At 69.6% G+C, this 56,058-nt stretch carries 51 protein-coding genes and 3 pseudogenes; 28 read left to right on the plus strand and 26 right to left on the minus strand.

The features are described 5' to 3' along the window. Positions 1–47 precede the first annotated feature (47 nt). A pseudogene (locus OHB56_RS12115) lies at positions 48–395 on the plus strand (contact-dependent growth inhibition system immunity protein); the annotation flags it as partial. Positions 396–440: 45 nt separating this feature from the next. Here OHB56_RS12115 and OHB56_RS12120 read toward each other — a convergent pair. Next, positions 441–1,334 carry an IS5 family transposase gene (locus tag OHB56_RS12120; protein ID WP_406359014.1) on the minus strand — a complete coding sequence of 298 codons (894 nt, stop codon included), beginning with the start codon at positions 1,332–1,334 and terminating at the stop codon, positions 441–443. Between the two features lie 365 nt (positions 1,335–1,699). Beyond that, positions 1,700–2,158: a hypothetical protein gene (locus tag OHB56_RS12125; RefSeq protein ID WP_406353152.1), complete on the minus strand. Its 459-nt coding sequence runs from the start codon at positions 2,156–2,158 to the stop codon at positions 1,700–1,702. A gap of 132 nt (positions 2,159–2,290) precedes the next feature. Between OHB56_RS12125 and OHB56_RS12130 the strand changes: the two genes are divergently transcribed. Then, positions 2,291–2,620 (plus strand): hypothetical protein, encoded by a 330-nt coding sequence (locus OHB56_RS12130; protein ID WP_406353153.1) that lies wholly within the window; start codon positions 2,291–2,293, stop codon positions 2,618–2,620. A 133-nt stretch (positions 2,621–2,753) separates the two neighbouring features. Here OHB56_RS12130 and OHB56_RS12135 read toward each other — a convergent pair whose 3' ends face one another. Then, a complete protein-coding gene (locus OHB56_RS12135; RefSeq protein WP_406353155.1) occupies positions 2,754–3,962 on the minus strand; it encodes an HNH endonuclease in 1,209 nt (402 codons plus the stop codon). Between the two features lie 1,097 nt (positions 3,963–5,059). On the opposite strand from OHB56_RS12135, the gene OHB56_RS12140 reads away from it, so the two are divergent. After that, on the plus strand, positions 5,060–5,425 hold the full coding sequence (locus OHB56_RS12140; RefSeq protein WP_406359016.1) for a restriction endonuclease: 366 nt from the start codon (positions 5,060–5,062) through the stop codon (positions 5,423–5,425). Positions 5,426–5,638: 213 nt separating this feature from the next. Here the strand turns inward: OHB56_RS12140 and OHB56_RS12145 are convergent, their stop codons facing one another. After that, positions 5,639–6,424 (minus strand): hypothetical protein, encoded by a 786-nt coding sequence (locus tag OHB56_RS12145; protein WP_406353157.1) that lies wholly within the window; start codon positions 6,422–6,424, stop codon positions 5,639–5,641. Positions 6,425–6,636: 212 nt separating this feature from the next. On the opposite strand from OHB56_RS12145, the gene OHB56_RS12150 reads away from it, so the two are divergent. Both OHB56_RS12150 and OHB56_RS12155 read left to right on the plus strand, forming a co-directional pair. After that, positions 6,637–7,863 (plus strand): IS701 family transposase, encoded by a 1,227-nt coding sequence (locus OHB56_RS12150; protein ID WP_406359017.1) that lies wholly within the window; start codon positions 6,637–6,639, stop codon positions 7,861–7,863. Between the two features lie 326 nt (positions 7,864–8,189). Beyond that, the gene (locus OHB56_RS12155) at positions 8,190–8,474 is read left to right on the plus strand and encodes a hypothetical protein (RefSeq protein ID WP_406353159.1); all 285 of its coding nucleotides are present in this window, start codon (positions 8,190–8,192) and stop codon (positions 8,472–8,474) included. A gap of 266 nt (positions 8,475–8,740) precedes the next feature. Here OHB56_RS12155 and OHB56_RS12160 read toward each other — a convergent pair whose 3' ends face one another. Together OHB56_RS12160 and OHB56_RS12165 are read right to left on the minus strand one after the other, a co-directional pair. Next, positions 8,741–9,199, minus strand: coding sequence for an ankyrin repeat domain-containing protein (locus OHB56_RS12160; RefSeq protein WP_406353161.1), 459 nt, complete (start codon positions 9,197–9,199; stop codon positions 8,741–8,743). Between the two features lie 82 nt (positions 9,200–9,281). After that, on the minus strand, positions 9,282–10,457 hold the full coding sequence (locus OHB56_RS12165; RefSeq protein ID WP_406353163.1) for a DUF3103 family protein: 1,176 nt from the start codon (positions 10,455–10,457) through the stop codon (positions 9,282–9,284). 267 nt (positions 10,458–10,724) lie between these two features. On the opposite strand from OHB56_RS12165, the gene OHB56_RS12170 reads away from it, so the two are divergent. Further along, positions 10,725–10,985 carry a hypothetical protein gene (locus OHB56_RS12170; RefSeq protein WP_326752274.1) on the plus strand — a complete coding sequence of 87 codons (261 nt, stop codon included), beginning with the start codon at positions 10,725–10,727 and terminating at the stop codon, positions 10,983–10,985. A 107-nt stretch (positions 10,986–11,092) separates the two neighbouring features. On the opposite strand, the gene OHB56_RS12175 is transcribed toward OHB56_RS12170, so the two are convergent. After that, a complete protein-coding gene (locus OHB56_RS12175; RefSeq protein ID WP_055597179.1) occupies positions 11,093–11,401 on the minus strand; it encodes a hypothetical protein in 309 nt (102 codons plus the stop codon). A gap of 232 nt (positions 11,402–11,633) precedes the next feature. On the opposite strand from OHB56_RS12175, the gene OHB56_RS12180 reads away from it, so the two are divergent. From OHB56_RS12180 to OHB56_RS12215, 8 genes and pseudogenes are all read left to right on the plus strand, one after another. Continuing rightward, positions 11,634–11,993 (plus strand): arsenate reductase family protein, encoded by a 360-nt coding sequence (locus tag OHB56_RS12180; protein ID WP_406353165.1) that lies wholly within the window; start codon positions 11,634–11,636, stop codon positions 11,991–11,993. A 116-nt stretch (positions 11,994–12,109) separates the two neighbouring features. Beyond that, the gene (locus OHB56_RS12185; protein ID WP_406353167.1) at positions 12,110–12,793 is read left to right on the plus strand and encodes a hypothetical protein; all 684 of its coding nucleotides are present in this window, start codon (positions 12,110–12,112) and stop codon (positions 12,791–12,793) included. Positions 12,794–13,042: 249 nt separating this feature from the next. Further along, positions 13,043–13,216, plus strand: a pseudogene (locus OHB56_RS12190) (glutamine synthetase); the annotation flags it as partial. A gap of 386 nt (positions 13,217–13,602) precedes the next feature. After that, complete coding sequence (locus OHB56_RS12195) at positions 13,603–14,292, plus strand: winged helix-turn-helix domain-containing protein (RefSeq protein ID WP_406353169.1); 690 nt, start codon at positions 13,603–13,605, stop codon at positions 14,290–14,292. A gap of 67 nt (positions 14,293–14,359) precedes the next feature. Then, on the plus strand, positions 14,360–15,409 hold the full coding sequence (locus OHB56_RS12200; protein ID WP_406353171.1) for an SDR family oxidoreductase: 1,050 nt from the start codon (positions 14,360–14,362) through the stop codon (positions 15,407–15,409). Positions 15,410–15,478: 69 nt separating this feature from the next. Further along, complete coding sequence (locus OHB56_RS12205) at positions 15,479–16,837, plus strand: sensor histidine kinase (protein WP_406353173.1); 1,359 nt, start codon at positions 15,479–15,481, stop codon at positions 16,835–16,837. Further along, the gene (locus tag OHB56_RS12210) at positions 16,822–17,475 is read left to right on the plus strand and encodes a response regulator transcription factor (protein ID WP_326752280.1); all 654 of its coding nucleotides are present in this window, start codon (positions 16,822–16,824) and stop codon (positions 17,473–17,475) included. Before OHB56_RS12205 ends, OHB56_RS12210 begins: the two co-directional genes overlap by 16 nt. 224 nt (positions 17,476–17,699) lie before the next feature. Beyond that, positions 17,700–19,286 carry a DUF1996 domain-containing protein gene (locus OHB56_RS12215; RefSeq protein ID WP_406353175.1) on the plus strand — a complete coding sequence of 529 codons (1,587 nt, stop codon included), beginning with the start codon at positions 17,700–17,702 and terminating at the stop codon, positions 19,284–19,286. A 141-nt stretch (positions 19,287–19,427) separates the two neighbouring features. On the opposite strand, the gene OHB56_RS12220 is transcribed toward OHB56_RS12215, so the two are convergent. After that, positions 19,428–19,913 carry a hypothetical protein gene (locus OHB56_RS12220; protein WP_326752282.1) on the minus strand — a complete coding sequence of 162 codons (486 nt, stop codon included), beginning with the start codon at positions 19,911–19,913 and terminating at the stop codon, positions 19,428–19,430. Between the two features lie 129 nt (positions 19,914–20,042). Here OHB56_RS12220 and OHB56_RS12225 point away from each other — a divergent pair, with 129 nt between their 5' ends. The 3 genes from OHB56_RS12225 (at position 20,043) to OHB56_RS12235 (ending at position 23,329) form a co-directional block, all read left to right on the plus strand. After that, a complete protein-coding gene (locus tag OHB56_RS12225) occupies positions 20,043–22,076 on the plus strand; it encodes a hypothetical protein (RefSeq protein ID WP_406353178.1) in 2,034 nt (677 codons plus the stop codon). A gap of 87 nt (positions 22,077–22,163) precedes the next feature. After that, complete coding sequence (locus tag OHB56_RS12230; RefSeq protein WP_326752284.1) at positions 22,164–22,883, plus strand: TetR/AcrR family transcriptional regulator; 720 nt, start codon at positions 22,164–22,166, stop codon at positions 22,881–22,883. Positions 22,884–22,921: 38 nt separating this feature from the next. Next, positions 22,922–23,329 carry a hypothetical protein gene (locus tag OHB56_RS12235; protein ID WP_406359019.1) on the plus strand — a complete coding sequence of 136 codons (408 nt, stop codon included), beginning with the start codon at positions 22,922–22,924 and terminating at the stop codon, positions 23,327–23,329. A 90-nt stretch (positions 23,330–23,419) separates the two neighbouring features. On the opposite strand, the gene OHB56_RS12240 is transcribed toward OHB56_RS12235, so the two are convergent. The 5 genes from OHB56_RS12240 to OHB56_RS12260 all read right to left on the minus strand — a co-directional run bounded on the left by OHB56_RS12240 (position 23,420) and on the right by OHB56_RS12260 (position 31,479). Then, positions 23,420–23,785, minus strand: a complete 366-nt coding sequence (locus tag OHB56_RS12240) for an isomerase (protein ID WP_326752286.1) — start codon at positions 23,783–23,785, stop codon at positions 23,420–23,422. 65 nt (positions 23,786–23,850) lie between these two features. Next, positions 23,851–29,289 carry a pullulanase-type alpha-1,6-glucosidase gene (pulA, locus tag OHB56_RS12245; protein WP_406353181.1) on the minus strand — a complete coding sequence of 1,813 codons (5,439 nt, stop codon included), beginning with the start codon at positions 29,287–29,289 and terminating at the stop codon, positions 23,851–23,853. A gap of 206 nt (positions 29,290–29,495) precedes the next feature. Further along, positions 29,496–30,869 carry an alpha-amylase family protein gene (locus tag OHB56_RS12250; protein ID WP_406353183.1) on the minus strand — a complete coding sequence of 458 codons (1,374 nt, stop codon included), beginning with the start codon at positions 30,867–30,869 and terminating at the stop codon, positions 29,496–29,498. A 180-nt stretch (positions 30,870–31,049) separates the two neighbouring features. Continuing rightward, complete coding sequence (locus tag OHB56_RS12255) at positions 31,050–31,307, minus strand: hypothetical protein (protein WP_406353185.1); 258 nt, start codon at positions 31,305–31,307, stop codon at positions 31,050–31,052. Between the two features lie 25 nt (positions 31,308–31,332). Further along, positions 31,333–31,479, minus strand: coding sequence for a DUF397 domain-containing protein (locus OHB56_RS12260; protein ID WP_406353186.1), 147 nt, complete (start codon positions 31,477–31,479; stop codon positions 31,333–31,335). 164 nt (positions 31,480–31,643) lie between these two features. On the opposite strand from OHB56_RS12260, the gene OHB56_RS12265 reads away from it, so the two are divergent. The 3 genes from OHB56_RS12265 to OHB56_RS12275 all read left to right on the plus strand — a co-directional run bounded on the left by OHB56_RS12265 (position 31,644) and on the right by OHB56_RS12275 (position 32,859). Beyond that, a complete protein-coding gene (locus tag OHB56_RS12265) occupies positions 31,644–31,949 on the plus strand; it encodes a hypothetical protein (RefSeq protein WP_406353188.1) in 306 nt (101 codons plus the stop codon). Between the two features lie 150 nt (positions 31,950–32,099). Continuing rightward, on the plus strand, positions 32,100–32,249 hold the full coding sequence (locus tag OHB56_RS12270; RefSeq protein ID WP_406353189.1) for a hypothetical protein: 150 nt from the start codon (positions 32,100–32,102) through the stop codon (positions 32,247–32,249). A gap of 7 nt (positions 32,250–32,256) precedes the next feature. Beyond that, a complete protein-coding gene (locus OHB56_RS12275) occupies positions 32,257–32,859 on the plus strand; it encodes a hypothetical protein (RefSeq protein ID WP_406353191.1) in 603 nt (200 codons plus the stop codon). 478 nt (positions 32,860–33,337) lie between these two features. Here OHB56_RS12275 and OHB56_RS12280 read toward each other — a convergent pair whose 3' ends face one another. Beyond that, entirely contained in the window at positions 33,338–33,784 is a 447-nt protein-coding gene (locus OHB56_RS12280) for an SUKH-4 family immunity protein (protein ID WP_406359021.1), read from the minus strand. 582 nt (positions 33,785–34,366) lie between these two features. On the opposite strand from OHB56_RS12280, the gene OHB56_RS12285 reads away from it, so the two are divergent. Beyond that, positions 34,367–35,176, plus strand: a complete 810-nt coding sequence (locus OHB56_RS12285) for a transposase family protein (protein ID WP_326757295.1) — start codon at positions 34,367–34,369, stop codon at positions 35,174–35,176. A gap of 117 nt (positions 35,177–35,293) precedes the next feature. Here OHB56_RS12285 and OHB56_RS12290 read toward each other — a convergent pair whose 3' ends face one another. The 4 genes from OHB56_RS12290 to OHB56_RS12305 form a co-directional block, all read right to left on the minus strand. After that, on the minus strand, positions 35,294–35,668 hold the full coding sequence (locus OHB56_RS12290) for a DUF6228 family protein (protein ID WP_406359023.1): 375 nt from the start codon (positions 35,666–35,668) through the stop codon (positions 35,294–35,296). 62 nt (positions 35,669–35,730) lie between these two features. Next, complete coding sequence (locus OHB56_RS12295; protein WP_406353192.1) at positions 35,731–35,853, minus strand: hypothetical protein; 123 nt, start codon at positions 35,851–35,853, stop codon at positions 35,731–35,733. A gap of 85 nt (positions 35,854–35,938) precedes the next feature. Next, positions 35,939–36,148: a DUF397 domain-containing protein gene (locus OHB56_RS12300; protein ID WP_406353193.1), complete on the minus strand. Its 210-nt coding sequence runs from the start codon at positions 36,146–36,148 to the stop codon at positions 35,939–35,941. Next, positions 36,124–36,972: a helix-turn-helix domain-containing protein gene (locus tag OHB56_RS12305; protein ID WP_406353194.1), complete on the minus strand. Its 849-nt coding sequence runs from the start codon at positions 36,970–36,972 to the stop codon at positions 36,124–36,126. Before OHB56_RS12305 ends, OHB56_RS12300 begins: the two co-directional genes overlap by 25 nt. 119 nt (positions 36,973–37,091) lie before the next feature. Here OHB56_RS12305 and OHB56_RS12310 point away from each other — a divergent pair, with 119 nt between their 5' ends. Beyond that, the gene (locus OHB56_RS12310; RefSeq protein WP_406353196.1) at positions 37,092–37,376 is read left to right on the plus strand and encodes a hypothetical protein; all 285 of its coding nucleotides are present in this window, start codon (positions 37,092–37,094) and stop codon (positions 37,374–37,376) included. 73 nt (positions 37,377–37,449) lie between these two features. On the opposite strand, the gene OHB56_RS12315 is transcribed toward OHB56_RS12310, so the two are convergent. The 4 genes from OHB56_RS12315 to OHB56_RS12330 all read right to left on the minus strand — a co-directional run bounded on the left by OHB56_RS12315 (position 37,450) and on the right by OHB56_RS12330 (position 42,642). Then, positions 37,450–39,135 (minus strand): glycoside hydrolase family 13 protein, encoded by a 1,686-nt coding sequence (locus OHB56_RS12315; RefSeq protein ID WP_406353198.1) that lies wholly within the window; start codon positions 39,133–39,135, stop codon positions 37,450–37,452. 191 nt (positions 39,136–39,326) lie between these two features. Continuing rightward, complete coding sequence (locus tag OHB56_RS12320; protein ID WP_406353200.1) at positions 39,327–40,256, minus strand: sugar ABC transporter permease; 930 nt, start codon at positions 40,254–40,256, stop codon at positions 39,327–39,329. 13 nt (positions 40,257–40,269) lie between these two features. Further along, positions 40,270–41,274 (minus strand): carbohydrate ABC transporter permease, encoded by a 1,005-nt coding sequence (locus tag OHB56_RS12325; protein ID WP_406353202.1) that lies wholly within the window; start codon positions 41,272–41,274, stop codon positions 40,270–40,272. A 96-nt stretch (positions 41,275–41,370) separates the two neighbouring features. Next, a complete protein-coding gene (locus OHB56_RS12330; protein ID WP_406353204.1) occupies positions 41,371–42,642 on the minus strand; it encodes an extracellular solute-binding protein in 1,272 nt (423 codons plus the stop codon). A 472-nt stretch (positions 42,643–43,114) separates the two neighbouring features. Here OHB56_RS12330 and OHB56_RS12335 point away from each other — a divergent pair, with 472 nt between their 5' ends. Next, entirely contained in the window at positions 43,115–44,149 is a 1,035-nt protein-coding gene (locus OHB56_RS12335) for a LacI family DNA-binding transcriptional regulator (protein WP_326752298.1), read from the plus strand. A gap of 358 nt (positions 44,150–44,507) precedes the next feature. Here OHB56_RS12335 and OHB56_RS12340 read toward each other — a convergent pair whose 3' ends face one another. Further along, the gene (locus OHB56_RS12340; protein WP_406353206.1) at positions 44,508–45,713 is read right to left on the minus strand and encodes a PP2C family protein-serine/threonine phosphatase; all 1,206 of its coding nucleotides are present in this window, start codon (positions 45,711–45,713) and stop codon (positions 44,508–44,510) included. Continuing rightward, positions 45,710–47,317, minus strand: a complete 1,608-nt coding sequence (locus OHB56_RS12345; protein ID WP_406353208.1) for an ATP-binding protein — start codon at positions 47,315–47,317, stop codon at positions 45,710–45,712. The genes OHB56_RS12340 and OHB56_RS12345 overlap by 4 nt, the downstream gene beginning before the upstream one ends. Positions 47,318–47,425: 108 nt before the next feature. On the opposite strand from OHB56_RS12345, the gene OHB56_RS12350 reads away from it, so the two are divergent. Further along, positions 47,426–48,196 (plus strand): response regulator, encoded by a 771-nt coding sequence (locus OHB56_RS12350; protein WP_079034697.1) that lies wholly within the window; start codon positions 47,426–47,428, stop codon positions 48,194–48,196. A gap of 219 nt (positions 48,197–48,415) precedes the next feature. Then, positions 48,416–49,252, plus strand: a pseudogene (locus OHB56_RS12355) (phosphatase PAP2 family protein); the annotation flags it as partial. Positions 49,253–49,639: 387 nt separating this feature from the next. Here OHB56_RS12355 and OHB56_RS12360 read toward each other — a convergent pair. Continuing rightward, the gene (locus OHB56_RS12360; protein ID WP_406353211.1) at positions 49,640–52,642 is read right to left on the minus strand and encodes a bifunctional [glutamine synthetase] adenylyltransferase/[glutamine synthetase]-adenylyl-L-tyrosine phosphorylase; all 3,003 of its coding nucleotides are present in this window, start codon (positions 52,640–52,642) and stop codon (positions 49,640–49,642) included. A 187-nt stretch (positions 52,643–52,829) separates the two neighbouring features. On the opposite strand from OHB56_RS12360, the gene OHB56_RS12365 reads away from it, so the two are divergent. From OHB56_RS12365 to OHB56_RS12375, 3 genes are all read left to right on the plus strand, one after another. Then, the gene (locus OHB56_RS12365; RefSeq protein ID WP_406353213.1) at positions 52,830–53,375 is read left to right on the plus strand and encodes a pyridoxamine 5'-phosphate oxidase family protein; all 546 of its coding nucleotides are present in this window, start codon (positions 52,830–52,832) and stop codon (positions 53,373–53,375) included. Between the two features lie 62 nt (positions 53,376–53,437). Next, the gene (locus OHB56_RS12370; RefSeq protein WP_406359025.1) at positions 53,438–53,899 is read left to right on the plus strand and encodes a VOC family protein; all 462 of its coding nucleotides are present in this window, start codon (positions 53,438–53,440) and stop codon (positions 53,897–53,899) included. Between the two features lie 209 nt (positions 53,900–54,108). Continuing rightward, entirely contained in the window at positions 54,109–54,270 is a 162-nt protein-coding gene (locus OHB56_RS12375; RefSeq protein ID WP_406353215.1) for a hypothetical protein, read from the plus strand. 75 nt (positions 54,271–54,345) lie between these two features. Here the strand turns inward: OHB56_RS12375 and OHB56_RS12380 are convergent, their stop codons facing one another. Continuing rightward, on the minus strand, positions 54,346–55,707 hold the full coding sequence (locus tag OHB56_RS12380) for a glutamine synthetase family protein (protein ID WP_406353217.1): 1,362 nt from the start codon (positions 55,705–55,707) through the stop codon (positions 54,346–54,348). Positions 55,708–56,058 lie beyond the last annotated feature (351 nt).

The following is a 56,058-nucleotide window of genomic DNA, read 5'->3' on the forward strand; positions in this document are numbered from 1 at the left end:
TGACGTGACCCCCGAACTGTGACCGCTCCCTTGAAGAGCTTGAACGTGACCGCTGGCCAGCCCCGTCGGCCGACGCCACCCGTCTTGTCGCTACTGCACACGCCTTGCGGCGTCGGCCGATCGGCGAGCTGACAGTCGAGGACATGCGTCTGTTGATCGGGCAGGACATAGGACTGCCCTACCTCCTGCCGCTGGCCCTCAAGGTGCTGCGGGACAACCCGATGGCAGAGGGTGTCATGTACGAAGGCGATCTGCTGTCCGCGGTCCTCACCAGGAACCCAGCGGTCTGGACCGAGTCTTCCGGACTCGGCCGAGAGCTTCGCGCGATCGTCTCGGAGTTGACCGACCTGCCACCTGACCTGCAACAGAAGGTTGAACGGTTCCTGACTCCGTAGCGCGCTGACGCGGAATGTTACCCATGGGCGGGCGGACCGGCGTGTCTATGGAACCTTTCGCGCAAGCGGGCGCGGGCCCTGCCGTGTCGCCGGCCGACCGCGGGTGAGGCGGCGGACCATGAGGCCGATCATTGCCCAGCGGATCATGGTTTCGGAACGGGCCGGGCTGGTCTCGTAGTCCCTGGCGAGGCGGCGGTGGGCGGTGAGCCACGAGAAGGTGCGCTCGATCGCCCAGCGCTTGGGCTGGACCTGGAAGCCGCGCTGGCCAGGATCCTTGCGGACGATGTCCAGCTCGCGGCCGAGCACCTGGGTGGTCCAGTCGACCAGGCGACCGGCGAAGCCCTGATCCGCCCAGATCTTCCGAATCTGCGGATGGTCGAGTCGAGTCCACAGCAGCGGCCGCTTCGCGCCATCCCGATCCTGGACACTGGCCGCGACGACATGGATCGCGACGAGCAGGCCGAGGGTGTCGGTGACCAGGAACCTCTTGCGGCCCTTGACCTTCTTGCCCGCGTCGAAGCCCCTGGTGGCCGCCGGGACGGTGTCGGCGGTGCGGACAGACTGCGAGTCGATCAGCCCTGCACTCGGCTCTGCGTTTCGGCCGTCGGCCTCACGGACCCTGCCGCGCAGGACGTCGTGGACGTGCTCGACGGTGCCGTCGTCGTGCCACCAGGTGAAGTACCAGTACACAGTGGGCCAGGGCGGGAAGTCCTTCGGCAGCTGCCGCCAGGCGCACCCGGTCCGCACCACGTAGAAGATCGCGTCCACGGTCCGCCGACGTGGGTGCTTCTCCCGACGCCCACCCCTCGGCCCTACTCGCGCTGGCGGCAGCAACGGCTCCACCAACACCCACTGTTCGTCCGTCAGATCCGACGGATAGCCGCCCCCAACACCACTCACGCAGAGTTCAACGACCGCTCCATCGCACAGGCACGGCAGATCTCAAACGCGGTCTGAGGTGGGTTCTCGGTGATGACTGGGACTTCCTAGATACGTAACCTCGAGGCGGAGGGGGACCGGATCCGATCCGTCGCCATCCCTTGGCAGTCGCTAGGCGTACAGCAGCGAAGTACAGCAACCACAGCAACCGGTCCCACCCAGTAGCGTCCGCGTAAGGCCATAACGCAACCGGTATGAGCGCCGCCGACCGATTCACATAGAGCTACGGATCAGAAGGTCTCTGAAAGGGCGGTTCCTGAGGTGTTGTCCGTTTCCCGGTGAGGTTGGGGCGGGGCTGTTGGTCGCGAGGGCTCGGTCGGTTACTGCTTCACACGGCTTCCTGCATCGTTGTCGTCGAGTGCGGGTCACTGCCTGTCGGCGTTCCTCCGCAGGGTGGACTTCCGGGCCGGCCGGCGAATGATGTCGTCGTCGCTCGGCTCCCGGGGCACGTAGAAGAAGCCGTCGACCGTGTCCGGGTCGTAGTGCACAACGGCGTTCTCCTCCTCGAGCATCAGGCGCCAGGCGTAAAGCCGTTTGGACCGATCCTCGTCGAGAGGCATGCCGGCCCGGCGCCGTGCCTCGGCCCGGAGCATGGCGACCTGATACCGCTGGCGGTGCTCGAGATTCACGGCCCAGGGAATGAGATCGTCGTCCCGCGCGATGCGACGGTCGAGCCCCCTGCGTCGGCGGAAGTTGCCCCACATCGATGACACAGTTTCGATGTTGTACTTCCGCTTGTACTCATCGATCATCTCCTTGTAGGTCCAGCCCTCCTCGAACCACCTGATGACCTCGCCCTCGTCCACGATCTTGCGCTTTCCCACGAGTACCCCCTCAGATTCCGCTTCTTGTTCGCATGATCTTATGAGACGTACTTGCACTCGCCGGTCCGCGTGCTGTCAACCTTGCACAGCGACAGCGCGAAGGCGTCGTCTCGGGATCAAAGTGGGAGTGGGATGAAGGTCGAGATCACCGCCTGCGACATTGACCGCCGGACTCCGGCGAAGTCGTACGAGATTACGGTGGACGGCGGGAGAACGGTCACGCTGAGCCTGTGCCGAGCACATGCCGCGCCCCTCGAAGGGCTCATCGAGATCGCTACGAAGGGGCAGGACGCGGCGAGCGCAGCAAGCGCGGGCGTCAGGACCGGCGCTGAACAGGCAGGGGCCGTGACGCTGCCTGTCTCCCCGTCGGCGTCCGAGGAACCGGCCAGGAAGCCGAGCGCCCGGCGCCGGGCGCGGGTGACCACTCTCGAAGAGATCGAAGCGATGAAGAAGATGACCTGACATCCACGGCTGACATCAACACCTGCGTACAGCAACGCACGGCGGCGTACTGGCGGCGCGTTCCTCGCGTCGCTCACCTCGCGCTGAACGAGGTCTCCGCGTGATCCACCAGAAGGACGCACACGCCTACGGATCAGGTGGCGCTGTTGCTGGTCTTTTCGGCAGGCAGACTGCTGGCGGCACCGGTCTGCCTTCTCCACTCGTCGTAGCGCCAGCGCAAGGCCTCCTCATGTGGTTGGCGCGCGAGGCCTCGGAGGTTCGGAGTGGTGATGCCTAGCTGAGCCGGCGTCGGCCCCTCTCGCCTGGTGACTACTTCCAACGTTGTCGGGTGGAAAGCGAAGAGGTGGGCATCGAAAGCGCGGTGCAGAGCTGCGTTGAGGGGGATGCCGTTACGGGGATCATTCGTGCCATCGTCCGCGACGGGCCGCAGGTGGGCCGCTTCCAGCATCTCGAGAACACTGACACCGGAGAGTGGACAGCGGGGGGAGTAGCGCTGAAAGACTCCCAGCTTGAAGCGAGATTGATCGGGTCTTACTCGGACGCTCCGCTGTTCGTGACGACTTCTTCCCCCTGTGAGGGTGAACGGTTCATCGTCTGAGTGGTCCTTGGTCAGAACCTGCTCTGGCGGTGAGTCGTTGAAGGACAGGAGGAACGTGCTGCTTTGGTCGTCCCACCCTTCCACCCAGGCGAGTCGGGCGATACGCCCTTCTGGGCAAGGTGCAGGCGTAACCAAAACAAAGATGGGCAAGCGCGACTCGGCGGCTGTCTTCATGACGTCGATCTCTGAATCGACCCGGCCCCCGTCAGTCCTGGGGTACTGGTAGAGCACGCTCTGCTCGGTGAGGATGTCCGAGCGATGCGAGCCCGTGTCCAGGACGCCCTTCGCTAGGCCAGCGTTGCGGATGAGCGTGGTTTTCGCTTTGTCCAGCCACACACCGCGGCCTTCTCCGCAGGTCGCGAAGTCATGAAGGGCCTGGGGTGGCAGCACCCGGCCCTCGCGATCCTTCTGCACCTGCCAGTGCGACCACACGGCTTGGCGCCACGTTCTCTCCCCATCGACCGTGCCGGGAACGAGGTCGACGATAGTGAAGCCCAGCGCGCTCAGTCGTCGGTTGGCATCGGCTCGGCCCCCGCTGATGGGAGGGTTGGGCGGAGTGTCGTGCTCGTACTGGTAGGCGGCATTGGCTATGGCCTTGGCGTCATACAGCTTGCCGTTGTGCTGCACGTAGAACTTACGTGACCGCTTGAAGTCGTGGTCAGCCAGAAAGGCGTCCCGACCCGCCTGGTCGTACTCGTCCAACGCCCTGAGTACCGCTTCAAGACCGATCTCACCCTTGGCCATGGGGGAAGCGTAGGCAGGCTCCTCCCTGACAGCGGTGCTGGGGGGCCCTTCGGCACCGGCTGGGTGTCGTAGCCGTCCTCGCACCATTGGTGCGAGGACGTCAAAACGCGGCGGCAGGTGCCGGCCCCATGGGCCACGACTCCCGTTAGAGCCTTGGTGGGTGTGCTCTGGCCATCCTCTGGCCATGAGGCCGGAGGATGATTCCGCTGTGACGGGAAAGCAGCAGGTCACGGGGTATTTCACAGACGGCTTCTGGCCGGTCTTGAAAACCGTCGCGCTCCCAGCGCGGTACAACTTTCTCTACTTCATCAGGGCCCGCGCACGGCGCGGGCGCGCGCCGCCTCTGCGGCGCCGGCCTGCCTCCTGTCTTCGCCCCGGCTGGCCGCGCCCGGCGGCGCGCTACGTGCAGCGGGCAGAGGAGGGACAGTCACCACTCCGTGAAGGCCAGAGGCCGCGGCGGCATCGCTGAGCGGTTTACGTGGCCCGCGCACGGCCGTCAGCGGCCATAGCCGTAGTGCTGTTGACCAGGCCAGCGGCGGAAGGGGTGGCGCCCGGGCCGGGCGACCAGGCCGGGCAGAAAAGGCCGGCGGACCCGGGCCGCCGTACCGCCGCCGTCACGGACGCGAGCGTGTGAGCGGACCGAACGCCCTGGAGATGGTTGCAGGGGAGCTGGCTGCTGCCGCGCTGCGGCTTGGCCCGTCGCGGGCGCTCCGCTAGGTACAGACCTTCTACAACTGGAAAATACCGATATCCTCCGATCAAATAGTTGGTCACTTGGGGGGTTGATGACGCAGCCGGTAAGACCGTGGCATCAGGGCAGTGAGGGGCAGGACGCTACGGATCTGGGGGACGCTCACATGTCCCGCAGTCTTCCTTGGAGCGGGACAGACTTGACTCTCCTGCTGATAGTGGGAGGAGGAGGATCATGGCTTGCCTCATTCAACCCTGTCGGTGTTTTCATTTGGATCGTAGTTTCCCTAGTCATCGTTGGAGCTGCACGCAACGGTCGGCGGAACGCTGCCATAGAGCACAAACGCCAACTCGAAGCAGAGCGAATATTCGCGTTGCGGGCCCAAGAGATTGAGTCCTACTACCTGATGAACCCGCGGGAGTTCGAGCACGCAGTGGCATACCTGTGTCAGCGCGATGGTTGTTTGAACGTACAAGTCGTCGGCGGAGCGGGCGACTTGGGCGCGGATGTAATCGCTACTACGCCTGACGGTCGCCGAGTCGTGATTCAGTGCAAGCGATACTCTCCTACGAACAAGGTTGGTTCACCGGATCTTCAACGCTTCGGGGGCACTTGCTACAGCGTTCACAACGCGCAAGTCGCAGTACTTGTAACAACGTCCACGTTCACACGGCAGGCAATTGACTACGGGACCAGGCAGAGTATCCGGCTTTACGACACCACTGGGCTCTCGGCTTGGGCATCGAGGACGGGACCTGCACCATGGATGTGACAAGAACGGGCTGTTTCGCTGACATCAACGAGCGTGGACGGCGGCGAAAACCGGCAGCCCTCTATGGCACCGGTGCGCGACATGGGCCGCGACCACACCGGGGGAAGGTCGAACTCCTAAAGCGGGTGTCGGCGTTCGAATCCTGCCGGGGGCCAGCGCAAAGGCCCCGGACCGATCACGGTCCGGGGCCTCCGACCTGATACGTCCGCACCTTCACAACTGGCTCGACGCGTCACCGCGAAGCAAGGTATCTACAGCTTGCTTAAGATCGCGATTGTCCAAATCGTCTCGCCAGTGCACGAATTCTACTTTTATGCCCCGCCCCTGGGCGTCAGACATCATTTCGGCAGCAGCGCGCGTAAGTCTCCGATTAGAAATCAACAAATGACCTTCAGCGCTGACGCTAGCCATGCCGATCAACTGTCTTACATGCATAGCAGAAAGCGCCCTCTGCTGACCTAGATATTTCACTTCAATAGAAGCCGATCTCCGATCTGGGGTATGAATGCGAAAGTCGGCGCCAGCATCCACTCTCTGCTCAATGAGGTCATATTCAGGGTAGATGCGGATCAGTTCGACCTTGAGGAGGCTCCCATAAACGTGTGCAGAGGTCTGAATGAAAGAGGTGTCACTCGTCGCCCCGGGGTCCACGGTCCTGAGTACATCAAGAGTTCGGCGAGCTTCCTGAGGAGGCGCCTCGCGAGCCTCGTTGATTACTCGTTCTCGCCGACGCTTTGCCGCAAACTTCATTTGTGTATCCCCGTGCCCTAAGCTTAGAAGCGGGTTACCACTTATAAGCATAAGCAAGAAGACGATTCCACCCAGGACTAGGGCGACCGAACCTGCTTGATTATCCGTCACAAAAACAGCAGCGGCGCCAGACCCGGATAGCGCCAGTCCTGTTATTCCAGCCGCGAATCGACCCCAGGAAGAAAGAGGTTCTCCCTCAGCATCGTCGACGGTGTCGCTTTCATTGCATGGATCGGAAGTATCGGACATGGAACCACCTTATAGGTGGTTTATCGCGGGCGCTGAGATTTCCCTCACTCCTAATACTCCAGCCGGACTTCTGTATTTACCCTGGTCAACGGCCTGGCAGCGGGGAGTGTAGCGGGTGCGCTGTGGTCGCGGGACGGTCTTGCCGGGGCCGTCCCACCAACGTGTGCCCGCGCCGCATGTAATGACAGCGCGACGAGCAGTCCGTTGTCGTGATCCACGACGTACCGACGAACGCCTGGGACCTGGAACTCGAAGAACTCTTCCTGCGGATCGGTGGACGCTTCTCCCGTGTGGAACCACGCCGGCGAATGCGGGACTACGTCCGCGGGCTGCTCGGCCCGGTCGGCCGCAAGAACAGCTGGCAGCTCGCCGAGTACGCCGGCCACGCCACCCCACACGGCCTGCAGCACCTGCTCTCCCACAGCCGGTGGGACGCCGACGGCCTGCGCGACGACCTGCAAACCTACGTCGCCGAACAACTCGGCACGCCAGACGGTGTGTTGATTGTCGACGACACCGGATTCGTGAAGAAGGGCACCACCTCTGCCGGAGTGCAGCGCCAATATTCCGGCACAGCCGGCCGCACCGAAAACTGCCAGATCAGGGTGTTTGCCGCCTATGCCACCACCCGCGGCCACGCCCTGGTCGACCGCGAGCTCTACCTGCCCAAGTCCTGGACCGGTGACCGCGAGCGCTGCCGAGCGGCCCGCGTCCCCGACGACCGCACCTTCGCCACCAAGGGCGACCTCGCCCGCGACATGATCGAGCGCGCCCTGGCCTCTCCGCTCCCTTTCACCTGGGTCACCGCCGATTCCGCCTACGGCCAGGACTCCCACTTCCGTCGTTTCCTGGAAGACCGCGGCCTCTTCTACGTCGTGGCCGTGCCCAAGTCCCAGCAGGTGAACGGCCCGCGCATCGACCATCTCATCGAGCAGGCCCCGCTCGAGGCGTGGCAGCGTCTGTCGGCGGGGCAGGGAGCCAAGGGCGAGCGCTCCTACGACTGGGCCGCCGCCCGTCTGCCCGCCGTGGCCGAGCCCGACGGCGGCGAGCCGACCCGGCAGCGATGGATGCTGGCCCGCCGCAGCATCAGCAAACCCGACGAGATCGCCTACTACCTCGCCTGCGCCCCGCTCGAAGCCACCGCCGCCGACCTGGTCCGCGTCGCCGGTTGCCGCTGGAAGATAGAGGAGTGTTTCCAGAGCGCGAAGAACGAGTGCGGCCTGGACCAGTACGAGGTCCGCCGCTACGTGGGCTGGTACCGGCACATCACGCTCGCCATGCTCGCCCACGCGTTCCTCGCGGCGATGGCCGCCCAGGAACGCGAAAAAGGGGTGACACGGCCGACACGCCCGACCTCGTGGACCTCACACCGGCTGAAATCCGCCGTCTGCTGGCAACTGAACCCCGCCGCTATCCTGCAGGCCGCGACCACGCGGTGAACTGGTCCCGCTGGAGACGCCGCCACCAAGCACGAGCCCGACGCTGTCATTACATGCGGCGCGGGCACCCGTTGGTGGGACGGCCCCGGCAAGACCGTCCCGCGACCACAGCGCACCCGCTACACTCCCCGCTGCCAGGCCGTTGACCAGGGTAAATACAGAAGTCCGGCTGGAGTACTAAGGTGGTGCTCTGCTGTACAGCAGCGAGGTACAGCAACCACCATGCCGACAGCCGGACATCAGCGACCGTCCCGCCCATAGTTCGCATCGAGGAGGCATGGCTTTCAGAGCGGTGCTCCACACCTGGTGGGTGAGAGCATCTGCGAATGGCAGACGCACAGCTACCTTCAGGGTGGACCCTTCAGCAGATCCGCGACGTATCCGGGGACCGAGAGGCTGTCGCGCTGGATCCAGACCGGGCGGTGAAGTGGGTGGGCGGCACCGGAGCCCACGAGGTACTGCATCCAGAGATCATTCTCGGGTTCCACGACCTGTGCCTCGTGAAGCCTGTTCATGACGACGACTGGTACATGGGCAGCCTGTACGACGACCGCAGCATTGACTGCTGGTCAGCCTACGACGATCTGTACGAGGCGCTGCGCGGTTTGTAGCAGCATGCGGGCCTGCGTGCACTTCAGGGCATCAGTCGCCATGGCCCATGACCGGCCCGGGCCGTCTCCGGGCCGTCGGAGGGCACTCAACGACGACCAACGCTGACAACCACCGACGGTTAAGTCGCAGGTCGCAGCGTTGATCGATTACGCGGACGCAGGTCAGGGACCCGGCCCGTCACTTCTTCGACGTGTAAGGAGCACTGGCCGGACGCACGCCGCCCGGCCTCTTCTCCGCCCGCACGCACGGGCCGCTGCGAGGGCCGTCACCACCCTGCCGGGGTGGTGACGGCCCTCGCTGTCCCGGCCGGGCCCTGTCCGCCCGCTGCGAGGAGGAGTTCGGCCGTTCTCGTGTGGTGGCCGTTCCCGGCCCACTCGAGGGGCGAGCGCCCCTCGCCGTCGTCCTCGCGGAGACCGGGGTCGGCACCCTGGGCGAGGAGATGACGTACGACGTCGGCATGGCCCCAAGCGGCGGCCGCGCACAGAGGCGTTCCGTCCGTCTCGTCGCGGCTTTCCACGTCCGGGGAGGCTCCCGCCTCCAGCAGGAGGGCGACGATCTCCGTGGCCCCGCCGACGGCGGCCGCGTACAGCGGGGTGGTGCCGTCGGTATTGGCTCCGTCGGGATCGGCGCCCGCCCGCAGGAGCGCACGCACCGTGCCGGCCTCTCCGAAGGCCGCCGCCTCGACCAGCCTTCCGGAGAGCTTCTTCCGTCTTCGTCCGTTCATCGGGGCGAGCGTACGCGGATGCCACGTGCCGTACGGGGGCACTGCGCCGAACGACCCCGGCGGGGTCGTTCGGCGCAGGCCGTCAGAGTTCCGACACGAAGTACGGCGAGACGTTCATCCAGCCGTTGGCGGCCGCGCCGTTGCGGGTGCCCTTGGTGGTCTTGGCGAGGGTGTACCAGGAGTCGACGTAGTCCGGGTCGTCCGTCCACCAGGACGTGGGAACGGCGTCCAGGAGGGCATCGGCGAGCGGGGTGTACACACCCTGGTCGGTGATGGTGAGCAGGACGGTGACGATGGCCTTGGCCAGGGCCTGGTAGTTGGTGTCGCCGTCGTCCTCCATCATGACGGCGTCGGCCATGTTGTATTTGTAGTTGGACCAGTTCACGAGGACCTGGTTCGGGTAGTACGTGGTGGCCGCCTTGTTCAAGTACGGCATCTCGACGGTGTCGACGCGGGGCTTGCCGTCCTTGCCGAAGCCCGTGACCAGGGTGAAAATCTCGGCGTCGCCCTTGATTCCCGGTTCCTTGACGTCGGCGATCCGCACCGAGTCGATCAGGGTGGTGTCGATGCCGGCCGTGGCGGCGAGGGGGGACGAAGTCGCCTTCGCGGCACTGGTGTTCACCTCCGACGCGGGGGCGGGGACGTCCAGGCCCTTGGCCGCCAGGGCCTCGCCGACGACCTTCAGGCCCGCGGAGACCGCCTTGGCCCCGTCGATGTCCACCAGGTAGACGGGCCGGTCCGGGGCCTCGTCCGTGTCCAGGGTGTGGGCGTTGCCCCGGCTGTCGTACGCCGTGAACCCGGTGCCGTCGTCGTCGGACGGCGCCGCGGCCACCAGCGGGGCCGCGTCCTCGGCTCCGGCCTTCGCCGCCGGGGGCACGAGGGAGACCCGCAGCAGCGAGCCGACGTCGGAGGGCAACCCCTTCACGGCGGCGACGGCCCGGTCGGCTTCGGCGACCGGGGAGGCCAGGCGCCGGCCGGCGGCGGTGCGGGTGCCCTCGGTCAGGGCCCGCAGGTCCACCGCGTCCCCGCCCGAGGCGGCCGCGCCGAGCTGTCTCTTCCAGGCCTCGTCGGCCAGCGACCTCGCGAGGGCGCGGGCGGTCTCGTCCTCGATCCCGGCGACCGACGACGCCGTGCCGGTGGTGGCGGCCCCGGTCGTCGCGGCCTGCGCTGCGAACGCGGTGCCCTGGAGGGGTACCAGGACGGTTGCGCTCAGTGCGACCCCGATCAGGGTGGTGCGCAGGGGCGTGGATACGGTCAAGGTGATCTCCTGCTCGATGAGGGATGCGATCGGATGACGTACGGCTGTCTATGCGGGTAGACCCGACCTAATACATGAGCATGACAATCACCGGTCAAACCCTCGATCCGCACGTCTCTCACCTCGATGCCCGAGGGCGTTCGGGGCGGCGAACCGTCCGGCCCCGCCGGGAGCGGGACCCCCCGCACGTGTCCGGAACCTGCTTCCCCCGGCGAACCCGGCGAGAGATGATTGAACGGACACTGTTGTTCGAGAGAGGTCACGGGGATGTCCGAGAGGGACGACGAGGAGCGCGAGTTCGACATCAAGTGGGCGGACACGGCCGAGCACAAGGAGCCGTCGGCCCGGGCCCGCATGCTCGCCGCGCGCTGGAAGGACAACCCTCCCGGCCCGGTCCCGTTCCGCGGCGAGCCGGAGTACCGGGCGTCCCGTCGCTCGTCGTCGTCCTGGGTCTCCACCGCCATGGTCCTCGGCTGTGTCGCCGCAGTGATCGTCTTCCTCGGCTACATCAATTTCCGGCCGTACTGATCACGAGGGGCCGCTCCGCCCCCGCCGGTCACCGGGGCCCGGCCTGATCGCAGAACGACCGGGCACCCCCGGGGAGCGGGGGTGCCCGGCGTCGGCCAGGGATCGGTTCAACGGTTGTAGCGCATGAAGGCCCGGACCATGTGGCAGGTCGTGTCCGACGGCTGGTGTACGCCGATCAGGTTCGCCATGCCGCGTATCGTCTCGTTGCGGGCCTGGTCGGGGAGGTAGACGCCGGAGTCGAGCAGGGCGATGGCCAGCCGCATCGCCTTGAGGCGGCGGTTGTGCGTCACGTACCAGTCCCGCGGGCGGCCCGGCGGCAGTGGCCGCTTCGCCACGGGCACGCAGGGCATTTCGAGCTGGACGGCACGCTTCGCTGTGGACTGGATGGGCATCGGCTTGAGTGCGGCAGCGGGCACAGGGATCCTCCTGTCGCGGTCAGGGTGTCCACCGAGATCCACGCCGGCCCCGGCCACACCCTCGAACACTGCTCCTAGTTTACTGCCCGGCACTGACAACCGGGGAACCCGAAGCAGCCATCGAATGCCCAGGTGAGGTGGCGAATTGCAGCCGCGGAACACCCGGTTCGAAGGGGGCGCGTGAGGCCGGAGAGAAATCGAACAGAGCGGGGCCGGGCGTACTGTGGGCGGCATGGAGATCTGGATCAATCCGGCCTGTTCCAAGTGCCGGAGCGCCATCAGCCTGCTGGACGCCGAGGGCGCCGACTACGTCGTCCGCCGCTATCTGGAGGACGTACCGAGCCCGGACGAGATCCGGGAGGTGCTGGAGCGGCTCGGGCTGGAGCCGTGGGACATCACCCGCACCCAGGAGGCCGCCGCCAAGGAGTTCGGGCTCAAGGAGTGGCCGCGGGACGACGGATCGCGCGGGCGCTGGATCACGGCACTCTCCGAGCATCCCCAGTTGATCCAGCGCCCGATCATCACCGCCGAGGACGGCACGGCGGTCGTGGCCCGCACCGACGAGGCGGTACGGGACGCCCTGTCCCGCTGAAGCCCAACCTCCTTGTGACGCAGGCCACTTCGGAGAATCGGCCGGCGCGCTGAGCAACTCTGTTCGGGATCTCGTACATAGCGGCGTACGCTCCCCTACCGTTTCAGGAGGCGCGCATGTCGCGCAGGAGAACGCTCGGCCCCAAGAAGAAGATCGCGCTGCTGCTGAGCGCGGTGACGGTGGCCGGTGGCGGTGCCTTCGTCATGGCGAGCACGTCGAACGCCTCCCAGGCGCCCACCACCAAGTCGGCGGCCGACTCGACCGTCTGTCAGGGCCTCGCCACCGCGCTCGGCAACAACCAGAAGTTCATCGAGGGGCAACGGACCAACCCCGACGCGCAGTCCGAGGCGCGGATCGCCAACCGTGAAGCGGTCATCGCCCAGATCGAGCTCCAGCAGAAGGCGTCCGGGTGCACGGTGGGGGAGTCGGCTCAGGACTCCCAGCCTGCACAGCCCGAGCAGCCCGCGCAGCCCCAGCAGCCCGCTCCGGAGGAGCAGGCCGGCGAGGACGACGCCGCACAGAATCCGGGCGGCGGCGGTGCGGCGGCCTCCGGTGAGCAGGTGTGCAACGGCTCCACGATCACCCTCTCCGGCGAGGACGGCGCCCCGGCGGCGTCCAGCAACCAGTTCCCGGCCGGGACGCGGCTCAAGGTCACCAACCTGGACAACAACAAGTCCACGACCGTCGAGGTCACCGGTGTGTCCGGCAGCTGTGCCCTGCTCAACAACGCGGCCTTCGAGCAGGTTCGGGAGCCCGGCAAGTTCCTGATCCGCCGGGCGCTCATCGAGAAGGTGGGCTGAGGCCCCAAAGCCTGCCCCGGAACCCGGAAGCACCCATGAGAACCCCCTGAGGCGCAGACCGAGTTCGAGGGGCGGGACGTGCCGCAGCGCGTCCCGGCCCGGTCGCGCCCGGGGTGGGAGCCCTCCCCCGCTCGACCGCCGTCGAGAGCGGGGGAGGGCTCCCTGTCGTGTACGGGCCCGTCGTGCACGGCCCCTCCCCTGGCCCCTTCGCATACGACTCGCATACGACTCGCCTCCGCCACGCCGTGCTCACAGGGCGATCCGGGGCGCGGCGCCTCGGTCCGCATCCCGTGGCAGGTCGAGCGGGACGGCAAGGGCTACATCGAGGACCGCCGTCCGAACGCCGACGTGGACCCGTACCTGGTGACGCGTCTGATGGTCGACACGTGCTGCTCCGCGCCGGAGAAGGCCGGCCGGGTCTGAGCCGCCCCTCCCCCGACACCCGCTGGTGAAGCGAGGGGTGCCCGTCCGCCGGACGCCCCTCGCTCCGTCGGGTTTCGGGCCGTTCCGGGCGTCCACGCCGTGAACGGGGCTCCTGCCGGGGCCCGGGTTCTGCTTCAATGGGGGCATGGACGGTTTCCGGGAGCTCATCACGACGGGTCGCCATGACCTCGAGCCCTTCTGGCCCTCCCGTCAGCACGACGACTTCGACCGGGAGTGTTGCCGCGCGACGACCGCGCCGGCCCTCTGACGCCGTACATCCCGGCCTTCCACCGGCGCGAACCGCGTACGTCCTCGACGAGCCCGACCACGATCTCGCGGCCGTCGAGCATCTCGACGAACCCTTCGCGCGAAAGAGCTGACCTCTCATGGCGACCACTCGTCCTTTCCCCGCCGCGGCCGACGCGGCCACCACCGTCTCCGCGACCCCCTCCACCTCCCCCGCCCCGCTGGGCACCCCTGCCGGCACCTCACCCCACTCGTCCCGTACCGCGCCGGCGAACGGTCATCCGCGCCACCGGCTGCGGGCCGTCGCACCGGACGAGGTGGTCACGGTCGCCGACCTGCTCCCGCCGGGGGCCACCTGGCTGCCCGCGCCGCAGCACACCCTGCCCGCCCTGCCCGGACATCCGCCGATGGTCGGCTACCTGGTGCTGGTCCCCGCCGACCAGCGGCCGCCGTTCCCGGTGGCGGTCCCGGGCCCCGGAACCGGCCGGCACCCCGGCACGGCTTCCACGGCCGCGCCCGGCGCCGCCGACGACACCGCCGCCGGCGACGACCGGCGGATCCGGGTCGACACCGTGCAGCGCACCGCCGAGGTGGACGGGCGCCGACTCGACCTCACCTACCTGGAGTTCGAGCTGCTCGCCCATCTCGTGGCCCACCCGAACCGGGTGCACACCCGCGACCACCTGGTCGCCACGGTGTGGGGCTACGGCCATGTGGGCGACGGCCGCACCGTCGACGTCCACATCGCCCGGCTGCGCCGCAAGCTGGGCGCCGAGCACCGGGGCACGATCCAGACTGTGCGCCGGGTCGGTTACAAGTACCTTCCCTGAGCCCCGCCGCTCTGCTCTCGGCAGATCCCCGTTCCCCCACGCCACCCGGTCCGGCAGAGTCCGGCCCATGAGACTTCTGGTGCTGGGTGGTACGGAGTTCGCGGGACGGGCCGTCGTGGAGGCGGCGCTGGGGCGGGGCTGGGAGGTGACCGTCTTCCACCGGGGGCGGCACGCGGCCGTGCCGGGCGTGCGGTCGCTGCGGGGCGACCGCACGGCCGTCGACGGCCTGGCCGCCCTGGACGAGGCGGACGGCACGTGGGACGTCGTCGTCGACACCTGGTCGGCGGCCCCGCGTGCCGTCCGGGACACGGCGCGGCTGCTGCGGGACCGCGCCGACCGGTACGTGTACGTGTCGAGCCGTTCGGTGTACGAGTGGCCCGCGCCCGCCGGAGCCACCGAGGAGGCCCCCCTGGTGGCGGACGCCCGCGCGGACGCCGGTCACACCGACTACGCGCGGGACAAGCGGGGCGGCGAACTGGCCGTCGTGGACGCCTTCGGCGCCGACCGGTCGGTGCTGGTGCGGGCGGGGCTGATCCTCGGGCCGTACGAGAACGTCGGTCGGCTGCCCTGGTGGCTGAACCGGATGGCCCGCGGCGGCCCGGTCCTCGCGCCGGGACCCCGTGACCTGACCCTCCAGTACGTCGACGTCCGCGACCTCGCCGAGTGGATCCTCGGGGCGGCCGAGCAGGGGATCGGCGGGCCCTACAACCTGACCGGCCCGCAGGGGCACGAGACGATGGGCACGCTGCTGGAGGCGTGCGCGGAGGTGACGGGGGGCACGGCCGAGCTGCGGTGGACCGCACCGGAGACGATCCTGCGGGCGGGCATCGAACCGTGGACGCAACTGCCGGTCTGGGTGCCGCCGGACGGCGAGATGCACGACGCGCTGCACACCTCGGACGTCTCCCGGGCCCTCGCGACGGGGCTGCGCTGCCGTCCCGTCGCCGAGACCGCGGCCGACACCTGGCGCTGGCTCCAGGACCTCGACGGGGCCGCGCCCCAGCGCCGGGACCGGACGGCCAAGGGGCTCGACCCGGAGACGGAGGCGAAGGTCCTCGCGGAGATCTCGGAGATCGGGACGGTCCAGGAGCCGGGCGGAGGCGAGGAGAGGGTGTAGGTAGCACCACCCCGGAGTCGGGGGGTTCGGCCCCGTGACCGGGTCCCGCGGCTCGGCCAGACTGACGTCATGACCACGGAGCGCAGGAGCACGGGCCACACGAGCGGTGGCACGACGACCCCGGACCCCACGAGCACGGAGGCCGGGAGTCCAGAAGCCGGGAGCGGGGTCACGAAGAGGAGCGGCGGACGCGCACGGCACACCGAGGGCCTTCTGAAGGGAGCGCTGCGGGGACTGGGGCTGGCGCTGGTGTCGCTCCCGCTGTCGGTGCTGGCCTTCACCCTGACCCTGGTGTCGATCGCGTTGATCCCGGCCGGTGTCGGCATCGTCACCACGCCGTACGTACTGGACGGGGCCCGGACCTACGCGAACTGGCGGCGGGTGCTGGCCGCGGAGTGGGGCGGGGTGCGCATTCCGCCCGCGTACCGGCCGGTGCCGAAGGACGCCAACCCGTGGGCGCGCACCTTCGGGATGCTCCGCGATCCGGCGACCTGGCGGGAACTGCTGTGGCTGCCGGTCGACATGACCGCGGGGTTCGTCACCGCGCTGCTGCCGGCCGTGCTGCTGCTGTACCCGCTGGAGGGGTTCGCGCTCGCGGCCGGGCTGTGGCGGGTGATGCCGGACCCGTACTGGTACGGCTTCGTCCCGGTCGGCGACCGGACGTCCGCGCTCGGCGCCGGGGCGCTGGCCCTCGGGCTGCTCTTCTTGGCCCACTTCCTCTCCCCGAGCGTGCTCGCCGCGCACTACCGGCTCACCCGTGCCGTCCTCTCCCCCAGCCAAGGTGAACTGGAGGAGCGGGTAAGGGTGTTGACGGAGACCCGGCGGGACGCGGTGGACACCTCGGCCGCCGAGCTCCGGCGCATCGAGCGGGATCTGCACGACGGGGCGCAGGCCCGGCTGGTCGCGATGGGCATGGACCTGGGGACCATCGAGACGCTGCTCGACAAGGACCCCCAGAAGGCACGGCAGTTGATCGCGCAGGCCCGCAAGTCGTCGGTGGAGGCGCTGTCGGAGCTGCGGGAACTGGTGCGCGGCATCCATCCGCCGGTGCTGGCGGAGCGCGGCCTGGGCGACGCGGTGCGGGCGCTGGCACTGCGGCTCCCGGTGGCCACCGAGGTGAACGTGGACCTGCCGGGGCGGGCCGAGGCGCCGGTGGAGTCGGCCGCGTACTTCGCCGTCAGCGAGGTGCTCACCAACGCGGTGAAGCATGCGGAGGCGGACCGGATCTGGGTCGATCTGCATCACACCGAGGGACATGTGCGGGTGAGCGTCACCGACAACGGCAAGGGCGGCGCGGCGATCGGGGCCGGCTCGGGACTGGCCGGGGTGGAGCGGCGACTGGGTACATTCGACGGCGTCCTCGCCGTCAGCAGTCCCGCGGGCGGCCCCACCATGGTCACCATGGAGATCCCTTGCGCGTTGTCCTAGCCGAAGACCTGTTCCTGCTGCGTGACGGACTGGTCCGGCTCCTCGAGGCCCACGACTTCGAGATCGCCGCGGCGGTGGAGTCCGGGCCCGAGCTCAGCCGCGCGCTGGCGGAGCTGGACCCGGACGTCGCCGTCGTCGACGTCCGTCTGCCGCCGACGCACACCGACGAAGGGCTGCAGTGCGCGCTCGAAGCGCGCCGTCGACGGCCCGGACTGCCGGTGCTGGTGCTGTCGCAGCACGTCGAGCAGTTGTACGCGCGGGAGTTGCTGGCCGACGGCAGTGGCGCGGTGGGCTATCTGCTGAAGGACCGGGTGTTCGACGCGGAGCAGTTCGTCGACGCCGTACGGCGGGTGGCGGCGGGCGGCACGGCGATGGACCCGCAGGTGATCCAGCAGTTGCTGGCGCGGAAGTCGGCCGACGACCGGCCGCTGGCGCGGCTGACGCCCCGGGAGGGGGAAGTGCTGGAGGAGATGGCTCAGGGCCGGTCCAACGCGGCGATCGCCGGCAAGCTGGTGGTGACGGAACGGGCCATCGCCAAGCACACCGCGAACATCTTCGCCAAACTGGGCCTGGAGGTCTCGGACGACGACAACCGGCGGGTACTGGCGGTTCTCGCCTATCTCGACCACGGCCGGTGAAACCGGACCGCCGGGCCCCGCACCCCCTCACCGGATGCGGTTGATCGACAACTCCTCGTGTTTCAGGGGCTGTTGAAACCAGAGCGCCGCAAGAACTTCTCATCAATTTCCGGGACGGCTGAACACCCGTGGGGCGGTCCCCGTATTCAGGGGAGCCGCTTCACTCCTGTCGGGCGCCTCGATGCCCCGCAAGGGATGCCCCGCAAGGAAGTCAGAGGAGTTCCATGGGACGCAATACAAGAAAACGCCGTATGCCGTTGGCCGCCAAGGCAGTAGCCGGGACGGCGGCCCTAGCGCTCGGTGGGGGCGGGCTGGTCTGGGCGAACTTCTACGCTTCGGCCGGCGAGTCGAACCAGGCGCAGAATCAGACGAAGACGAACGCGGCACAGCAGATTGCCACGATCGACTGCCCGGACGTGGGCCAGCAGCTCCCCGACGTGCCGGACCCGGCCCGCGGTGAGGTCGACGGTGAACTGGCCTCGATGGACCAGCAGATCACCGACGCCTATCAGAGCCTGGTCGCCACCCGCCGGGCACAGGCCGGGGACTCGCAGTACGTCCAGAACACCATTCTGGGTCCGCTCAAGGACCGGCGTAAGGTGCTCATCGACCGGATCAAGCTGGAGATCAGCCGCGCGGGCGGTCAGGCTCCCGGGAACCTGGACGAACTCGCCTCCTGCTCCGGCCGCCCCGCCGACCAGCCGCTGCCGACCGACGGTCAGAACGGTGACGGCCAGAACGGTGACGGCCAGAACGGTGACGGCCAGGACGGCGGTGGTCAGGACGGCGGTGGTCAGGACAACGGCCAGGACCAGGGCGACGGTCAGAACGACGGCGGCCAGGACCAGGGCGAGGGCCAGACCCCGAACGACAACGGCAACGGCGCCGCGGGCCCGTTCGCCGAGGACTTCATCAACATCAACGACGTCCAGCCGAACTCGCGCAACCTGCCGAACGGTCTGGCGGCCAACGGCAGGTCCGGCTCCAAGGGCAGCTTCACCACGAAGTGCGGAGTCAACGAGAACAAGCTGTACAACAGCGACAACATCATCGTGGCTCCCGGTGTCGCGAACGGCGCGCACCACATGCACGACTACGTCGGCAACCAGAGCAACAGCTCGCTCTCCAGCGACGACGACCTGGTCGCCGCCGAGACGAGCTGCCAGAACCAGGGCGACAAGTCCTCGTACTTCTGGCCGGTGCTGCGCGTGCAGGACGGCACCCAGGAGTTCGACGCGGCCGACCAGGGCGGCGGCGCCGAGGGCAACGTCGGCAAGATCCTGCAGGCCAAGGAGGCCCAGCTCCGGTTCGTCGGCAACAAGCGGAGCAAGGTCGTCGCGATGCCGAAGCTGATGCGCATCATCACCGGTGACGCCAAGGCGTTCACCAACGGCCTGGCGAACGCCAACACCTCGTACAGCTGTACCGGCTTCGAGGACCGGCAGTCCACGGACAAGTACGTGCTGTGCCCCGAGGGCAGCCAGCTCGTGCGCACGTCCAACTTCCAGAGCTGCTGGGACGGGCAGAACGCCGACAGCGCCAACCACCGCACCCACGTGGCGTTCGTCCAGGCGGACGGCAGCTGCGCGAACGGCTTCAAGGCCATCCCGCAGCTCCAGGTCCGCCTGGTGTACGACGTTCCCGCCCCGACCATCGAGAACGGTCAGGTGAAGAACCCGTACGCCGTGGACAGCTTCCCGGAGCAGCTGCACAAGCCGATCACCGACCACAACGACTTCATCAACGTCATGGACGAGAACCTGATGAACAAGATGGTCAAGTGCATCAACAAGGGCAAGAAGTGCACGTAGTCCCCACGGTCGTCCCCTGAGAGGGACCGGTGAGGAGAAAGGGCCGGTGGCGGGAATCCCGCCACCGGCCCTTTCCGTGTTCCCGGTGCTCCCGGTTGCCCGGCGTGCTCGTTCGGACGCCGGGCCCGGCCGGGCCCGGCGTCAGCCCTCGTGCCCGGAGTGCCCGCCCGTCCCCTTCCCCGCCCCGCCGGACGGGTGCGCACCGCCGCCGTGGTCCATGCTGCTGTGGTCGATGCCCTCCTCCACGTCGCCGCCGAGCCGGCCGCGCAGGTCCTCGAGCACCTTCTCCTCACCGACGGCGACCCACTTGCGGCCGACGAGGTAGAAGCCGCCGTAGTCCTTGGCCGTCTCGATCCACTCGCGCTGGCCGCGGTCGGTGGCGAAGGTGGCGAGGACGTACTTCTCCTTGCCCTTCTCGCAGATGGCCTGGCGGATCGTGTCGGCGTCGGTCTGCATGTTCGGCTCGCACTTCACCTCGGCCGCCAGGTGCTCCAGGCTGCCGGTGGCCATGACCGGCGCCTCGCTCTTCCCGTCGCCGTTCGTCTCCTCACCGCCGGACCCGCAGCCCGCCAGCGCCAGTACCGCCACCGCGCCGGTCAGCGCGAGCATCGGTCGGGTCAGCCTCATGAGTTCCTCCGGTCCTTCCGGCGACATGCCGCACGGAGCCCCGGCGAGGGGCTCTCCGCCTTCGATACGGCTCGGGAGCCCGGAGTGCTCAATCGGTGACCTGCGGCCGCATCGCTCGTTCTGACTGACGTGCAGTCACAGCATGCCGCCAGGCGCCCCGCTCCCCCTTCCTCCGACGGACCGCTCGTCGACGTCGGGCAGGCCGAGGCCGCCCTCGTCGAGCACTATCCGCGGCTCGTCCGGCTCGCGTACCTGATGCTGCCTCCGGAGCAGCGCGGCCGGAGCCGGCGGGTGCTGACCGCGCACGCCCTGGTGCAGCGCGCGCTGCCCCGCGGCCGCACCGCGGCGCCGGCGATCCCCGCCCAGCCCCGGCAGTCCGCCGACGGCCGGGCCGCGCACGCCGCGCGGGCAGGGCGGCGGCCGGACCGGGCCGCCGAGGCCGCCCGGCCCGCGCGGGCCGACGACGAGGACGGCGGCCCCGGGTACGCGCTGGTCCGGCTCCAGGTGGTGCGGACCGCGCTGCGGGCGTGCCCCTCGCGCAGGCGCGGGGCACGGCGCAGGCGGGCCGGGCTGTCGGCCCTGCCCCCGCTGCCTCCGCTGCTGCCCCAGGTGTGGGGGCTGCGCCTGTTCCCCCGGTCCGGGGGTGCCGAGGAACTCGCCCTGGAGCAAAGGCTGTCCGCCCTGTCCGGTCCGGCCCGTGCCGCCTGGGTGCTGCGCGGCCCGGAGCGGCTTTCGGACGACGACGTCCGCGCGGTGCTCACCGACGCGGGTGCAGCCGATGCCGCGGGGGCGCTGCGCGAGGCCGACCGGGTGCCGGCCGAGTACCGGCTGCTCGGCTCTCCCGCGTTCGACCCCTGTTCGCTCCAGGCCCGGCCCACCGATCTGGTGCGGCGCCGCCGGCGTCTGAAGGCCGCGCTGGCCGCCGGGGCCGCGCTCGTCGTCTGCGGTGCGCTGTTCGGGCTGCCGGACGACGGCTGGGGCCCCGACGGTGCCGCCGCGCCGCCGTACGCGCTGAACCGGGCCGCGCAGGCCGCCCTGGACCCGGGGAAGCTGACCCGGGTCTCCCCCGCCGTCTGGAAGTCCTCCGCGCGTACCGACTTCTCCGTGTGGCCGGCCCGCGGTGACCTGGCCGGCGACGCGGGCCTGCTGCGGCGGGCCCTCGCCGTGTGGGCCCGGCCCGGGGAGCGGGTGCGGGTGTCGGCGACGCCGGGCACCCCGTCCGGCGGTCCGGCCGGACCGCCCCAGTTGCTGTACGCCGGGACGGTCGACAACGCGCGCGTGGTGATCCTCCACGACGGTCTGCGCATCACCAGGTACGCCGAGCCCCTGGACGGCGCCGAGGGCGCCGCCCTCGACTTCGCGCGGGTCGACGGCGCGGACCGGGCCGGGGCGAGCGCGCTGGTGCTGGGCCGGTCCGACGGCAACGTCCGCTATCTGACGGCGCCCTGGGTCCGTGCGGCCGGTGCGCGGGACCTGCGCGAGCCCGGCGCGGACACGGCGGACCTCTCGCTCACCGACGGCGTGACCTCGCCGCTGGCCGGTCCGGCCCCGAAACCCGGCTCGTGCACCTCGTGGAACGTGCTGGAGCTGACCGACGGCGCCGGCACCCGGCTGGTGACCGACCTCGGCGAGCTGGTCCCGGCCGTGCTGACCGCGGGGCGGCCCGGCAGGGCCGGTGCGGCCACCGGGGAGAAGGCGCTGCGCACCTGGTCGCCGTTCGCCTGCTCCCTGGCGTCGATGCGCTCGGCGGGCGTACGGAGCGTGAACGCGTGGGCCTTCGCCGAGCAGCCGCTGCCGGACGCGAGCGGTTCGGCGGCCTGGGTGTGCACCCGGGCCGAGACCTGGCAGGGTGGCGGTACCCGGGTGCTGGCTCAGTTCCACACGCCGGGCGCACCGGTCGGGGCGGTGGCGGCCCGGGCCGAGGACGTGCCGCAGTGCGGGGAGCGTGAACCCCGGGTGCTGGCCGGGGTGCTGTGGAAGTCCGGGGCGGGCACCTGGTACCTGCTGGCCGCCGGCAGCCGCGGCACCACGTCGGTCACCGCGACGGGCGGGGTCGAGGGCACCGCGCAGGGCAACCTGCTGACCCTCGAGGCCGAACAGGGCGCCCAGGCCGACCTCGAGGGCACCCTGGAGAACGGGGACCCGGTCACCGGGCTCCGCTGACCCGGGGCGGGCCGGCCGACGGATCGGACGATCACTGCCGCCCGGTCCGGACCGTTCACGGCCGGATTCGATCGGTAGGCTGTATGTATGACTACCGGGGTACGTCGCAGAATGGGAGTCGAGGAGCGGCGGCAGCAGTTGATCGGCGTCGCCCTCGAACTGTTCAGCCGTCGCTCGCCCGACGACGTCTCCATCGACGAGATCGCGTCGGCGGCCGGCATCTCACGCCCGCTGGTCTACCACTACTTCCCCGGCAAACTCAGCCTCTACGAAGCCGCGTTGAGGCGTGCCGCGGACGATCTGGCGTCGCGGTTCGTGGAGCCGCGCGAGGGCCCGCTGGGGGCGCGGCTGCTGCGGGTGATGGGTCGGTACTTCGACTTCGTCGACGAGCACGGGCCCGGTTTCTCCGCCCTGATGCGCGGCGGCCCGGCGGTCCCCGCAGGCGGAGCCTTCTCCATGAAGACAGCCTCGACCACCAACGCGCTGGTCGACTCCGTACGGCAGCGGGCGTACGAACAGATTCTGTCGCACATGGGCGCGGTGGATCCGCCCGCGCGGCTGGAGCTGGTGGTGCGGTCCTGGATCTCGCTCGCCGAGTCGACGGCGTTGCTCTGGCTGGACGGCCGGCGTATACCGCGCGCCGAGCTGGAGACCCAGCTGGTGCACGACTTCGCCGCGCTCTGTGCCGTCGCCGCGGCCCATGACGAGGAGTTGGGCGTGCTGCTGCGCGGCCTGCTCAAGGACGAGCCGGGCGACGGGCCGTTCGTCGACCTGGTGGGCCGGCTCATGGCGCTGGCGTCCCGGTGAGCACCGTGACGACGTGGGGGCTGGTCGTCGAGACGACCATGGGTTCCGGGGAGCGCAAGCACACGGAGGCCCATGTGGTGGCGCACGTCACCGGGTCCCGGAGCGAGGCGCTCGCGGAGCTGGAGCGACGGGCGCGGAACCACGTCCCCATGCACCCCCTGAGTCCCAAGCGCCGTCGCCTCCTGCGGGCCGGCGACGGGTTCCTGCTCGTCGTCGACGGGGCGTGGCAGTCGTTCGTGACCCGGTTCACCCTGGCGGAACTGCTGGAGGACTCGGCCGCGCCCCCCGCCCCCAAACCCGTGGTCGAGGCACCGGTCCCGCCGCCGGTCGCCCCTGCCGCTCCCTCGAGTGAGCCGGCGGAGCAGCGGGTCGAGCCGGCCGTCGAGCTGGACGAGGACGGCGTGCCGGTGCGGCCGGCCTGGCTGGGCCGCGCCGACCTGGCGTGAGACCGTCCGCCGGCCGGTGAGGCCCGGCCGGGGCCTCTCGTTCGGGTCGGGCCGGACTCGCGGGGTCCGGCCCGATCCGAACGAAAGACCTCAGCCCTCGAACTTCCGGTAGGACGCGTCGAGCTCGCGTACCTCGGCGGAGGCGTGCAGGGTCAGGTCGTCGACCGCCCGCACATGCCGCCGCACCAGTTCCAGGACGGCCTCGGTGAGCCGTGCCTTGGTCTCCTCGGTCCGCCCGGGGAGCAGGGCGATGTGGACGTGCACCAGGGCGTGGGCCTCTGCCTGCTCGTGGCCGATGAAGACGTCGCCGGTCGGGCGCAACCGGGTCTTGCACGCGGGGAGCTTCGCCGCCGCGATCTCCACCACGGTGCTGTGCAGGTCCCGGACGAAAGCGGGCCAGTCGCACGCGAAGGAGGACTTCACTTGTGCGGAGTGGTCGACGGTGATCTGCGGCATGGGTGAGCCCTCCGGTTCCAGGTCGGAGGGCCCACCCTAGCTTCCGCGCCTTTGCGCCGGGTGCGTCAGCCGGCCGCGGTGAACACCGCGACCGAGCGGGCCGGGACGGTGAAGGTGCCGGTGTCCGCCGCGTAGGACGAGGTCTTCACCACCGCGTCCGAGCCCGCCGCCTGCACCGGGTGCAGCCGGTGGTCCGTGCCGGCCAGGGCGCCGACGCGCTGTTCCTGCCGGTCCGGCGTGGCGTTGAAGACGACGACCAGGTCACCGAGGCGCATGGTGATCACGCCGGGTGTCTCGTCCTTCCCGGACAGCGGGAAGGACAGCGCGGACTGCACCTGCCCCGCGGTGTCGAGGGAGAAGGCCCCTTCCGTCGTGCGGATCCTCAGCAGGTCCCGGTACGCGGCCGAGGCGCCCTCGATCTGCGGGCACCCGACCCGCACCGCGCCCAGCAGGGGCTTGGCGTAGGACCACTTGTCGGCGTTGTCGGCGGCCGGCGGCAGACCTCGGCCGAAGCCGTTGCCGTCGGCGCAGTTCCAGTGGATGGCGTTGAACCAGTCCCCGCTGTCGTAGGAGTTGCGGTCCAGGGACTTGGAGCGCAGCAGGTCGGTGCCGGCCTGGGAGAGCGCCGGGCCCTGCGACAGGGCGGCGGTCGCCATGGCGAGGACCTGCATGCGGGCCCGGTCGTCGGCGCTCACGGACACCGGCAGCTTGAACGCGAGCGCGTCGAACAGCGACTCGTTGTCGTGCGCGTCGGCGTAGGCGAGGGCGTCGCCCGGGACGGCGGCGTATCCGGCCGGTGAGCCGTTGTAGTCGACCTGGGAGCCCTTGACCTCCTTGCCGTCGGTGTCGGTGAAGCGGTACTCGGCGAGGTTGCCGCTCAGGCCCACCTTGATCAGGTCCTGGTAGTGCAGGAGCCGGGCCTTCTGCTCGGCCTCGGTTCCGTTGTCCTCCGAGGAGTTCGGGTCGGTGTAGAGGCCGGAGGCGAAGCCCTGGACGCCGGGGTCCTCGTCGAAGGGACCGCCGCCGCGGACGGCGTCGCGGGCCCGGTCGGAGAAGGTGGCGATGCCGGTGCCGGCCATGTTCTGCTGCGTGGCCTGCTCGAAGCGGACGTCGTCGGCGATCTCGCCGAAGTTCCAGCCTTCGCCGTACAGGATGATTTTCTTGCCGTCGACGCCGTCCTTCTTGAGGGTCAGCGCGTCGAGGGCCTTGCGGACGGCGAGCATGTTGGCCTTCGGGTGGTGGCCCATGAGGTCGAAGCGGAAGCCGTCGACCTTGTACTCCTTGGCCCAGGTGACGATCGAGTCGACGACGAGCTTGCCCATCATGGCGTTCTCGGGTGCGGTGTTGGCGCAGCAGGTGCTGTTGGCCACGGAGCCGTCGGCGAGGAGCCGCTGGTAGTAGCCGGGCACGATCCGGTCCAGGACGCTGGTGCCGGCCTGGCCGCTGGCCGCGGTGTGGTTGTAGACGACGTCCATGACGACGCGCAGGCCGTCCTCGTTGAGCGCCTTGACCATCTCGCGGAACTCGACCGTGCGGGCCGTGCCGTCCGGGTCGGTGGCGTAGGAGCCCTCGGGGACCGTGTAGTGGTACGGGTCGTAGCCCCAGTTGTAGGCGTCCTTGGCGGCGGCCTTCGCCACGCACTCCTGCTGCTTGTCGGAGTCGGCCGGGTGGGCGGCGAGGTCGCAGTCGACGGTCGCCCGGTCGGACTTCTTCTCGGGGATGGTCGCGATGTCGAAGGCGGGCAGCAGGTGCACGTACGAGGTGCCGGCCTCGGCCAGCTTCCGCAGGTGCTGGGAGCCGTCGCTGTCCTTGTCGGTGAAGGCCAGGTAGGTGCCGGGCCGCTTCGCCGTGCGGTCCTCGACGGAGAAGTCGCGGATGTGCAGCTCCTGGATCTGGGCGTCCTTGAGGGGGACGGCCTTCGGCTTGTCCAGGCCCGACCAGCCCTTGGGGGCGAGGTCGCGGTCGCCGAGGTCGACGACGAGGCTGCGCGCGGAGTCGGTGGTCAGGGCGACCGAGTAGGGGTCGGTGACCTTGTTGGTGACGAGGTCGCGGGTGCTGGGCGCCCACACCTGCACCGCGTACCGGTAGGGCTTGCCCTTCCAGGACTTCGGGCCGGTGACGGACCAGACGCCGGTGGCGTCGTCGCGCCGCATCCGGGCGGTGGAGCCGCCGATCTCCAGCGAGACGCTCTGCGCGGTCGGCGCCCACACGGAGAGCGTGGGACGGCCGTCGCGGAAGACGGGGCCGAGCTCCGCCTTCGTCGCACCGGCCGCGTACAGGTCGTCCAGGGCGCCCGCGATCTGCACGCCGGTCGCCGCGAGCACGGCGCCATTCGCGGACCGCTGGGCGGCGACGACCTGGCCGCGCAGGGCCTCGCGTACGCGGTCCCGGTCGCGCGGGTCGACGGAGTGGGCGGTGCCGTCCTTCAGGTGCGGGAACTTCGCCTTCTGCGCGTCGGTCAGGGCGGTCGGGAGCAGCCGGATCACGCGCGTGTCGTCACCGAGGACGAGCGTGCCGTCCTGCGCCTTCACGGAGCCGGTGCGGGAGGCGAGGAGCTGGGTGGAGGCGGCGCTCGCGGAGCCGTTCCAGACGACGGTGTTCCGGTCGATCCAGACCGCCTTGGAGGTGGCCAGGTCGACGGCGGCGGCCGAGCCGGGCGGCTGGGGCAGCAGGTACTTCTCCTCGCCGCTCAACAGCCACACCTCGTGGCCGTTCGCCTTGAGGTCGAGCGACTGGTCGGAGGGGAGGTCCTTCTCGTCGCCCTTGTGGATGATGTAGCTGAGACTGGTGGCACCCTCGGTGAGCGGTACCTCGAAGACCGCGCCATAGGGATCAGTCTTCACCGGTTTCAGGGGCTTCGACCAGTCGGTGGGGTCGGCGGCGCCGGTCCACACGTGCAGGCCCCAGCCGTCGTAGTCGCCGTCGGCGCGCTGGTAGTGCAGCACCGCCTTGCTCTTGTCCTGCGCCGGGTACTCGGGCCGCTCGGTGGTGACGGTCTCCTTGCCCTGCTCGATCCAGATCTCGCCGTTCTTCGTGACGTCGATCGTGCGGTCGGTGGAGACGTCCTTGGTGCCGTCCTCGTCGATCACCAGGAAACCGACGTCCGAGGCGCCGGGCTTGAGCTTGACGTGGGCGAAGGCGCCGTAGGCGTCGCGGCCGGTGAAGGGGTGGCTGTTGGGCCACTCGGTGGCCTCGCCGTCGGCGAGGTCGCCCCAGGCGTACAGGCCCCAGTCGTCGTAGTCGCCGTCGGCGCGCCGGTAGTGGACGACCACGTGGTCGCGGGAGCCCGCCGTGGGCGGTTCCTCGACGGGCGGGGTGCCGGTGGTGGAGGCGGCCCGGGCGCTCGCGGTGCGGCCGGCGGAGTCGATCGCGACGGCCTTGTAGCGCAGGGCGGTGCCGGCCGGCACGTCGTCGCCGATGGTGTGGGTGACCTGGTGCGGGGCGTGGTCGGAGGAGCCGAGCGTGCGCCACTTCCCGTTGCCGGTCTGGGCGGCGAAGACGACGCGGTTGAGCTGTCCGCCCTCGACGTCGGCGGTGAGTTCGACGGTGCCGGTGGCGCCCGCTTCGGGGGCCTGGAGGGTGACCGCGGGCTTCGCGGCGGGCTCGGCGAGCTTGCCGGAAGCCTTGAGGACGATCGTCGAGCCCGCCGGGACGGTGACGGTGATCTTCCGGTCGGCGCCGCTGGTCACGGAGGCGTCGGTGCCGTGGATGCCGCGGAAGGCCATGCGGGCGGAACCGGTCGCGAAGGTGGCCTTCTTCGTCTCGTCGGCGTTGTTGAAGGCGACGACGTACTCGGTGGTGTCCTGGCCGGTGCGGGTGCCGGTCGTGGTGCGGGAGAAGGCGTAGACGCCGGGGCCGTCGGCCGCGTACCGCTCCTGCTGCACGCCGTCGGTGAGGGCCGGGTGGGCCTTGCGGAGCTTCGCGAGGGCGCTGATCTGCCGGTAGAGCGGGGCCTTCGTGTCGTAGGTGTCGTCGGCGTGGGTGCGGTCGGTGCCGAGGAGGTCGTCGTCGAGGTAGTCGGCGGTGCGGGAGGCGAACAGGGTCTGGCGGGCGTCCTTGTCGCCGCCGGCGCCGGTGAAGCCCTGCTCGTCGCCGTAGTAGACGACGGGGTTGCCGCGGCTGAGGAACATCAGCTCGTTGGCGAGCATGTCCTTCTTCAGCAGGTCGGCGTCGGACGCCTTCGGGTTGTCCTGCTTCAGGAACGTCCCGATGCGGCCCATGTCGTGGTTGCCGAGGAAGGTGACCTGCTCGTAGGCGTTGGCCCGGTCGGTCGTGTACTTGTGGTCGTCGCCGAAGACCGAGGCGAGCTTCTGCGCGCTGCCGCCCTGGGAGGCGTACTGGCGGGCCGCCTCCTGGAAGGGGAAGTCGAGGGTGGCGTCGAGGCGGCCCTCGGTGACGTAGGGGGCGGTGACGTCGGTGTCGGCGGAGTAGACCTCGCCGAACATGAAGAAGTCGTCACGCCCCTTCTTCGCCGCGTAGGCGTCCAGGGCGGTGGCCCACTGGGTCCAGAACTCCATGTTGACGTGCTTCACGGTGTCGATCCGGAAGCCGTCGATGTCGAAGTCCTTCACCCACCGCTGGTAGATCTTCTCCATGCCGTCGACGACCTCGGGACGCTCGGTCCACAGGTCGTCGAGGCCGGAGAAGTCGCCGTACTCGCTGGACTCGCCGGCGAAGGTGGAGTCGCCCCGGTTGTGGTACATCGCCGGGTCGTTGAGCCACGACGGGACCTTGACGTTCTTCTTCGCGGCGGGGACGGTCGGGGTGCGCGGGAACGATCCGGCGTCGACGCGCGGGAAGGTGCGCGAGCCGTCGGCGTAGTCGGCGTCGTCGAAGGGCTTCCCGTCCTTGGTCAGGTAGGGGAAGGCGCCCTTGGAGAGGTAGTCGTAGGACTTCTCCTCGTAGTCGACGACGTCGGCGGTGTGGTTGGTGATGACGTCGAAGAAGACCTTCATGCCCTTGTCATGGGCTTTGTCGATGAGGGTCTCGAGGTCCTTGTTGGTGCCGAAGTGCGGGTCGACCTGGGTGAAGTCGGTGATCCAGTACCCGTGGTAGCCGGCGGACGCGTCCTCGCCGGTGCCCTGGACGGGCTGGTTCTTGAAGATGGGGGCCATCCAGATGGATGTGGTGCCGAGCCCCTTGATGTAGTCGAGCTTCTGGGTGAGGCCCTTGAGGTCGCCGCCCTGGTAGAAGCCCTTGTCGGTGGGGTCGTACCCGGTGCTGAGCCGCGAACCGGTGAGTCCGCCCCGGTCGTTCTTGGCGTCCCCGTTGGCGAAACGGTCCGGCAGGACGAAGTAGAACTGCTCGCGGGTGAGGTCGTGCCGCGCGGGGGCCTTCGCCAGCGTGGCGTCGGACGGGGGCGCGGGGGGCGTGGCGGCCTGAGCTGCCAGGGGCTGTACGAGGGTGGCGGCAAGGGCGGCGGCGAGCGCTGCCGCGGTGACCGCGGCCACCCGCCTTCCCTGCGTGGTGCGGCGCGCCGGGGGCGCGGGCCATCTGGGTATCAAGGCGTGAACTCCTTGCGATTACGGCTCATTTGGGGTCCGACCCCACGCCACGGCACGACCTTTTCCGGCCATGTCACCGAGGCACCGGCGTGACCGTATCGCCGTTGAAAGCTTTACAGCAAGGGTCATGAAAGTAACGGTAAGGACTTACATCCGGGCGCCGGCCGCGCCTCTCCCCCGGGAAGGGCGGCGCGGCCGGCGCGCGTTCAGCAGGAGGACTTGCCCGCGTACACCGCGAGGGCTGTGTTCGAGCCCAGGGTGGCGGTCAGCTGCCCCGAACCGTTCACCGTCACCGGCGTGTTGTTCTGGACGTTGCAGTACGTGCCCGCCGGGAGCGAGGTCTGGTAGGTGCGGGTCAGGGAGCCGGACTCGTGGTTGACGGCCACGAAGCCCTTGTTGCCCCGCCCGAAGGCGATGGCGTCGTTCCCGTTGTCCCACCAGTTCGTCACGGCCTGGCCGCGCGTGGCATTGCGGAAGGCGACCATGGACTTGATCTCCGGCCAGGCGTGCTGGCACTTCCAGCCGTTCTGCCAGCAAGCGTTCACCTGACCGCCGTTGGGCGGACCGGCGTCGTGGTCGGAGAACTCGTAGCCGGAGTTGATGTCCGGGGAGCCGTAGGGCCAGGCCAGCATGAAGACGTTGGCCAGGGTGTAGTTGGCGTTGTCCTTGTAGCTGAGCGTGGAGCCGTTGCGCTCGGTGTCATGGTTGTCGACGAAGACGCCGGAGACACCGCTGTTCATGTAGCCCCAGCCCTCGCCGTAGTTCTTCAGGTAGGCGAGGTTCTCGTTGTTGAAGACCCGCTTGAGGTCGTAGGCGTAGCGGAACTCCTGGACGTCGCCGGTGCCGGTGTACTCACTGGGCTGGACGGCCTCACCCGCGCCGTAGATGGCCTCCTGCTTCCAGTACACGCCGGGGTTGGAGAGCCGGGACTTGATGTTCGCCAGGTCGGCGGCCGGCATGTGCTTGGCCGCGTCGATGCGGAAGCCGTCGACCCCGAGGGAGAGCAGGTCGTTGAGGTATCCGGCGATGGCACCGCGGACGTAGTTCTCGCCGGTGTCGAGGTCGGCGAGACCGACCAGTTCGCAGTTCTGGACGTTCCCGCGGTCCTGGTAGTTGGTGATCTGCGAGGTGCAGTTGTCGAAGTCGGGCGACGAGTACAGGCCCGGGTAGTTGTACTTGGTGTACGAGGAGCCGCCGGTGCCGGTTCCGTTGCCCGCGGCCATGTGGTTGATGACCGCGTCGGCGACGACCTTCACGCCGGCCGCGTGACACGTGTTCACCATGTTCCGGAAGGCGGTGCGGTCGCCGAGCCGGCCGGCGATCTTGTAGCTGACGGGCTGGTACGACGTCCACCACTGCGAGCCCTGTATGTGCTCGGCGGGCGGGGAGACCTGGACGGAGCCGTACCCGGCGGGGCCGAGGGTGGTGGTGCACTCGCGGGCGACCGAGTTGAAGTTCCACTCGAAGAGGACGGCGGTGACATCCTTGTTCCCGGGCGGCGCGGCCTGCGCGACAGTCGGGGTCATGACAACCGAAGCGACCGCGAGCGCGGCGACCCCGGCGAGGGTTCTGCGTGCCATGTGGGGTTCCTTCTTCATCGAAGGGTGTGGGGAGTGCGAAGGCGCCTGAAGCTTCTTGCTGAAACCTTCAGAAACCTTGCGGTGACGCAGATGTTAAAGCTTCACCCTCCGAAAGGGCAGCGGTCGGCGTGAAGTTGCGGCAAGAAATTCCGGAAGGACGGCCTGCCGGTCCGTTCGGGATCAGCTGAGCAGCCCCGCCCGCACCCGCTCATCCGTCAGCAGTCGCAGCACCCCGGGGTCGTCGGCGAACACGTCCTCCGCTCCGGGGGCCATCGCCTGGTGGAACATCGCGTACACCACATCGGCGGTCGGCTGTTCCCATACGGTGCTCGTCCACTCGCGCACCCCCTCGGCGTCACCCTCCTCGTGTGCGCGCAGCCACTCCTCGATGCACAACCGAGTGATCCGGTAGACCTTCCGCCGGCCCTGTACCAGCACTCCGCGGTTGAGCCCGAAGACCTCATCAGGACGTGCTGTGCTGTATGCCTTCGACGAACGCAGCCCAGGCAGAGGGGGCGACGAACAGGACAGGTCCGGTGGGGGTCTTGCTGTCGCGGACGGGGACGAAGCCGTAACCCAGACCTCCCGCCGGGACCGGTCTGTCCGCCAAGGGGCAGGCCGGCCCTCCGTTGGTCAGGGGCTTGCGGAGCGGGTGGATACGGTGACGAGCGGTGCGGCTCCGATGCTTCCGGAGCGGACGACGTTTTGAGGGGGCGTATGGGGAATCGACGGCTGCATGGATGTCTCGGCACGGTGGTGGGGCCGGCTCTCGCCGTGCTCACGGCCACGCTTCTGGGCAGGGCGTGGAATGCCTGCGACATAGGAGTGAACAACGCGGCCAACAGCAACTTTCTGCTTTTCCTCTTCATCCCGGGCCTCTCGACGGTCCTGCTGTTGGGCTGGGTTGCGATGGGCACCCTCCTTGGGAACCGTCCCTTTCTCCACGCCTTCGCCCTCGCGGTGACTCTCCCCGCCGTTTCCTGGTTTGCTCTCTCCCTCTTCTGGAGTGGCACCACCTACGACTGCCCCAGCGGCGTGCCCTCATGGTGGCCGGATTTCCTCCCAGCCCCGGGGTTCTGAGGCGCGCGTCTACGATGGCCGGAACTGGGCGGCACCGGGTCTTGCGCGGTCGCTGCGGGCCCCCAGCGGTCCCGCAGCGACCTCTGCAAGACCGTTCCCTACCCGGCCGGCGATGCCACCGCCGTCCGTACCGGAACCGGCCTGTCTTGGATGGCCGACGGCCATCACGGCACCGCCTCGATGGCGGTCGACGTCACCTCCCAGGGCATCGCCCGCCGCCGCACCAAGCCCTTCGTCGAGAACCACGGCGCGACACCACCAGCCTGGCCCGACGACAAAAACTTCCTCAGAATCAAGTGAGTGGAACATGACAGTGGCGCATGACGCATATGTGCGGCAGCTGATCGCACGGGCGAAGGACGGCACCATTCCGCCGCAGGAAGTGCAGCAGATCGCCCAAGCCGTCCCCGAGTGCCGGGCCGGCCGAGAGCTCTACCAGCGGCTGTACGCGGTAGCCCGTGCGGGCGGCCCGGCATACGAGCCGCTGATCGCCACGTATCTGATCCACCCCGAGGATCCCGAGGTCTCTGCGCTCGCCGTGCAGGTGCTCACGGGGCACTGGAGAGTGGGAATGAAGTACCGGGAGCAGATCCTCGAGTTACTGGGCTCCCCCGAGTGGGATACGAGCGATGATGCGTTCATGGCCGCGGTCTCGGGGGCGGGGGAGATCCTGCACGACGGGTTCGACGCCGAACTCCTCCGCGCTCTGCTGAAGCTCGCCGAGGAACGCCGCGGTGAGTACAACGACGATCTCATGCAGTGTTTCGCGGTGGCGGCGATCGCCCGCGCTCTGGGTGCCGGTCACGCCGAGTCGACGAGGCTGCCCGAGGGAGTCACGCGTGCGGAGTGGTCGCAGGACTTGCTGCGGGCCGCGCGTGACCGACTGCACGAGGCGGCGCGTCAGCCCTGAATCCGCTGGCAGTCGGGTTGGCCGACGCAGTCGGCGGGCATGAGGGTGTGCCGGGCTGCAGTGGCAGCGACGACGGGGCGGGCGGTTCGAGGAGTTGCTGTCGGATAGCAGCGCCACAGTCCGTTACGTCAACGAAAATAAGGTGACACCGTGTCACTCGCTTTGATGGGCGTGCTGATGCTCATCAGCCTGGCCACTGCGGCGGCGGGCATCGTGACCGTTGTTCTGATGCTGGACAACCCGCCCCTGTCTCCGTCCAGGCTCTGTGCCGTTCTCGTTCTGGTCTTCGGTTCTTCGGCAGCAGCCGTGTACTGCTACGGCTGGTTCTCCGTCGCCATGGGAGGGCCGTTTCCCGAGGTGTGCGAAGACCGGAACGCCTCCGGTGCCGAGTGGGCAGGCATCGAGCAGGAGCACTGGCCTCTTCGTAGCGCCTGCGTCTACTCCGACGGCACCGCAGTGGAGCACGTCTCCATGTCGATCAACGTTCTCGTCTGCGTGCCGGCGGGTCTCGCCGTCGTCCTGGCCTGTGCCGGCGCAGCCCTGCGCAGGCGGTCCCGTCGCTCTTGCCGGAGCAGACGAACGTCTCCCAGGTCCGCAGTACCTCCACCAGGTGTTCCACCGATGTGTTGACCAGACCGTACTGCTCGCCCGGACCGCCTTCACAGCCCCTGAGCATCCAGACCGCACCGCTGTCGGTCAGCAGCCAGTACGAGTCGATGCCCTCATTGAAGAGACCGAGGAACACCGCTCGGCCTGCGGGAAGTTCGCGGTCTGCCAGTTCGCGGTCCCGGTCACGTACGAACATCCGGTTGCAGTCGGCCGGCAATCCTCGCTCAGCAAGGAGGCGGGCTGCCTGACCGGATACCCCGCTGGAGGCAAGACTCTGCTCGTCATACGGCAACCAGGTCACGTCACCCATGCCCATTGGCCCGTCCTTCACGTCTGGCCCCTGTGGTCGAACTGGTCCTTTCGATGGTGTCCCACCGGGTGGTGCAGCGGATCTCCGCGGTCCCGACGCTGCGGGGCCGGAGACGGATGCCTTGCCGAAAAGCGTGAGCAGTCGGCGGTCATGTGCCACTTAAGCGCTCAAACGAGCAGCATCAGGACAGCAGTGGCCAAAGTGCTCACACCTTTGGGACGGTGCGTCCTCCCCAGGCCGCGGGCGGGCGTCCGGGCATCGCACACGACGAGGTCGCCCCCCGGGGGCGGCATCGATCACGACGTCCTTGTCGCCGCTGCCCACAAGCCAGCCGGGTCGCCACTCTCCCTCGACCAACTGCGCCAGGAACAGCGTTGAGTCGCTTGAGAGCCGGGTCTGCTTTTCCGCTGTTTTCCTGGCTTCCCCCTCACTGACGTTTTCTCAGCGAAATGATCTACGCGAAGCGGCATGAACCGCTCCATGCGTGAGCAGGCCGGACGGACTGGGCCCGGCCGTGGACAGACGTAAAGCCCCTGGTAGGACAGGTCTCACCACAAGATCATGTCCGTAACCACCAGAGGCTTCACGTTGGTCACCTATGTTGCCACGCTCGATGTCCCGCGCCACGTCGTGGACCACCTCTCGCGTCTGCTCGCCGCCCACCGCCGCCGAATCGGCACTCCGCGAGGCAGCCGGGCGCTCGGCCCGTTCCGCCAGGCCGTGCTGGTGCTGCGTTGGTTCCGCGAACGCGGCTGCGTGCACTGCCTGGCCCGCGACGCGGGCGTCTCTCAGGCCACCGGCTACCGCTACCTGCACGAGGGCATCGACGTCCTCGCCGCCCAGGCCCCGGACCTGCACGCGGTCCTGGACCACTGCCGACGCGCGGGGATGACCCACGTGATCCTCGACGGCACACTGATCGAATCGGACCGCCTCGCCGGCGTCCGCGACAACGGCAACGACTGGTGGTTCAGCCAGAAACACAAGGCGTTCGGCGGCAACGTGCAGTTCCTGGCCGCTCCGGACGGCACCCCGCTGTGGGTCTCCGACGTCGAACCCGGCTCCACCCCCGACGTCACCGCCGCCCGCATCCACGCCCTGCCCGCCCTCTACAAGGCGGCGGCCGACGGGCTGCCGACCCTGGCCGACAAGGGCTACATCGGCGCCGGCATCGGCATCCTCATTCCCGTCCGCCGCCCCAACAACCAGTCCGAGCAGGCACTTTGCGCGGACACCCGTGCCTTCAACACCCTCGTGCGGAGCGTTCGGGCCCTGGGCGAGCGCACCGCTGCCGAGCTCAAGCAGCGCTGGCGCACGCTGCAGCACGTCACCCTCAGCCCCAGCCGGATCGGCGACATCGCCCGCGCCGCCCTCGTCCTCAACGGAATCTGGAAGTGACCATCGTTGAGAAAACCTCACTGACTACCACCGGCGGGAGATCCGGATCGTTGATCGAGCTTGCGGTGAAACCGATGACTCGTCCGGTGGTGGGGCCCGGCATGAGGGCTCGTTCAGCTACTCCGCGACGCTCGCAATGAACGTGTGGATCTCGGCGGTGAGGTTGCGCATATCCTCGCCTGCCGCGTGCACTGTGGTGGTCTCGAACTGCCATTCCTCAGAGGGTGCCCGGTCACGGATTCCCCAGGTCAGTTGGACGTGGCCGCCAGGTCGGTGCTCCGCTGAGAGGGTCAGGTCATAGCAGAGGGAGTGCCAGGTGCGCACTCCTTCCCAGCCCCGGAAGTCTTCGGCAAGTGCGGCGAGGAAGGTGTCGAAGCCGTCGCCGTCCCAGGTCTCCGCCGAGGTCTCGACACTTCCCCAGGGCCCGCAGGCCCTGACGAGGAAGTCGAGCGTTGGTTCGTCCTCGAACGGCCGGGTCGGCTCCGAGAGCATTAGACGGGCGGGCCCGGGGCCTCCCACCTGGACCAAAGGGCGGCCGGAATCGTCGTAGTCGATCACGCGATCACGTTAGCCTCGCCTGCGGAGACAGACTTCTGAATATCCTTGTATGCCGCCACGCCCGTGGTCATCGCGAGCTGGATCGTGACCTTGCTGCCGCCCGTCTTCTCGTACGTCAAAGCGGAGCAAGCTCACCTGGCAGAAAGTCACCGACTTTGAGGGCTGCGGCGAAACAACGAGGTCGCGTCACGGTAAGGACCCATATCAGTGCGCGCCGGCCCGTATGCCGTCGATGAACGCCACCCAGGCAGAGGTGCCGAAATGCAGGGTCATGCCGGTGAGGTTCTTGCTGTCACGGACGGGGACGGTGCCGGGGATGTTGTCGGCGAGTTCCAGGCAGTCGCCGCCGCCGCCATCGCTGTACGTGCTCTTGCGCCACACTGCGGCGGTCAGATCAGGTCGAGTACTGCGCATGTCTCGTACTCCTTCATGACCCGCCGGATCAGGGCCGCGGATGCCTCTGGCGGCAGGGCTCGGGCATGGACGAGATCGTAACGATGGGAGTGCCGGGTCACCATGGCCCGGTCTTCCACCAACTCGCCCGAGTGGCCCGCCTCCAGGTAGGCCACGTCCGGCGCGTTGTCGAAGGACAGGAGGGTGAGCGAGCCGCCCATGGCGGAGTGGGCCCCCGCTACGAAGGGCATCACCTGCACCTCGATGTGCGGGGTGCGAGCGGCTTCCAGTACAGAGGCCAACTGCTCCCGCATGACGGTCGGACCTCCCACCGGGCGCCGGATCACCGACTCGTCGAGCACCACCCACAACAGGGGCGGTCGCGGTTTCCGGAGCAGACTCTGCCGACTCAGCCGCGCCGCCACATTCTCTTCGATCTCCTCCACCCTGCACCACGGCTGCCCATGGCGCAGCACCTCACGCGCGTAAGCCTCGGTCTGGAGCAGACCCGGGACGCTGTGCGCCGTGTACTTGTGCATGGCGTTCGCCCTGGCCTCGTACGCCACGAACTTCCGTGCCCAGTCCGGGATCGGCGTCCGTTTGATGTGGGTCCACAGGTCGACCAGGTCGCCGTCGGCCTCCAGGATCTCGTCCAGCCTGGTGTTGACGTCCTCGGGCGGGGTCTCCTTGCCCAGTTCGAACTGGGCGATACGGCTGTGGGCGACGGGGGTCAGGTCACCGAGCCCGCGTTGCGTGAACCCGGCGCGGACGCGGAGCTTGCGCAGTTTCACGCCGTACAGCGCAGGAAGGGACGCGGACGGGTTGAGTTCCTTCGGCGCGGGCATCGACTGTCCCCCGTTTTCGATCCGGTGCAACGAAAACCGTTACCGCTGGTGAGCGTAGCGTCACGTACCGATGATCGTGGGGAGAGTCGGGATCATCACGAGGGAAGGGCACCGTATTCATGGCACCACAGGAACGTACGAGGCGTGCGGCCGCGGTCCAGGACGCCGACGAGGCCAGGAACGAACTCTCCCTGGCACTGGACGACGCCGGCGTGCTCCTGCCCTCGTTGGGGCTCGACACCGTCTCGCTGGCCAGCAACTATCTGCCGCCGCTGGTGGATCTCGGGCGCTGCAATCCGGGCACGGCACGCAAGCTGGCGGAAGCGCTGCGGGAGGGTCGTCGCACCGCCGAGCTGAGCGCCAGGGTGCGTGAGGTGAACCGGCGGAGCGGGCAGCGGACTTGACGGCGCACTCCGTGCAGGGCGAGGGCCCGCCGCTCCCCGGAAGAGAGCGGCGGGCCCTGTGGCGGGCGAGTCGTCAGGCCCGTGTCCACCACACCGTCGTATCTGCCGGCACCTTCGCCTCGTCGCCGGTTTCGGCCACCTCACCATTGGTGATCAGTACCTTGCCGTAGGACGGCACGGTCACCGCCTCGCCCGTGGTGTTCGCGACGCACACGAACTCCCCGCGCCGGAAGGCGAGTACGCCCTCGGGTGCCCGCAGCCACTCCACCGTGTCGCCCGCGCCCAGGTCGGCCTGCTCCCGGCGCACGGCGAGCGCGGCGCGGTACAGCTCCAGGGTCGAGCCGGCCGTTCCGGTCTGCGCCTCGACGCTCAGCTCGCCCCAGTTCTCCGGCTGCGGCAGCCAGCTGCCGCCGCCCCCGAAGCCGTACGAGGAGCCGTCGCGGGTCCACGGGATCGGCACCCGGCATCCGTCGCGGAAGCCGTCCTGGCCCGCGCCCCGGAAGTACGCCGGGTCCTGGCGCACCTCGTCCGGGAGGTCCACGACGTCCGGGAGCCCCAGCTCCTCGCCCTGGTAGACGTACGCCGAGCCGGGCAGCGCCAGCATCAGCAGCGTCGCCGCGCGGGCCCGGCGCAGACCGAGTTCGCGGTCCCCGGCCTCCCGGATCTGGGTGCCGAGGCCCGCCGGGTTGGCGAAGCGGGTGGCGTGCCGGGTGACGTCGTGGTTGGACAGCACCCAGGTGGCGGGGGCGCCCACCGGACGCATCGCGTCCAGGGTGCGGTCGATGACCGTACGCAGCTCCTCGGCGTCCCAGTGGGTGCCCAGGTACTGGAAGTTGAAGGCCTGGTGCAGCTCGTCGGGGCGGACGTAGTTCGCGGTGCGCTCGACGGTCGGGGTCCAGGCCTCGGCGACGAAGATGCGCTCACCAGAGTACTCGTCGAGGATGAGCCGCCACTGCCGGTAGATGTCGTGCACGCCGTCCTGGTCGAAGAACGGCATGACATCGTTGCCCAGCAGCTTCAGCTGCTCGTGGTCCCCCAGGTCGGGCAGGCCCTCGGCCTTCACCATGCCGTGCGCGACGTCGATGCGGAAGCCGTCCACGCCCATGTCGAGCCAGAACCGCAGGATGGAGCGGAACTCGTCGCCGACGGCCGGGTGCTCCCAGTTGAAGTCGGGCTGCTCGGGGGCGAAGAGGTGCAGGTACCACTCGCCCGGGGTGCCGTCGGGCTCGGTGACCCGGCTCCAGGCGGGGCCGCCGAAGATCGACTCCCAGTCGTTGGGCGGGAGCTCCCCGTCCGCGCCCTTGCCGGGGCGGAAGTGGTAGCGGTCGCGCGAGGGCGAGCCGGGGCCCTCGGCGAGCGCCCGCTTGAACCACTCGTGCTGGTCGGAGGAGTGGTTGGGCACGATGTCGACGATGATCCGCAGACCCAGTTCGTGGGCGTCCCGGATCAGCGCGTCCGCGTCGAGCAGGGTGCCGAACATGGGGTCGACGGCGCGGTAGTCGGCGACGTCGTAGCCGGCGTCGGCCTGCGGGGAGGCGTAGAAGGGGCTGAGCCACACGGCGTCCACGCCGAGGTCGCGCAGGTACGGCAGGCGGGAGCGGATGCCCTCCAGGTCGCCCATGCCGTCGCCGTTGCTGTCGGCGAAGCTGCGCGGATACACCTGGTAGATCACCGCGTCCCGCCACCAGTCGTGGCGCCTGGTGGCGGTGGCTACGGCGGCGGTCGTGGGGGCCGGGGCGGCGGCGTGCTGCTGGCTCATGTCGTCCTTGAATACGTGGGGTCGGTCAGGGAAGCGAGTGGGGCCGGGGGCCGAGGAGGCGGGAGGCGGAGACAAGGCGGCCGCGGTGCCGGCGGGATTTGGGGGTCCCCCCTGCTCGAAGAGCTTGGGGGAGGACACCGCGGCCGCCTACCCCGCGCGCTGCGCGCGCGGGAGTCGTCGGACGGAGGGCGTCAGCCCTTCGTGCCGCCCGCGGTGAGGCCGGCCACCAGGTTCTTCTGCACGAGGTAGAAGAACGCGGAGACGGGTATCGCGATCAGCACCGCGGTGGCGGCCATGAGGTTGCGCTGGGCGTCGTGCTCGCTGACGAAGCTCTGCAGACCGACGGCGAGCGTGTACTTCTCGTCGTCCAGCATGAACGTCGTGGCGAAGGCGACCTCGCCGAACGCCGTGATGAAGCTGTAGAAGGCGGCGACCGCCAGGCCCGGCTTGGCGAGCGGCAGGATCAGCCGCACGAACGTGCCGAACGGGGACAGCCCGTCGACCCGGCCCGCTTCGTCGATCTCGAACGGAATGGTGTCGAAATAGCCCTTCATCAGCCACGCACAGTACGGCACCGCGGTCGAGCAGTAGACGAGGATGAGGCCGAAGTAGGTGTCGATCAGCTGAAGGTCGGACAGGATCTGGTACATCGGGACTATCAGGACGGCCACCGGGAACATCTGGGTGACCAGCAGGACCCACATGAACTTCTTGTACCCGGGGAACCGCATCCGGGACACCGCGTACCCGGTGGTGGCGGCGACCAGGACGCCGATGACGGTGGTGCCGAGCGAGACGATCAGCGAACTCTTCAGCCAGTCGAAGAAGTTCGTGTTCTGCAGCACGAACGCGTAGTTGTCCAGCGTCATCTTGCCCCAGATGCCGCTGGGGCGCAGATAGTCGTCCTTGTCCGGGCCGAGGGACAGGAAGACCAGCCAGGCGACCGGGAACAGCGCGACGACGCTCGCCACGATCAGGATGCCGTGCGAGGCGAGGGCCCCGCCGCGGCCGATCTCACCGCGCCGGGCGCTGGGCCGCCGGGTGCCGGGCAGCCGGGGCGTGGTCTTCTCGGCCGGCTTGCCCGTCACCACGGCTGACGGCGGGCTGTCGAGGGTACTCATGGGGGCTCCTGCCTCAGATCGCGAGCTGCTGCTCATTGCGGTTCAGCCAGCGGCGGTAGAAGGAGGTGAAGACGATCAGGATGGCCAGCAGCAGCATGCCGTAGGCCGCGGACTGCGCGAAGTCGCGCGGCTGCTGCCCGAAGCCCAGGTAGTAGGCCCAGGTGGCGAGGATCTGCGCGTCCGGCGCGGTGTTGCCGAACAGCAGGAAGATGACGGCGAACTGGTTGAAGGTCCAGATGACGCCGAGCAGCACGACGGTGGAGCTGACCGAGCGCAGACCCGGCAGGGTGACGTGGCGGAACCGCTGCCAGGCGCTGGCGCCGTCCATCTCGGCCGCCTCGTACAGGGTGCCGTCGATCGACTGGAGGCCGCCGAGCAGGGAGACCATCATGAACGGCACACCGCACCAGGTGTTGACCATGATCGCGGCGAACCGCTGCCAGAAGGTGTCCTCGAGCCACAGCGGCGTCGGCAGGCCCAGGGATTCCAGGCCGGAGTTGATGATGCCGGCGTCGGCGAGCATGAACCGCCAGCCGAAGACGGTGACGAAGATCGGCACGGCCCACGGCAGGATGAGGATCAGCCGGTAGAAGGTGCGGCCGCGCAGCTTCTGGTTGAGCAGCAGGGCCAGGCCCAGACCGATGGTGTAGTGCAGGCAGACGCAGGCCGCCGTCCAGACGATCGTCCAGATGAAGTGCGACCAGAAGCGGTCGTACGACGTCTCGCCCCAGAGGATGTCGGCGTAGTTGTCCAGGCCGATGAACTTGTAGGTGGCCTCGATCTCGTTGACGCCGATGGTGCGGGCCGTGTTGAGGCTGTTGGCGTCGGTGAGGGTGAGGTAGAAGCCGTACGCCAGGGGATACAGCACGAGGACGCCGAGCACGACGACCACGGGCACGATCATGGCGAAGGCGTACCAGTGCTTCTGGTAGGCGTGCTTCAGGCGGCCGGCCCGGCCGGAGCGGGGCGGGCGGTCACCGCTGCGCTTGCCGGTCGCGCGGTCGATGGCGACTGTCATGGTTCGGCACCTTCTGGATGATCAAGGGGTTCGGCACACAGGCCGGTGGCCGCCGGGTCCTCCCCTCCCGGAAGGGACCCGGCGGCCACGCGGGCTCTACTTGCTGAAGTCCGGCACCAGCTTGGCGATGGCGGTCTCGGCGTCGTTCAGCCCCTTGTCCAGGGACTCCTTGCCGCCCGCGATCTGGGGCAGTTCGTCGTCGAGCGGACCCCACAGCGAGCTGTACTCGGGCAGGGCCGGGCGCGGCTGGGCGGCCTCGAGGACCGTCTGGTAGCCGGCGATGCCCGGGTCGGCCTTGACCTTGTCGGTGTAGGCGTCGTCACGCGTGGGCAGCGTGGAGTTCTTCAGCGCGATGGTCTCCTGGGCCTTGGCCGAGGTCATGAAGTTCACGAACTTCAGCGCGGCCTCCTGCTTCGCGGCGTCGGAGCCGGCGTAGACGGAGAGGTTGTGGCCGCCGGTCGGAGCGCCCGCCGTGCCGGAGGAGCCGGCCGGGACGGTGGCGATGCCCAGGTTGTTCTTGTCCTTGAAGGCCGAGCCCTTGTAGAAGTTGGTGATCTCCCACGGGCCCTGGATGATCGCGGCGACCTTGCCGTTGACGAACGCGTCCTGGATGTGGGCGTAGGCGTCGGCGGTGGTGTCGGCCTTCTTCAGGCCCTTGCCGTCGAAGAGGTCCAGCCAGGTGCCGTAGGCCTTCTTGGCCTCGGGCGACTTGACGGTGATCTTCTTGGCGTCGGCGTCGACCGTGTCGGTGCCCTCGCCGTAGAGGAAGGACTGGGCGTAGTAGGCCTGGGTGGAGCCCCAGTAGCCGTCGACGCCGGTCTTGCCCTTGATCGTGGCGGCGGCCTTCTTCAGGTCGTCCCAGGTCTTGGGGGCCTCGACGCCGGCCTTCTCGAAGAGTTCCTTGTTGTAGACCAGCGCGAGCGTGTCCGTGACGAACGGGACGCCGTAGACCTTGTCCTCGTACGTCGCCTGCTCGATCAGGTTGGACTTGAACTTCGCCTGGTCCTTCAGCGCCTCGGTGCCGTCCAGCGGCAGGAAGAAGCCCTTCTTGGCGAAGGCGGGGGTCCAGCCGACCTCGGAGCGCAGCACGTCGGGGGCGCCCTTGGAACCGGCGGCGGTGTCGAACTTGTTCTGCGCCTGGTCGAAGGGGACGTTGACGTACTTGACCTTGACGTCCTTGTTGGCGGCCTCGAACTCCTTGACCAGGGCCTGGTACGTGGGCGCCTCGTTGGTCGCGTTGGAGGTGTCCCACCAGGTGATGCTGACCGGGCCGTCGGCCGAGTCGCCGCTGTCGCTGTCTCCGCCGCAGGCCGTCGCCGTGAGGGCGAGGGACGCCACCAGCGCGGTGGCCGCTATGCCACGCCGCATGAGTTCTCCTTGAGGGTGAAAGCCCGTATGTGCAGGTGCGGCCCCGTCTGCCGTCCTGCCGACTTGCCGACCGCGCCGATGGGGCCGCCGGGCGACGTGAACGTAACAGCGATGCAACCGATCCGAAAGACCTTGCTGAAAAATTTTGCAAGGAAGCCCGACGGTTACCCCGTCGTGACCTCTCCTTGACCCCTCTTCAGGGCGCCCCGATCGCTGTGCCACCGCCGGTTTTCCGGTGCCAGGACAGGAGTTCGGACAGCTGTGCAAGACTCTGCAAGTACTTGCCATCCGTTTCCGTCGGGGGGACCATCCGATGCGGTACGGAACGCCGAGCACCCCTGCCGAGCACGACCGGCCGACCACGACATGAGGGACCGCGATGACCCAGCAGCCCGCGACGGGCCGTTCGACCGCACGCGCCAGGCGTCCGGCCGGTGTGCAAGGACGGGGGCGGCCGATAGGGTCCGGTGCTGTGACCACACGTCTTGCCGACATCGCCGCTCAGGCCGGGGTGAGCGAGGCGACCGTCAGCCGCGTGCTCAACGGCAAGCCGGGCGTCGCCGCCACCACCCGCCAGTCCGTCCTCGCCGCCCTCGACGTCCTGGGCTACGAACGCCCGGTGCGGTTGCGGCAGCGCAGCGAGGGCCTGGTGGGGCTGATCACTCCCGAGCTGGAGAATCCGATCTTCCCGGCGCTGGCCCAGGTCATCGGGCAGGCGCTGACCCGCCAGGGCTACACGCCGGTGCTGGCCACCCAGACCCCGGGCGGGTCGACGGAGGACGAGCTGACGGAGATGCTGGTCGACCGCGGGGTGGCCGGCATCATCTACGTCTCCGGACTGCACGCGGACACCACGGCCGACATGCAGCGCTACGAGCGGCTGCGCGCCCGGGGGGTGCCGTTCGTGCTGGTCGACGGCTTCTCGCCGAAGGTGCAGGCGCCGTTCATCTCGCCCGACGACCGGGCGGCGATGGCGCTGGCGGTCACGCATCTCGCCTCCCTCGGCCACACCCGGATCGGGCTGGCGCTGGGGCCGAAGCGGTTCGTACCGGTGCAGCGCAAGATCGAGGGCTTCGTCCGTACCGTGCAGGAGCAGCTGGGGCTGGCCGCCGAGACCGTGGAGACGGAGCTGGTCCAGCACTCCCTGTACACCTTGGAGGGCGGCCAGGCCGCCGCCAGCGCGCTCATGGACCGCGGGTGCACGGCGGTGGTGTGCGCCAGCGACATGATGGCGCTGGGCGCGATACGGGCGGCCCGGCAGCGCGGTCTTGAGGTGCCGACGGACATCTCGGTGGTCGGCTTCGACGACTCCCCGCTGATCGCCTTCACCGACCCGCCGCTGACCACGGTCCGCAAGCCGGTCCCGGCGATGGGCCAGGCCGCGGTGCGCACCCTGCTGGAGGAGATCGGCGGGACGCCCGCCCCGCACAGCGAGTTCGTGTTCATGCCGGAGCTGGTGGTCCGCGGCTCGACGGCCTCGGCGCCCGGGGAGCGGAACCGCCCCTAGCGGCTGTCCGGTGGCCGACGCCTCAGGCGCGGGGACCGGCACGCACTCCCCCGGGCTCTCCGGGCCGGGGGCGCCCCCGACCGCGTCGTCGTCGCGCTCCTCCGCCTCGCGACCGCACGCTCCCCCAAGTTCTCGGCTCCGCCCTAACAGGGAGGGGCCCCCGGGACCCCGCTCACCCCGGCCGGAGAGCCGCCGCGCGTCACCTCCGGCCCGATCCGCCGGCCGGGCCCTGGCCGGGACGCGGCGGCGGCCCGCCGTGACACTCGTGCTCCCCGTCCCCGCGCACACCGGCGAGGAGCCCTGCGACGGCGTCGCGGCTGCCGCGGTCGCCGGCTCCTGCCGGTGGTGCGCGGGGTTCTCAGGGGCGGGTGGGCCGGTCGCTCCAGTCGAGGCGGAGCACGGCCAGGTCGTCGGAGTGGCGGCCGGCGTTCAGCGCTTGGGTTTCCTTGATGAGGAGGTCGACCTGGTCCGCCGGGTCCGCCGACGGCAGGTTCCCGATCAGCGCGAGCAGCCCTTCGACGCCGAGCCGCTCGCCCTTCGTCCCGTTGTGTCCTTCGATGAGGCCGTCGGTGTAGACGGTCAGGGCTCCGGCGGCCGGGAGCGGAACGACCGTGGAGGGCCAGCTGCACTCTCCGGGGACGATGCCCAGGGCGATGCCGTGTTCGGCGCTCACCTCCCGGGTCCCCTCGGTCGTGGTGAGGAGGGGCTCGTGGTGGCCGGCCAGGTGGAGGACGGCGGTGCCGGAGCGCTGATCGAGGGTGAGAAGCGTGCAGGTGGCGAACAGTTGCTGGCTGTCGCGTTCGGCGATCAGGAGGCGTTCCATCAGGTGCAGCAGGTCGTCTCCGCGGTGCCCGCCGAGCACCAGGGAGCGCCAGGCGATCCGCAGGCAGACGCCCAGCGCCGCGGCGTCGGGACCGTGGCCGCTGACGTCGCCCACGACGGCGTGCACCAGCCCGTCGTCCCCCTCCACCACGTCGAGGAAGTCACCGCCGAGCAGGGCCATCGCGGCGCCGGGCAGGTAGCGGGACGTCACCTTCACCGTGGAGGTGTCGAGCATCGGCTGGGGCAGCAGACCGCGTTCCAGGCGGGCGTTCTCCTCCGCCCGCAGCCGGGTGGCCTGGGCCTGGGCGCTCGCGCGTTCCGTCCGGCTCCGGTAGACGGCGTAGCGCAGCGTTCTTCGCAGCAGGTCCGCTTCGACCTTGCCCTTGACGAGGTAGTCCTGCGCTCCGGCGGCCATGGCCTCGGTGCCCGCCCGGTCCTCGGACAGCCCGGTCAGGACGATCACCGCGGTGTGCGGGGCCAGTCCGCGCACGGCCGTGACCGCGTCGACGCCGGACACGTCGGGCAGGTGCAGGTCCAGGAGGACGCAGTCGATCGGGCTGCCGGCCAGTTCGGTGCGCGCCTCGGCCAGAGCGGTCCGGGTGGTCAGCGCGAACAGCATCCCCGTGTCGTGCAGGAGTTCCTCCACGAGCAGGGCGTCGCCCGGGTCGTCCTCGATCAGCAGGATGCGGTACACCGGCCCCTCGGAGGCCGATTCCGGCACGGCTGTCGTGACCGCGGTCATCGCACCGGCTCCGCGTCGGTGCGGGCGGCCTCCGGCACGGTGGACGGGCCGGGGTTCTCCGGCGGCCGGGGGGCGAGGGTGAAGGTGACGCGTGTGCCGTCGTGGTATTCCGGGTCGATCCCGATGGCGCCCCCGTGGAACTCGACGATCTTCTTGCACATCGCGAGGCCGATTCCGCTGCCGGTGTAGGTGTCCTTGGTGTGCAGCCGCTGGAAGATCACGAACACCTTGTCGGCGTACTCCGGTGCGATGCCGATGCCGTTGTCGGTGACGGTGAACCGCCACAGTTCGCCGTCCCGGTCCGCCGTGACGTGGATCTTCGGCGTTTCGCCCGGGCGGCGGAACTTGACGGCGTTGCTTATCAGGTTCTGCCAGAGCATGCCCATCTGGGTGGGGTCGGCGAACAGGGTCGGCAGCGGATCGTGGGTGATCTCCGCTCCGGCCTCCTCGATGCCGACGCTCAGCTCGGACAGGGTCCTTTCCAGCACCTTGTCCAGGTCGACGTTCTGGTGGGAGTTGTGCAGCCGCCCGACCCGGGAGAAGTCGAGCAGGTCGTTGATGAGGGTCTGCATGCGGTTCGCCCCGTCGACCGCGAAGTCGATGTACTGGTCGGCCCGGCTGTCGAGCTGCCCTCCGTAGCGCCGCTGGAGGAGCTGGGTGAAGCTGGAGACCTTGCGCAGCGGCTCCTGCAGGTCGTGGGAGGCCACGTACGCGAACTGCTCCAGCTCGGCGTTGGAGCGCTGGAGGTCCGCGGCCTGCGCGTCCAGACGCAGCCGGGTGTCCTCGCTGAGGGCCAGTTCCCGCAGGAGGCGCTGTCGCATGAAGTCGATCTCATGGCCGAGGCGCCGCAGGTCGGCGGGACCGGTCGGGGTGATGGGGTGTTCGAAGTCACCGCCGGCGACGGCACGGGCGTCCGCGCCGAGCCGCTCCAGCGGCGTGTTGATGCCGCGGCGCAGTCCTTCGAAGATCAGGGCCGTGAGGACGGCGATGAGCACCGCGATGGCGCCGAACACCCCGTTCCTCAAGGCCATCGTGTCCCTCAGGTCGTCCCTCACGCGTACGCGGTCCGCACGCAGCTGTTCCTGCTGGCTGTTCAGGGCGGCGCGTACGTCGTCGAAGGCCGCCTTGCCCTCCGTCGCCCGTCGGACGGCCGTCGGTGAGGGTGAGCCGGCGGGCGTGGCGGCCACGGGCCGGGCGATCCTCTCCTGCCACTTCGCCACGGCGTCCCGCACGTTCTTCAGGTCGTCCAGACCAGCGGGGTCGTCCTGAAGCAGCTTGGTGAGTTGCGTGAGGCTCGCTTCCTGCTCGGTGAGCCCCTGCTCGTAGGGGGTGAGGAACTCCGGTATGCCGGTGAGTCCGTAGCCGCGGATTCCGGTCTCCTGGTTGAGCACGGCCGTTTCCAGGCGGATCGCGACGGTCAGTGCGGGGGACCGCACGTCCACGAGTTCGTCGCTGATCGACCCGGTCCGCCCCAGGACCCATGCGCCCGCGGTCCCGAGCAGGGCCAGAACCACGAGGGACGCGGCCACCCCCACGCGAAGCCACCGCCTGGTGGTCCACGTGGAGAACCCTCGCATGCGCGGTCGCCTCTCGTCGCCGGTCATCCTGGGGGCTCCTCGTCGTGGCAATCGCGGTGAAAGTTGGGCCAGGACACTTTAGAGGGCGACAACCCTTGTTGTCCCGGAGCTGCTCCGGGATCTAAAGTGCCGGGCATGCCCGGCAAGGACTTCGTATCGCGGATCACCCCGCAGGAGACCGCCTCCCTCACGGACGCGGCGGTCGGTGATCTTGCGCAGCGCCTTGCCCGCAGGCTTCTGGGGGCCCCGTCGCACCCTCCACCGGACGACCCGGCGCCCGCCCTGGCTCTGCTCCACGTGCTGGACCACCTCAAGCAGGCCACTGAACGGCTCCAGCAGGAGGCGGCCGCGGCCGCCGCCCGCGCGGGTGCCGGCTACCCGCAGATCGGTGCCGCCTGCGGTATGACCCGACAAGGTGCGCGGCGCCGCTGGCCGGGGCTTTTCCACCATTCCACCGAGAAACCCACGGAGCATCCGACCATGACCACCCCCGCCCGTCCTTTCGACGTCCTGCTCGTCGAGGACGACATCGCCGACGCCATGCTCATCGAGGAGGCCCTCTCCGAGCGCGGAGCCCGCAACCTCGTCCAGGTCACCGACGGAGTCGCCGCGCTGGAACACCTGCGGACCCCGGGCACCCCGCGGCCCGACCTCATCGTCCTCGACCTGAACATGCCCCGGATGAACGGCCGTGATCTGCTCAAGGTCCTGAAGAACGACGACGACCTGCAGACGATCCCCGTGGTCGTCCTGACCACGTCCACCGCCCCGGACGACGTCACGGGCGCGTACAGCAGTCACGCCAACGCCTACGTGACCAAGCCCGTCAATCTGGAGGAGTTCGAGCAGGCCGTCCAGAGCATCGACTCCTTCTACCTGGACACCGCCACCCGGCCCCGTCTCTGAACCGGCCGGTGTCACCGGCCCGGGCCCGGGAATCCGGGGCCTCTCCGGGTCGCCGTGTCGTCCGCAGGTCATAGATCGCAGGTCACAGGTCGTAGGCGGCGAGTCCTCGCGCCCTGCTCCAGGAGGAGGCCGCGGGGCTCTCTCCGGGGGAGAACATGCGGGTCGACCGAGACCGGGGGATGATCTGCGGGAGGGGCTTATCTGGCAGACTCTGTGCCCATGGGTGAGACGACGGTGACCACGCTGGAAGGTCGGCATCAGGCCGCAGCGCACCCCGTCGAGGACAGGACGGGGGCGGGATTCCTGCGCCGCTTCCGTACCCCCCGCCGACCGCGGCTGTGGTTCGAGATCCTGCTGATCGCGGCGAGTTACTGGACGTACTCGCTCGTCCGCAACGCCGTGCCGGAGCAGAAGTCCGAGGCACTGCGCAACGCGGACCGGCTCTGGGACCTGGAGCAGCAGCTCGATCTCGCCTTCGAACAGTCGGTCAACCACGCCGTGAACTCGGTGACCTGGCTGGTCGTCGGCATGAACTACTACTACGCGACACTGCACTTCGCGGTCACGCTGGGTGTGCTGGTGTGGCTCTACCGCAGTCACCCCGGCCGTTACGCGGCGACCAGACTGGTGCTGTTCTCGACCACCGCCGTCGCTCTGGCGGGTTACTACCTGTTCCCGCTCGCCCCGCCGCGCCTGATGAACGGCGGCGACTTCATCGACACCGTGGTGGTCCACGAGACCTGGGGTTCGATGGCCTCCGGTGACCTGAAGAACATGTCCAACCAGTACGCCGCGATGCCGTCGATGCACATCGGCTGGTCGGTGTGGTGCGGGCTGACCCTCTTCGCGCTGGCGACGGTCCCGTGGGCGAAGGTCCTGGGCCTGCTGTACCCGGCGGGCACGCTGGTGGTCATCGTCGCCACCGCCAACCACTTCTGGCTGGACGCGGTGGGCGGCGTGCTCTGCCTCGCCTTCGGCTACGCGCTGGCGACCCTCTGGTACAGGAGCAAGCCGTACACGCTGCCGAGAGAGGCGCCGGACGGCGGGGCCGGGGGCGGCCGGAACAGGAGTGGCTGGAGCGGGGCGTTCTCGGGCAGAGGTCTCCCGGGCAAGGGCCTCCCGGTCGGGCGCGGCACGGGCAGAGCCGTCGCAGGCCCGGACGGTGGGGGTCCGGACGATGGGAACACGGGTGTCGTGAGCCCGCGCGCCCCGGACGGCTCCGTCGGCCCGCGCACGGCCGACGACGTCCCTGCCCCGAGCGCCTCCGTCCACGCGCCGGACACCCCGCGCCGCTGAGGCGTCCTCCGCCCTCGGGGAAGCGCCTCCTCGATGACGAGGTGCCCCCCTGCCACTGCGGTGCCCCGCGCACTCCGGGCGACCGAGCCCACCCGCCTGCGCCGGGTGCCCGCGCCGGGTGCCCGCGCCCAGTGCCCACGGCCCGCCCTACGACCCGCCGTAGAACAGCTCCTCCATCACGCCCCGCGCCCTGCGGGCCGTGCGCCGGTACACGTCGAGCATGTCGCCGGCGTGGCCCGCACCGTAGCCGAGGTAGCGGCCGACGGCGGCCAGCTCGCGCGGGTTGGTGGGGAAGGTGTCCCCGGCCCGGCCCCTGACCAGCATGACCGCGTTGCGCACGCCGGTGGCCAGCACCCAGGCCTCGTCGAGGATGCCGGCGTCGTCCGCGGAGATCAGCCCGGCCGCATGGGCGGCCGCCAGCGCCTCGCGGGTACGGGTGGTGCGCAGCCCCGGCTCGTGCGCGGCGTGCCGCAGCTGGATCAACTGGACGGTCCACTCCACGTCGGACAGGCCGCCGGGACCGAGCTTGACGTGCAGCTTGGGGTCGGTGCCGCGGGGCAGCCGCTCGGACTCCATGCGGGCCTTCAGGCGCCGGATCTCGCGCACGTCGTCCTCGCCGAGCCCGGCGGGCGGGTAACGCAGCGGGTCGATCAGGTCGACGAAGCGGCGGCCGAGCTCCTCGTCGCCGGCCACGTGCTCGGCGCGCAGCAGCGCGTGCCGCTCCCACACCAGGGACCAGCGCCGGTAGTACGCCTCGTACGACCCCAGGGTGCGCACCAGCGGTCCGGACCGGCCCTCGGGGCGCAGGCCCGCGTCGACGATCAGGGGCGGGTCGGCGCTGGGGGCCTGGAGCAGGCGGCGCATCTCGGCGACGACCTTGCCGGCCGCGTCGGCCGCCTCCCGCTCGTCCACGCCGTCGCGCGGCTCGTGGACGAACAGGACGTCCGCGTCGGAGCCGTAGCCCAGCTCGTGGCCGCCGAAGCGGCCCATCCCGATGATCGCGAAGCGGGTGGGCAGGGTGTCTCCCCAGCCCTCCCGGACGACCGCGCGCAGCGTGCCGGCGAGGGTGGCGGCGGTCAGGTCGGACACGGCGCCGCCGACCAGGTCCACCAGGGCGCCCTGGTCGGCCTCGGCGGGCTGGGACTCGGTGCCGTAGGAGCCGATGATGTCGGTGGCGGCGGTGCGGAACATCTCGCGGCGGCGGATCCCGCGGGCGACGTCGACGGCCTGGGCGGCGCCCTCGGCGCGGCGGACGGCGGCCAGAACCTCCTGTTCCAGGTGGGCGCGGGTGCGGGGCCTGAGGCCGCCGGCCTCTCCGTCGCCGAGCAGGGCCACCGCTTCGGGGGCGCGCAGCAGCAGGTCGGGGGCGAGCCGCCCGGCGGACAGGACGCGGGCGAGGTTCTCGGCGGCGGCGCCCTCGTCGCGCAGCAGCCGCAGGTACCAGGGGGACTTGCCGAGCGCGTCGGAGACCTTGCGGAAGTTGAGCAGGCCGGCGTCCGGGTCGGCGGATTCGGCGAACCAGCCGAGCAGCACCGGCAGCAGGGTCCGCTGGATGGCCGCCTTGCGGGTCACGCCGGACGCCAGCGCCTCCAGGTGCCGCAGGGCGGCGCCCGGGTCGGCGTAGCCGAGGGCGACCAGCCGTTCGCGGGCCGCCGCGGCGCTGAGCCGGGCCTCGCCGGGGGCGAGCTGGGCGACCGCGTCGAGCAGCGGCCGGTAGAACAGCTTCTCGTGCAGCCGCCGTACGACGGTGGTGTGCCGCCGCCACTCGCGGGTCAGGCTCGCCACCGGGTCGGTGCGCAGGCCCAGGGAGCGGCCGATGCGGCGCAGGTCGGCGTCGTCCTCCGGAACCAGGTGGGTGCGGCGCAGCCTGAAGAGCTGGATGCGGTGTTCCAGGGAGCGCAGGAAGCGGTAGGCGTGGTCGAGCTGGGCGGCGTCCGCGCGGCCGACGTAGCCGCCGGTGGCGAGGGCCCCCAGCGCGTCGAGGGTGGTGCCGCTGCGCAGGGAGGTGTCGGCGCGGCCGTGCACCAGCTGGAGCAGCTGCACGGCGAACTCGACGTCGCGCAGGCCGCCGGGGCCGAGCTTGAGCTGGCGGTCGACCTCTGCGGTGGGGATGTTGTCGATCACCCGGCGGCGCATCTTCTGCACGTCGGCGACGAAGTTCTCCCGCTCGGCGGCCTGCCACACCAGCGGTCGCAGGGCGGCGACGTACTCCTCGCCGAGGGCGAGGTCGCCGGCCACCGGGCGGGCCTTGAGCAGCGCCTGGAACTCCCAGGTCTTGGCCCAGCGCTGGTAGTAGGCGCGGTGCGAGGCGAGGGTGCGGACGAGGGGGCCGTTGCGGCCCTCGGGCCGCAGGTTGGCGTCGACGGGCCAGATGGTGCCCTCGACGGTGTTCGCGGAGCAGATCCGCATCATGTGCGCGGCCAGCCGGGCGGCGGCGCGCAGGGCCTTGTCCTCGTCGGCGCCGTTCACCGCCTCGCCGACGAAGATGACGTCGACGTCCGACACGTAGTTCAGCTCGTGCCCGCCGCACTTGCCCATCGCGACCACCGCGAGCCGGCACAGGGCGGCGTCCTCGGGCGCGGCGGCCTCGGCGAGCGCGAGGGCGGCGCGCAGGGTGGCGGTGGCGAGGTCGGCGAGTTCGGCGGCGGTCTCGGACACCTCGGTGGTGCCGCAGACGTCGCGGGCGGCGATGGACAGCAGGCAGCGCCGGTAGGCGACGCGCAGCGACACGGGGTCGGTGGCTTCGGCGAGGCCGTGCTCGAACTCGGTCACGCCGGGGTGCAGGTCCCGCGCCTCGTACGTGACGAGCGCCTGCCAGTCGTCGGTGTGCCGGGCGAGATGGTCGGCCAGGGCCTCGGAGGCGCCGAGCACGCCGAGCAGCCGGTCGCGCAGCGGCTTGGCGGAGATCAGGGTGTCCAGCAGCTCCTGCCGGCCGGTGGCGCCGGTCTGCGCCTCCAGCATCCGGACCAGTCCCAGCAGCGCGAGGTCGGGGTCGGCGGTGCCGCCGAGCGCTTCGAGCAGGACCGGGTCGTCGCGCACCGCGGACAGCTCGGGGCTGTCCAGCAGCCGCTCGGCGGCCGACGGGTCGGTGAAACCGTGCCGCAGCAGCCGCGTGAAGGTGCTGCTCCTGCGCCCCGGCACCGACGTCATCCCCGGTCTCCCTCGGTCCTCGGCTCGCATCGGCCTCACCACGAGCTCATCCAGGCAACGAGCCTATCCGCCCCACCGCGCCCCGGCCCCGGGACGGCCGTGCGCGATGAGTTCCGGAGGCGGGCGGGGTCACACCTTCCGAGGGGAAGGACTCCCCCGTCCCTCCGCTCCGACCTGTGAGGCCCTCATGACCAACAGAACGCCCGAAACGAACGAACCCCCCGCTCTCCTCTCTCCCGAAACCTGTCTCGACCCGCGCTACAGCGACCCGAAGGCGACCGCCGCCTCCTGGTCCGAGGCGGAGGCACTGCTCACCGGGGCGGAACTGTTCTGGATCTCGACGGTCCGCCCCGACGGCCGTCCCCACGTCACCCCGCTCCCCGCCGTCTGGTCGGACGGCGCACTGCACTTCTGCACCGGGCCGCAGGAACGCAAGGCCCGCAACCTGGAGGCGAACCCGCACGTCGTCCTGACCACCGGCACCAACACCTGGGACAAGGGCTACGACCTGACGGTGGAGGGCGAGGCGGTCCGGGTCGCCGACGACGGCCGGCTGCGCGAACTGGCGGCGGCCTGGGAGGCGAAGTACGGCGGCTTCTGGCACTTCGAAGTGCGTGACGGCCACTTCCACCACGGGCCGGGACACGCCGTCGTGTTTTCGGTGGCGCCGCGCACGGTTTTCGGCTTCGGTAAGGGGGCGCCGTTCAGCCAGACCAGATGGCGGTTCGCGTGACGCCGAGAGCCCGCACCGACCGCACCGACCTCGCCGACTCAGCCGGAGGAACCCCGATGAACATGGCCATGACCCTCGAAGTGCTCCCCCTGCCCGTCAGCGACATCGACCGGGCCAGGGACTTCTACCGGGACAAGGTCGGCTTCCACGTCGACATCGACCAGGAGGTCATGCCGGGCATGCGCATCGTCCAGCTGACGCCCCCGGGCTCCGGCTGTTCGATCGCACTGGGCGACAGCATCTGGGAGATGTCGGGCGACACCCGCCCGGCCCCGGGCTCGTACCAGGGCCTCCAATTGTGCGTCGCCGACATCAAGGCGGCCCACGCCGAACTGACCGCCCGCGGCCTGGAGATCTCCGAGCCGGTCGTGTACGCCCCGGACGACGGCGCCACGTTCATGTACTTCAAGGACCCGGACGGCAACGGCTGGGCCGTCCAGGAGTACCGCCGCCGCGCCACCGAACCCCTGCACCGGCTCCTGACGGACCAGGCCACCGAGGCGGGCAGCCCGGATCACTCGTAGGTGTACCGCTCCCCTCTTCCCCCCACCCACCGTCACCGCCGCACCTACCGTGAGACGCCTCGCGGTACAGGCGCGGTACATGTCCTCCAGCGCGGGCGGTAGTTCGTCGCCGCCGAGGCCGATCTCGCCCTGCGGACGTGACTCAAGCTGCCGAGTCGCGTCCATCCGGTAGCGCTTCCTCTGAGTTTCGTGAGGGGGTTGTACGGATCGTGACGGAGACCGGGAAGTCGATCCCCGAGGTCGCGCAGCACATGGGGATCAACGAGACAACCCCGGCGAGCGGGGTCTCGCGGGCCCGAAAGGCCGTGGACGGCCTGTACGAGAGCACCGATCCGGCGCCGGACGGCCCAGAGACGGCCCAGGGACAGTGAGACGCGGTGAGGCCGGCGGTCCATGACCGTCGGCCTCATCCGTCGAATCGGCGGAAAACCTGCTCTGACCTGCTTCTACAGCACCGGCAGGTTCTTCCGCAGCTCGAAGGCGGTGACCTCGGAGCGGTACTCGTGCCACTCGGCGCGCTTGTTGCGCAGGAAGAAGTCGAAGACGTGCTCGCCGAGGGTCTCGGCGACCAGGTCGCTGCGTTCCATCAGGGTGAGGGACTCGCCGAGGTTCTGCGGGAGGGGCTGGATGCCGAGGGCGCGGCGTTCGGCGTCGGAGAGGGCCCAGACGTCGTCCTCGGCGCCGGGCGGGAGTTCGTAGCCCTCCTCGACGCCCTTCAAGCCGGCGGCCAGGAGGAGCGCGTACGTCAGGTACGGGTTGGCGCCGGAATCGATCGAGCGGACCTCGACGCGGGCCGAGCCGGTCTTGCCGGGCTTGTACATCGGGACGCGGACGAGGGCCGAGCGGTTGTTGTGGCCCCAGCAGATGTAGGAGGGGGCCTCGCCGCCCGCGCCCGCGGTGCGCTCGGAGCCGCCCCAGATGCGCTTGTAGGAGTTGACCCACTGGTTGGTGACCGCGGAGACCTCCGCCGCGTGCCGCAGCAGGCCCGCGATGAAGGAGCGGCCGACCTTGGAGAGCTGGTACTCCGCGCCCGACTCGTAGAACGCGTTGCGGTCGCCCTCGAAGAGGGACAGGTGCGTGTGCATGCCGCTGCCCGGATACTCCGAGAACGGCTTCGGCATGAACGTGGCCTGCACGCCCTGCTCCAGCGCCACCTGCTTCATGACCAGGCGGAACGTCATGATGTTGTCGGCCGTGGACAGCGCGTCCGCGTAGCGGAGGTCGATCTCCTGCTGGCCGGGGGCGCCCTCGTGGTGGGAGAACTCCACCGAGATGCCCATCGACTCCAGCATGGTGATCGCCTGCCGGCGGAAGTCCATGCCCACGTTGTGCGGGGTGTGGTCGAAGTAGCCGGAGTTGTCCGCCGGGGTCGGGCGGCTGCCGTCGACCGGCTTGTCCTTCAGCAGGAAGAACTCGATCTCCGGGTGGGTGTAGAAGGTGAACCCCTGGTCGGAGGCGCGGGACAGCGCGCGCTTGAGGACGTAGCGCGGGTCGGCGAAGGACGGCGAGCCGTCCGGCATCAGGATGTCGCAGAACATGCGGGCCGTGCCGGGGGCCTCGGCGCGCCACGGCAGGATCTGGAAGGTCGACGGGTCCGGCTTGGCGATCATGTCGGACTCGTACACCCGGGCGAAGCCCTCGATGGCGGAACCGTCGAAGCCGATGCCCTCGTCGAACGCCTGCTCCAGTTCGGCCGGGGCCACGGCCACGGACTTCAGGAAGCCCAGCACGTCCGTGAACCACAGGCGTACAAACCGGATGTCGCGCTCCTCCAACGTACGGAGCACGAACTCCTGCTGCTTGTCCATCTTCCGCTTCCCCATCCTTGCCGGTCAGGCCGCCAGTCTCTCCCGCGCCGGGTGGCCTCCTCGGGCGGCGGTCGGGCACTCGGGCCATCCCACCACATCCGGGTTTCGCCCGTGTTGCCGACCTTGATCGTTCCACGGGCCCCGACCGCGCGTACGCACACGGTTCAACGCCTCGTCCACGCCGGACGCATTGCCCTGCGTACCACCCTGCGGCCCGTCCGGCCCCCTGTCCATCCTGACCTCACGGACCGGTCTCCGTAACGGCGGAAGCGGGCCCGCCTCCGGGATTCCTCTTGTACACGGTCCCCCCGACTGCATGACACCCACCCCCCCTTAATTGGTATTTCAGAT

The organism is Streptomyces sp. NBC_01635 (assembly GCF_045209715.1).
Taxonomy (GTDB): Bacteria; Actinomycetota; Actinomycetes; order Streptomycetales; family Streptomycetaceae; genus Streptomyces; species Streptomyces hirsutus.

Excerpts from the sequence above, each read along its gene's own strand:
- OHB56_RS12130 (WP_406353153.1), top strand. The coding sequence starts at position 2,291 with ATGAAGGTCGAGATCACCGCCTGCGACATTGACCGCCGGACTCCGGCG.
- OHB56_RS12135 (WP_406353155.1), bottom strand. The coding sequence starts at position 3,962 with ATGGCCAAGGGTGAGATCGGTCTTGAAGCGGTACTCAGGGCGTTGGAC.
- OHB56_RS12140 (WP_406359016.1), top strand. The coding sequence starts at position 5,060 with ATGAACCCGCGGGAGTTCGAGCACGCAGTGGCATACCTGTGTCAGCGC.
- OHB56_RS12145 (WP_406353157.1), bottom strand. The coding sequence starts at position 6,424 with ATGTCCGATACTTCCGATCCATGCAATGAAAGCGACACCGTCGACGAT.
- OHB56_RS12155 (WP_406353159.1), top strand. The coding sequence starts at position 8,190 with ATGGCAGACGCACAGCTACCTTCAGGGTGGACCCTTCAGCAGATCCGC.
- OHB56_RS12160 (WP_406353161.1), bottom strand. The coding sequence starts at position 9,199 with ATGAACGGACGAAGACGGAAGAAGCTCTCCGGAAGGCTGGTCGAGGCG.
- OHB56_RS12170 (WP_326752274.1), top strand. The coding sequence starts at position 10,725 with ATGTCCGAGAGGGACGACGAGGAGCGCGAGTTCGACATCAAGTGGGCG.
- OHB56_RS12180 (WP_406353165.1), top strand. The coding sequence starts at position 11,634 with ATGGAGATCTGGATCAATCCGGCCTGTTCCAAGTGCCGGAGCGCCATC.
- OHB56_RS12185 (WP_406353167.1), top strand. The coding sequence starts at position 12,110 with ATGTCGCGCAGGAGAACGCTCGGCCCCAAGAAGAAGATCGCGCTGCTG.
- OHB56_RS12195 (WP_406353169.1), top strand. The coding sequence starts at position 13,603 with ATGGCGACCACTCGTCCTTTCCCCGCCGCGGCCGACGCGGCCACCACC.
- OHB56_RS12200 (WP_406353171.1), top strand. The coding sequence starts at position 14,360 with ATGAGACTTCTGGTGCTGGGTGGTACGGAGTTCGCGGGACGGGCCGTC.
- OHB56_RS12205 (WP_406353173.1), top strand. The coding sequence starts at position 15,479 with ATGACCACGGAGCGCAGGAGCACGGGCCACACGAGCGGTGGCACGACG.
- OHB56_RS12215 (WP_406353175.1), top strand. The coding sequence starts at position 17,700 with ATGGGACGCAATACAAGAAAACGCCGTATGCCGTTGGCCGCCAAGGCA.
- OHB56_RS12220 (WP_326752282.1), bottom strand. The coding sequence starts at position 19,913 with ATGAGGCTGACCCGACCGATGCTCGCGCTGACCGGCGCGGTGGCGGTA.
- OHB56_RS12230 (WP_326752284.1), top strand. The coding sequence starts at position 22,164 with ATGACTACCGGGGTACGTCGCAGAATGGGAGTCGAGGAGCGGCGGCAG.
- OHB56_RS12235 (WP_406359019.1), top strand. The coding sequence starts at position 22,922 with ATGGGTTCCGGGGAGCGCAAGCACACGGAGGCCCATGTGGTGGCGCAC.
- OHB56_RS12240 (WP_326752286.1), bottom strand. The coding sequence starts at position 23,785 with ATGCCGCAGATCACCGTCGACCACTCCGCACAAGTGAAGTCCTCCTTC.
- OHB56_RS12250 (WP_406353183.1), bottom strand. The coding sequence starts at position 30,869 with ATGGCACGCAGAACCCTCGCCGGGGTCGCCGCGCTCGCGGTCGCTTCG.
- OHB56_RS12270 (WP_406353189.1), top strand. The coding sequence starts at position 32,100 with ATGGCCGACGGCCATCACGGCACCGCCTCGATGGCGGTCGACGTCACC.
- OHB56_RS12275 (WP_406353191.1), top strand. The coding sequence starts at position 32,257 with ATGACAGTGGCGCATGACGCATATGTGCGGCAGCTGATCGCACGGGCG.
- OHB56_RS12280 (WP_406359021.1), bottom strand. The coding sequence starts at position 33,784 with ATGGGCATGGGTGACGTGACCTGGTTGCCGTATGACGAGCAGAGTCTT.
- OHB56_RS12290 (WP_406359023.1), bottom strand. The coding sequence starts at position 35,668 with ATGCTCTCGGAGCCGACCCGGCCGTTCGAGGACGAACCAACGCTCGAC.
- OHB56_RS12300 (WP_406353193.1), bottom strand. The coding sequence starts at position 36,148 with ATGCGCAGTACTCGACCTGATCTGACCGCCGCAGTGTGGCGCAAGAGC.
- OHB56_RS12305 (WP_406353194.1), bottom strand. The coding sequence starts at position 36,972 with ATGCCCGCGCCGAAGGAACTCAACCCGTCCGCGTCCCTTCCTGCGCTG.
- OHB56_RS12310 (WP_406353196.1), top strand. The coding sequence starts at position 37,092 with ATGGCACCACAGGAACGTACGAGGCGTGCGGCCGCGGTCCAGGACGCC.
- OHB56_RS12315 (WP_406353198.1), bottom strand. The coding sequence starts at position 39,135 with ATGAGCCAGCAGCACGCCGCCGCCCCGGCCCCCACGACCGCCGCCGTA.
- OHB56_RS12320 (WP_406353200.1), bottom strand. The coding sequence starts at position 40,256 with ATGAGTACCCTCGACAGCCCGCCGTCAGCCGTGGTGACGGGCAAGCCG.
- OHB56_RS12325 (WP_406353202.1), bottom strand. The coding sequence starts at position 41,274 with ATGACAGTCGCCATCGACCGCGCGACCGGCAAGCGCAGCGGTGACCGC.
- OHB56_RS12330 (WP_406353204.1), bottom strand. The coding sequence starts at position 42,642 with ATGCGGCGTGGCATAGCGGCCACCGCGCTGGTGGCGTCCCTCGCCCTC.
- OHB56_RS12340 (WP_406353206.1), bottom strand. The coding sequence starts at position 45,713 with ATGACCGCGGTCACGACAGCCGTGCCGGAATCGGCCTCCGAGGGGCCG.
- OHB56_RS12345 (WP_406353208.1), bottom strand. The coding sequence starts at position 47,317 with ATGACCGGCGACGAGAGGCGACCGCGCATGCGAGGGTTCTCCACGTGG.
- OHB56_RS12350 (WP_079034697.1), top strand. The coding sequence starts at position 47,426 with ATGCCCGGCAAGGACTTCGTATCGCGGATCACCCCGCAGGAGACCGCC.
- OHB56_RS12360 (WP_406353211.1), bottom strand. The coding sequence starts at position 52,642 with ATGACGTCGGTGCCGGGGCGCAGGAGCAGCACCTTCACGCGGCTGCTG.
- OHB56_RS12365 (WP_406353213.1), top strand. The coding sequence starts at position 52,830 with ATGACCAACAGAACGCCCGAAACGAACGAACCCCCCGCTCTCCTCTCT.
- OHB56_RS12370 (WP_406359025.1), top strand. The coding sequence starts at position 53,438 with ATGGCCATGACCCTCGAAGTGCTCCCCCTGCCCGTCAGCGACATCGAC.
- OHB56_RS12380 (WP_406353217.1), bottom strand. The coding sequence starts at position 55,707 with ATGGACAAGCAGCAGGAGTTCGTGCTCCGTACGTTGGAGGAGCGCGAC.